Source organism: Methylomagnum ishizawai, from assembly GCF_900155475.1.
Lineage (GTDB): Bacteria > Pseudomonadota > Gammaproteobacteria > Methylococcales > Methylococcaceae > Methylomagnum > Methylomagnum ishizawai_A.
Map to the genome: position 1 here is coordinate 2,639,420 of NZ_FXAM01000001.1, position 57,671 is coordinate 2,697,090.

At 64.6% G+C, this 57,671-nt stretch carries 41 protein-coding genes (2 of these 41 running past the window's edge); 22 read left to right on the plus strand and 19 right to left on the minus strand.

Going from position 1 to position 57,671, the window contains the following annotated elements; translation table 11 throughout:
* Together B9N93_RS11725 and metH are read right to left on the minus strand one after the other, a co-directional pair.
* Nucleotides 1-617: the 5' portion of a hypothetical protein gene (locus B9N93_RS11725; RefSeq protein WP_085213835.1), read on the minus strand. The gene continues 391 nt to the left of window position 1, outside the view; only the first 617 of its 1,008 coding nucleotides appear in the window; it begins with the start codon at nucleotides 615-617; its stop codon lies off the left edge, out of view.
* Nucleotides 618-713: 96 nt separating this feature from the next.
* A complete protein-coding gene (metH, locus tag B9N93_RS11730; protein WP_085213836.1) occupies nucleotides 714-4,424 on the minus strand; it encodes a methionine synthase in 3,711 nt (1,236 codons plus the stop codon).
* Between the two features lie 304 nt (nucleotides 4,425-4,728).
* On the opposite strand from metH, the gene B9N93_RS11735 reads away from it, so the two are divergent.
* Genes B9N93_RS11735 through B9N93_RS11745 form a run of 3 tightly spaced genes read left to right on the plus strand, consistent with a single transcriptional unit; the run spans nucleotide 4,729 to nucleotide 5,797 of the window.
* Nucleotides 4,729-5,082 (plus strand): lipocalin-like domain-containing protein, encoded by a 354-nt coding sequence (locus tag B9N93_RS11735; RefSeq protein ID WP_125468947.1) that lies wholly within the window; start codon nucleotides 4,729-4,731, stop codon nucleotides 5,080-5,082.
* Nucleotides 5,083-5,092: 10 nt separating this feature from the next.
* Nucleotides 5,093-5,581 carry a hypothetical protein gene (locus B9N93_RS11740; RefSeq protein WP_085213840.1) on the plus strand — a complete coding sequence of 163 codons (489 nt, stop codon included), beginning with the start codon at nucleotides 5,093-5,095 and terminating at the stop codon, nucleotides 5,579-5,581.
* Between the two features lie 3 nt (nucleotides 5,582-5,584).
* Nucleotides 5,585-5,797 (plus strand): DUF2970 domain-containing protein, encoded by a 213-nt coding sequence (locus B9N93_RS11745; protein WP_085213842.1) that lies wholly within the window; start codon nucleotides 5,585-5,587, stop codon nucleotides 5,795-5,797.
* 66 nt (nucleotides 5,798-5,863) lie between these two features.
* On the opposite strand, the gene B9N93_RS11750 is transcribed toward B9N93_RS11745, so the two are convergent.
* A complete protein-coding gene (locus B9N93_RS11750) occupies nucleotides 5,864-6,703 on the minus strand; it encodes an HDOD domain-containing protein (RefSeq protein ID WP_085213844.1) in 840 nt (279 codons plus the stop codon).
* A gap of 159 nt (nucleotides 6,704-6,862) precedes the next feature.
* On the opposite strand from B9N93_RS11750, the gene moaB reads away from it, so the two are divergent.
* A complete protein-coding gene (gene moaB / locus B9N93_RS11755; protein ID WP_085216256.1) occupies nucleotides 6,863-7,384 on the plus strand; it encodes a molybdenum cofactor biosynthesis protein B in 522 nt (173 codons plus the stop codon).
* A gap of 35 nt (nucleotides 7,385-7,419) precedes the next feature.
* Entirely contained in the window at nucleotides 7,420-8,094 is a 675-nt protein-coding gene (locus tag B9N93_RS11760) for an NnrU family protein (RefSeq protein WP_176225241.1), read from the plus strand.
* Nucleotides 8,095-8,326: 232 nt separating this feature from the next.
* Here B9N93_RS11760 and B9N93_RS11765 read toward each other — a convergent pair whose 3' ends face one another.
* From B9N93_RS11765 to queA, 5 genes are all read right to left on the minus strand, one after another.
* Nucleotides 8,327-9,349: a sensor histidine kinase gene (locus tag B9N93_RS11765; protein WP_085213849.1), complete on the minus strand. Its 1,023-nt coding sequence runs from the start codon at nucleotides 9,347-9,349 to the stop codon at nucleotides 8,327-8,329.
* 150 nt (nucleotides 9,350-9,499) lie between these two features.
* Nucleotides 9,500-10,114: a response regulator transcription factor gene (locus B9N93_RS11770; protein ID WP_085213851.1), complete on the minus strand. Its 615-nt coding sequence runs from the start codon at nucleotides 10,112-10,114 to the stop codon at nucleotides 9,500-9,502.
* Between the two features lie 138 nt (nucleotides 10,115-10,252).
* The gene (locus tag B9N93_RS11775) at nucleotides 10,253-10,510 is read right to left on the minus strand and encodes a YkgJ family cysteine cluster protein (RefSeq protein ID WP_085213853.1); all 258 of its coding nucleotides are present in this window, start codon (nucleotides 10,508-10,510) and stop codon (nucleotides 10,253-10,255) included.
* A gap of 3 nt (nucleotides 10,511-10,513) precedes the next feature.
* Nucleotides 10,514-10,939, minus strand: a complete 426-nt coding sequence (locus B9N93_RS11780; protein ID WP_217807296.1) for an HIT domain-containing protein — start codon at nucleotides 10,937-10,939, stop codon at nucleotides 10,514-10,516.
* 203 nt (nucleotides 10,940-11,142) lie between these two features.
* Entirely contained in the window at nucleotides 11,143-12,171 is a 1,029-nt protein-coding gene (gene queA, locus B9N93_RS11785) for a tRNA preQ1(34) S-adenosylmethionine ribosyltransferase-isomerase QueA (protein ID WP_085216258.1), read from the minus strand.
* A gap of 561 nt (nucleotides 12,172-12,732) precedes the next feature.
* Between queA and B9N93_RS11790 the strand changes: the two genes are divergently transcribed.
* The 6 genes from B9N93_RS11790 (at nucleotide 12,733) to B9N93_RS11815 (ending at nucleotide 23,932) form a co-directional block, all read left to right on the plus strand.
* The gene (locus B9N93_RS11790; protein ID WP_085213855.1) at nucleotides 12,733-14,541 is read left to right on the plus strand and encodes a thiamine pyrophosphate-binding protein; all 1,809 of its coding nucleotides are present in this window, start codon (nucleotides 12,733-12,735) and stop codon (nucleotides 14,539-14,541) included.
* Nucleotides 14,528-15,349 (plus strand): citrate synthase family protein, encoded by an 822-nt coding sequence (locus B9N93_RS11795; RefSeq protein WP_085213857.1) that lies wholly within the window; start codon nucleotides 14,528-14,530, stop codon nucleotides 15,347-15,349. The genes B9N93_RS11790 and B9N93_RS11795 overlap by 14 nt, the downstream gene beginning before the upstream one ends.
* 1 nt (nucleotide 15,350) lies before the next feature.
* Nucleotides 15,351-16,157 (plus strand): citrate synthase family protein, encoded by an 807-nt coding sequence (locus B9N93_RS11800; protein WP_085213859.1) that lies wholly within the window; start codon nucleotides 15,351-15,353, stop codon nucleotides 16,155-16,157.
* Between the two features lie 74 nt (nucleotides 16,158-16,231).
* Entirely contained in the window at nucleotides 16,232-18,352 is a 2,121-nt protein-coding gene (locus tag B9N93_RS11805) for a TonB-dependent receptor plug domain-containing protein (RefSeq protein ID WP_303246064.1), read from the plus strand.
* A 69-nt stretch (nucleotides 18,353-18,421) separates the two neighbouring features.
* Nucleotides 18,422-19,360, plus strand: coding sequence for an ABC transporter substrate-binding protein (locus B9N93_RS11810; RefSeq protein ID WP_217807297.1), 939 nt, complete (start codon nucleotides 18,422-18,424; stop codon nucleotides 19,358-19,360).
* A 27-nt stretch (nucleotides 19,361-19,387) separates the two neighbouring features.
* Nucleotides 19,388-23,932 (plus strand): EAL domain-containing protein, encoded by a 4,545-nt coding sequence (locus tag B9N93_RS11815; protein WP_085213863.1) that lies wholly within the window; start codon nucleotides 19,388-19,390, stop codon nucleotides 23,930-23,932.
* Between the two features lie 96 nt (nucleotides 23,933-24,028).
* Here B9N93_RS11815 and cas6 read toward each other — a convergent pair whose 3' ends face one another.
* Genes cas6 through B9N93_RS11830 form a run of 3 tightly spaced genes read right to left on the minus strand, consistent with a single transcriptional unit; the run spans nucleotide 24,029 to nucleotide 26,168 of the window.
* Nucleotides 24,029-25,009, minus strand: coding sequence for a CRISPR system precrRNA processing endoribonuclease RAMP protein Cas6 (cas6, locus tag B9N93_RS11820; RefSeq protein ID WP_085213865.1), 981 nt, complete (start codon nucleotides 25,007-25,009; stop codon nucleotides 24,029-24,031).
* Entirely contained in the window at nucleotides 25,006-25,824 is an 819-nt protein-coding gene (locus B9N93_RS11825) for an FTR1 family iron permease (protein WP_085213867.1), read from the minus strand. Before B9N93_RS11825 ends, cas6 begins: the two co-directional genes overlap by 4 nt.
* A gap of 11 nt (nucleotides 25,825-25,835) precedes the next feature.
* Nucleotides 25,836-26,168: a cupredoxin domain-containing protein gene (locus B9N93_RS11830; RefSeq protein WP_085213869.1), complete on the minus strand. Its 333-nt coding sequence runs from the start codon at nucleotides 26,166-26,168 to the stop codon at nucleotides 25,836-25,838.
* 274 nt (nucleotides 26,169-26,442) lie between these two features.
* Between B9N93_RS11830 and zwf the strand changes: the two genes are divergently transcribed.
* From zwf to B9N93_RS11855, 5 genes are all read left to right on the plus strand, one after another.
* Nucleotides 26,443-27,924 (plus strand): glucose-6-phosphate dehydrogenase, encoded by a 1,482-nt coding sequence (zwf, locus tag B9N93_RS11835; protein WP_085213871.1) that lies wholly within the window; start codon nucleotides 26,443-26,445, stop codon nucleotides 27,922-27,924.
* A 78-nt stretch (nucleotides 27,925-28,002) separates the two neighbouring features.
* Nucleotides 28,003-29,130 carry a MalY/PatB family protein gene (locus B9N93_RS11840; protein WP_085213873.1) on the plus strand — a complete coding sequence of 376 codons (1,128 nt, stop codon included), beginning with the start codon at nucleotides 28,003-28,005 and terminating at the stop codon, nucleotides 29,128-29,130.
* Nucleotides 29,131-29,262: 132 nt separating this feature from the next.
* Nucleotides 29,263-29,595 (plus strand): hypothetical protein, encoded by a 333-nt coding sequence (locus B9N93_RS11845; RefSeq protein ID WP_254899384.1) that lies wholly within the window; start codon nucleotides 29,263-29,265, stop codon nucleotides 29,593-29,595.
* Nucleotides 29,596-29,730: 135 nt separating this feature from the next.
* Nucleotides 29,731-30,978, plus strand: coding sequence for an exonuclease SbcCD subunit D C-terminal domain-containing protein (locus B9N93_RS11850; protein ID WP_085213875.1), 1,248 nt, complete (start codon nucleotides 29,731-29,733; stop codon nucleotides 30,976-30,978).
* Nucleotides 30,975-34,715: an AAA family ATPase gene (locus B9N93_RS11855; protein WP_085213877.1), complete on the plus strand. Its 3,741-nt coding sequence runs from the start codon at nucleotides 30,975-30,977 to the stop codon at nucleotides 34,713-34,715. Before B9N93_RS11850 ends, B9N93_RS11855 begins: the two co-directional genes overlap by 4 nt.
* On the opposite strand, the gene B9N93_RS11860 is transcribed toward B9N93_RS11855, so the two are convergent.
* The 4 genes from B9N93_RS11860 to mobA all read right to left on the minus strand — a co-directional run bounded on the left by B9N93_RS11860 (nucleotide 34,672) and on the right by mobA (nucleotide 38,689).
* Nucleotides 34,672-35,514 (minus strand): ankyrin repeat domain-containing protein, encoded by an 843-nt coding sequence (locus tag B9N93_RS11860; RefSeq protein ID WP_085213879.1) that lies wholly within the window; start codon nucleotides 35,512-35,514, stop codon nucleotides 34,672-34,674. The genes B9N93_RS11855 and B9N93_RS11860 overlap by 44 nt on opposite strands.
* A gap of 400 nt (nucleotides 35,515-35,914) precedes the next feature.
* On the minus strand, nucleotides 35,915-36,715 hold the full coding sequence (locus B9N93_RS11865; protein ID WP_125468948.1) for a carbonic anhydrase: 801 nt from the start codon (nucleotides 36,713-36,715) through the stop codon (nucleotides 35,915-35,917).
* A 488-nt stretch (nucleotides 36,716-37,203) separates the two neighbouring features.
* Nucleotides 37,204-37,959 (minus strand): flagellar brake protein, encoded by a 756-nt coding sequence (locus B9N93_RS11870; RefSeq protein WP_085213883.1) that lies wholly within the window; start codon nucleotides 37,957-37,959, stop codon nucleotides 37,204-37,206.
* Between the two features lie 136 nt (nucleotides 37,960-38,095).
* The gene (mobA, locus tag B9N93_RS11875) at nucleotides 38,096-38,689 is read right to left on the minus strand and encodes a molybdenum cofactor guanylyltransferase MobA (protein WP_085213885.1); all 594 of its coding nucleotides are present in this window, start codon (nucleotides 38,687-38,689) and stop codon (nucleotides 38,096-38,098) included.
* Between the two features lie 40 nt (nucleotides 38,690-38,729).
* On the opposite strand from mobA, the gene B9N93_RS11880 reads away from it, so the two are divergent.
* Nucleotides 38,730-39,191, plus strand: a complete 462-nt coding sequence (locus B9N93_RS11880) for a DUF302 domain-containing protein (RefSeq protein ID WP_085213887.1) — start codon at nucleotides 38,730-38,732, stop codon at nucleotides 39,189-39,191.
* A gap of 80 nt (nucleotides 39,192-39,271) precedes the next feature.
* Complete coding sequence (locus B9N93_RS11885; protein WP_085213889.1) at nucleotides 39,272-39,709, plus strand: hypothetical protein; 438 nt, start codon at nucleotides 39,272-39,274, stop codon at nucleotides 39,707-39,709.
* 54 nt (nucleotides 39,710-39,763) lie between these two features.
* Here B9N93_RS11885 and B9N93_RS11890 read toward each other — a convergent pair whose 3' ends face one another.
* From B9N93_RS11890 to rpoD, 3 genes are all read right to left on the minus strand, one after another.
* Entirely contained in the window at nucleotides 39,764-41,005 is a 1,242-nt protein-coding gene (locus B9N93_RS11890; RefSeq protein ID WP_176225242.1) for an HD-GYP domain-containing protein, read from the minus strand.
* A gap of 296 nt (nucleotides 41,006-41,301) precedes the next feature.
* The gene (locus B9N93_RS11895) at nucleotides 41,302-43,791 is read right to left on the minus strand and encodes a glycosyltransferase (protein WP_085213893.1); all 2,490 of its coding nucleotides are present in this window, start codon (nucleotides 43,789-43,791) and stop codon (nucleotides 41,302-41,304) included.
* Nucleotides 43,792-43,943: 152 nt separating this feature from the next.
* Nucleotides 43,944-45,818, minus strand: coding sequence for an RNA polymerase sigma factor RpoD (gene rpoD / locus B9N93_RS11900; protein ID WP_254899385.1), 1,875 nt, complete (start codon nucleotides 45,816-45,818; stop codon nucleotides 43,944-43,946).
* A gap of 157 nt (nucleotides 45,819-45,975) precedes the next feature.
* Here rpoD and B9N93_RS11905 point away from each other — a divergent pair, with 157 nt between their 5' ends.
* Nucleotides 45,976-46,332: a hypothetical protein gene (locus tag B9N93_RS11905; protein ID WP_176225243.1), complete on the plus strand. Its 357-nt coding sequence runs from the start codon at nucleotides 45,976-45,978 to the stop codon at nucleotides 46,330-46,332.
* A 195-nt stretch (nucleotides 46,333-46,527) separates the two neighbouring features.
* Here B9N93_RS11905 and B9N93_RS11910 read toward each other — a convergent pair whose 3' ends face one another.
* Complete coding sequence (locus B9N93_RS11910; RefSeq protein WP_176225244.1) at nucleotides 46,528-48,828, minus strand: DUF1631 domain-containing protein; 2,301 nt, start codon at nucleotides 48,826-48,828, stop codon at nucleotides 46,528-46,530.
* A gap of 502 nt (nucleotides 48,829-49,330) precedes the next feature.
* On the opposite strand from B9N93_RS11910, the gene B9N93_RS11915 reads away from it, so the two are divergent.
* From B9N93_RS11915 to B9N93_RS11925, 3 genes are all read left to right on the plus strand, one after another.
* Nucleotides 49,331-52,024 (plus strand): methyl-accepting chemotaxis protein, encoded by a 2,694-nt coding sequence (locus tag B9N93_RS11915; RefSeq protein WP_085213901.1) that lies wholly within the window; start codon nucleotides 49,331-49,333, stop codon nucleotides 52,022-52,024.
* Between the two features lie 322 nt (nucleotides 52,025-52,346).
* On the plus strand, nucleotides 52,347-54,392 hold the full coding sequence (locus tag B9N93_RS11920; protein ID WP_085213903.1) for a HAMP domain-containing methyl-accepting chemotaxis protein: 2,046 nt from the start codon (nucleotides 52,347-52,349) through the stop codon (nucleotides 54,390-54,392).
* A 608-nt stretch (nucleotides 54,393-55,000) separates the two neighbouring features.
* A protein-coding gene (locus tag B9N93_RS11925; protein ID WP_085213905.1) for a methyl-accepting chemotaxis protein crosses the window boundary here: on the plus strand, nucleotides 55,001-57,671 show its 5' portion. The gene runs 581 nt beyond the window's last position; only the first 2,671 of its 3,252 coding nucleotides appear in the window; it begins with the start codon at nucleotides 55,001-55,003; the stop codon falls past the right edge of the window.

The following is a 57,671-nucleotide window of genomic DNA, read 5'->3' on the forward strand; positions in this document are numbered from 1 at the left end:
GACTTTCCCGGCGTGCTAGGCCAATGGGTTAGCCCTAAGCGGTCGCGCAAAAGGTGGGGCCAGTCGGCTTTCGCCAACGCCGTCAAATCTCCGCCAAAATCGTTGAGGAAAGTGGCGAATAAGGGGCGGGCTTGCGTGCGTTGCGTATTCCATTGCCTCACAAACTCGGTGCGTAACGCCTCGTCGCTGTCGGACAGCTTGCCCACCTCTTTGCGCAGGTCTTTTTGCGAGTTGAAGAAGCGGTTCCAAAAGCGATTGGCGATATCATCGGACAACAACGGGTTGCCGAACAAATAACCTATAGATTCCAAGCGCAACAAGAAGGCGTTGTCCATCTTCTCATTCAAATGCGCCTGGGCATTGAGGGCCATGAAGGACTCCGAGCTTCTTGGGAAATCCTTGGCAACATGGACGAACGTCTTGGCATACCCATTGTGTTCCGCCTTCCAATCCTTATGGGTGGCGACCGCGCCGACATAGACGCCGTATTCTTCCGCCCGCTCGACCGAAATGGCGCGTTCCCAGCGGAAATTGGCCGCTTCGCAACGGGCCGCATTGCCGACCGGAGACGCGACGGCATCGGAAGCAAGTTGACCTAGGGAGGGGTCAAGGTTCATAAGCGAGAAAACCTTCCTTTAAACGGCCTGGGCATAGTGCCCACGCGAATATATACCACTCTTCGCAAATAGCGCAGGTTGCCAATTGACGCTGCTTCACTCCGGCTCATAAGCCAACACCGGAGCCAACCACCGCTCCACGTCCCGCACCTCCATACCCTTGCGCCGGGCATAATCCTCGATCTGGTCGCGGTTGATCTTGCCCACGTTGAAATACTTGGCGGCGGGATGCGAGAAATACCAGCCGCTGACCGAGGACGCCGGATACATGGCGCAGGATTCGGTGAGCGTGATGCCGGTATTCGCCTCGACTCGCAGCAGGTCGAACAGCGCGGTTTTCTCGGTATGGTCCGGGCAGGCCGGATAACCGGGCGCGGGCCGGATACCCCGGTATGTCTCGTCGATCAATTCCCGGTTGCTGTGATGTTCTTCCGGGGCGTAGCCCCAGAATTCCCGCCGCACCCGCTCGTGCATCCGCTCGGCGAAGGCTTCGGCCAAACGGTCGGCCAGCGCCTTGAGCATGATGCCGCTGTAGTCGTCGTGATTGGCGGCGAAGGCGTCGAGCTTGGCCTCGATCCCCTGCCCCGCCGTGACCGCGAACCCACCGATGTAATCGGGCACGCCGCTGTCCGCCGGGGCGATGAAATCGGCGAGGCAATAATTGGGCTGCCCCGGCGGCTTGACCGCCTGTTGGCGCAGGTGGTGGAGCGTGGTCAGGACTTCGACCCGGCTGTCGTCGGTGTACAGCACGATATCGTCGCCCACCCGCTGGGCCGGGAAGAAGCCGATGACGGCGTTGGCGGTCAGCCATTCCTGTTGCACCAGCAGTTCCAGCATGGCCTGGGCGTCCTGGAGCAAGGTGCGGGCCTGTTCGCCGACGATGGCGTCGTCGAGGATTTTGGGATAGCTGCCCGAGAGTTCCCAGGTGTGGAAGAACGGCGTCCAGTCGATGTAGGGCACCAGCTCCGCGAGCGGATAGCGCTCGAAGGCGCGGACGCCGACGAAACCGGGTTGGGGCGGGGTGTAATGTCGCCAATCGCCGTGCAGGCCGTTGGCTTGGGCCGCCGCCAGTTCGTGCATCGGGGCTTGCGCCTTACGGCCTACATGGCGCTGGCGGACTTCCTCGTATTCCCGGCGCAGCTTGGCGACATAATCGTCGCGCAAATCCTCGCTCAGCAGGCTCCCGGCCACGCCTACCGCGCGGGAGGCGTCGGTGACATAGACCGTGTTGCCCCGGCGGTAATTCGGCTCGATCTTCACCGCCGTGTGGGCGCGGGAAGTGGTGGCCCCGCCGATCATCAGCGGAATATCGAACCCTAAGCGCTCCATTTCCTTGGCGACATGCACCATCTCGTCCAGCGACGGGGTAATCAGGCCGGAAAGGCCGATGATATCCACCCTGTGTTCGCGGGCGGCGTCGAGGATTTTGTCGCAGGGCACCATCACGCCTAGATCGACCACATCGAAGCCATTGCATTGCAGCACCACGCCGACGATGTTTTTGCCGATGTCATGCACATCGCCCTTCACCGTCGCCATCAGGATTTTACCGTTGGACTTGGGCGCGGGATTCAGGGCTTTTTCCGCATCCATGAACGGCATCAGGTAGGCCACGGACTTCTTCATCACCCGCGCCGATTTCACCACCTGCGGCAAGAACATCTTCCCGGCCCCGAACAAGTCGCCGACCACGTTCATGCCGTCCATCAGCGGGCCTTCGATGACGTGCAGCGGGCGTTCGTAGTGCTGGCGGGCTTCCTCGGTGTCGGCCTCGACGAACTCGTCGATGCCCTTCACCAGGGCGTGTTCCAGGCGCTTGTTGACCGGCCAGGACCGCCACGCCTGTTCCTCCTTCTTTTCGGTCGCGCCGCCGCCTTCCTCGCGGTATTGATCGGCCAGGGCCAGCAGCCGGTCGGTGGCTTCGGGCGAACGGGCGAGGATCACGTCCTCGATGGCGTCGCGCAGTTCGACCGGCACATCTTCGTAGATAGCAAGCTGGCCGGCGTTGACGATGCCCATGTCCATGCCTTCGCGGATGGCGTGGTAGAGGAACACGGCGTGTATGGCTTCCCGCACCGGGTTGTTGCCCCGGAACGAGAACGACACGTTGGAGACGCCGCCGGAAATCAGCGCGTGCGGCAGCGTGGCTTTGATATCACGCACCGCCTCGATGAAATCCAGGCCGTAGCGGTTATGTTCCTCGATGCCGGTGGCGACCGCGAAGATATTGGGGTCGAAGATGATGTCCTCAGACGGGAAGCCCAGGGTTTCGGTCAGGAGCTTATAGGCACGGGCGCAGATTTCGACCTTGCGGGCCTGGGTGTCGGCTTGGCCAGTTTCGTCGAAGGCCATGACGATGACCGCCGCGCCGTAACGCCGCACCAGCCGGGCGTGGTGCAGGAAGGTTTCCTCGCCTTCCTTCAACGAGATGGAATTGACGATGCCCTTGCCCTGCAAGCACTTCAAACCGGCTTCAAGGATGTCCCACTTGGAAGAATCCAGCATCACCGGCACGCGGGCGATATCCGGCTCGGACGCGATCAGGTTGAGGAAACGCACCATTGCGGCCTGGGAATCCAACATGCCCTCGTCCATGTTGATATCGATGATCTGGGCACCGCTCTCGACCTGCGACCGGGCCACGTCGATGGCCTGTTCGTATTTCTCCTCGCGGATCAAGCGCCGGAACGCCGCCGAACCGGTGACATTGGTACGCTCGCCGACGTTGACGAACAAGGTGTCCGGGCCGATGTTCAAAGGCTCCAGGCCGGACAAGCGGCAGCGGGGTTCGATGCTGGGAATCCGCCGCGGCGGGAAACTGGACACGGCGTCGTGGATGGCCCGGATCACCGCCGGATTGGTGCCGCAGCAACCGCCGACGATGTTGAGGAAGCCTTGCTCGGCCCATTCGGCGATTTCTTTCGCCATGGCTTCGGGCGTTTCATCGTAACCGCCGAATTCGTTGGGTAAACCAGCGTTGGGATGGGCCGAGACGTAGGTGTCGGCGATGCGGGAAAGCTCCTCGACGTATTGGCGCAATTCCTTGGCCCCGAGGGCGCAGTTGAAGCCGAAGGCAATCGGCTTGGCGTGGCGCAGGGAATTCCAGAAGGCTTCCACGGTCTGACCCGACAGCGTGCGGCCTGAGGCGTCGGTGATGGTGCCCGAAATCATCACCGGCAGTTCGACCCCATGGCGCTCGCCGTATAGTTCCACCGCGAACACGGCGGCCTTGGCATTCAAGGTGTCGAACACGGTCTCGATCAGGATGATATCGGCCCCGCCGTCCACCAAACCGCCGATAGCCTCGACATAGCCGTCGACCAGTTCGTCGAAATGGACGTTGCGGAAACCGGGATCGTTGACATCCGGCGAGATGGAACAGGTGCGGCTGGTCGGTCCCAACACCCCCGCCACGAAACGGGGCCGGTCCGGGGTTTTTTCCGCCATGGCGTCGCAAGCCTCGCGGGCGACGCGGGCGGCGGCGACGTTCAACTCGTAGACCAGTTCCTCCATGCCGTAATCGGCCATGCTGACGCGGGTGGAATTGAAGGAACAGGTTTCGAGGATATCGGCCCCGGCGGCGAGATAAGCGTCGTGGATGGCGCGGATGATCTGGGGCTGGGTCAGGCACAGCAGGTCGTTGTTGCCCTTGAGGTCGGAAGGCCAGTCGGCGAAACGCTGTCCACGGTAATCGGCCTCGCCGAGCTGATAAGTCTGGATCATGGTGCCCATCGCGCCGTCCAGGAACAAGATGCGTTCGGAGAGCAGGCGTTGGAGCAAAGCGGCGCGGGCGGTGAAATCGGTCATCGTGTCCTGTTCCTGTGGAGAAAAAGCGGAAGGTTTGCCCGGAAGCCCGGGCGGCATATTGCCTATTTTAGTCAGGGCGGACCCCGGTATAAACAGCCCCGGACTCTGGCAAACCCTTGGGTTTCCTTGCTATCGGGAAATGAAAAATGTAAAAATTCGGCGCTCTTTATCCACGAGGCCCACAGATTCCGCCGGCACCGGTACCCCGACCCCGGCGCGGAAAGCCTGGGCTTCCCACAACAACAACGCCAAGGGGGTTATTATGAAGATAAGGGCTTTCTGCGCCGCCGGTTTCTTAGGAATCATGGGCGCTTATCATATGGACGCGCAAGCGGATATTCCACTCAAAAACGGTAGCGAAATCGCCGGGGTTTGGAAATTGGTCTCGGTGGCGGCGGCCCTCGACAAACCCAGGACCGAAGAAAACCGCACCTGGGAATTCCGCGCCGACGGGACCATCATCACCAGCGGTTATAACCGGCACTTCAAAACCGAGGACCGCCACGAGTGGAAATACAAAATCGTCAACGGGAAAATATCCGCCGACGATCCGGGCAGGCCGGGCAAAACCATCGATTATGCCGTCTACGAGATGAAAGGCAACGAGATGATTCTCAAGGGCGGGATCGAAGGATTCTATTTCTTCAAGAAACAGTGAGGAGGCGATAATGATAAAAGACCTATTCAAATTCGGTAAGGAAGATGTATACATGTGGTCCGGGCTGGGTATTTTCAGCCTGATTATGATCTTGGCCCTGAGCCTTATTTCCAGCACCGGCCTGGTGGTGAAGGATTTGATCGGCCTGGCCGTGGTGATGGTGTTGCCGGGTTATGTGATCGTGAAGCTATACCTGGACAACATGGTCATCAGCGAAAACATGACCAAGAACCCCATCATCAACAAGGCCATCGACAAGTTCATCGTCTCGATGGGTTGCAGCATCGCCACCATCGTCCCCATCAACTACCTGTGGAAATACCTGCTGGACATGGGCATCGCCGATTCCAAGGGCGACCTGATGGGCACGGTGGAAGACGAGATGATCTATTCCGGCAGCGCCTCCTGGCGCGCCTTATTCACCGTCATCCTGGTGATCGGTGTCGCCATCGGCGTGAAGATTTACCAGGCGAAAAAGGCCGGCAACCCCCAGGCTTGAACCATGGCAGAACACGACAATCCCTCCGGCAAACCCTCGCTGATGCAAATCGTGGGCAGCGTGTTCGCCGCCGCCTTCGGCGTACAGAGCGACGCCAACCGGCGGCGCGATTTCACCGAGGGTACTTCGGCGACCCCTTATATCGTCGCCGGTGTGATCTTCACCATCCTCTTCATCATGGCGATTGTCGCCGTGGTCAAAACGGTGGTCGGCTAGCGCCCCGGCGGTGGCGGGCGGTTCGGCGGCGGGCGGTACAGCCCGCGCCAATCGCCCGCCTCCCTCCTAAAGCAGCAGGTTACGGGTCTCGGCGGAAGTCGCCGAGATATCCTCCATCTTCAATATTTCCACTCCACCCTCGAAACCCAGCTTGGCGAAGGCCGGCACCCCGGCCAAATCCACCTGGAATCCAGGATCGGCGGCCACCCGGTTTTCCAGGTAGGCCACTTGCACCAAGTCCACATAATCCGCCTCGGGTTCGGGATCGCGCTGGAACTCCAGATATTCCCAAGTCACCCGCGCCAGGGATTCGGGCAAGTCCCACGACCGCATGATGAGCTTGGCGATGACCGGATGCAGGCGTTCCAGATGCTGGGACAATACTTCGGTATCGTTGCTGAGTTCGGGGAATTTCTCGGCCAGGGTCAGGATTGGAAGCTTCCCGATCTGATGGAGCAGTCCGGCGAGCATGGCGAGGTCCGGGTCGAGATGGCGGCAGCGGGCGGCGAGCGCCCGGCATACCGCCGCGACGTTGACGCTCTCGCGCCAGATGGCCTGGAACTGGCGGTCCAGGTTCAGGCAACCCGGTTTGAACAATTGCTTCATGGCGAGGCTGACGACCAGGGTGCGCACCGTGTTGTGGCCCATGCGGGCGATGGCGGTCTGGAGGCTTTCGACCTTGGTCCGCGCCCGGAACAAGGGGCTGTTCGCCATCTGCAACAGGCGCACCGAGAGACTGGGGTCGGTGGCGATCAGCCGGGCGATTTCGGCATCGGTGGCGCGGTTGCCGGTCAAGGCCTGGCGGACTTGCAAAGCCACTTGGGGAAGGGTCGGCAGGCGCAGTTTGTCGCTCTGCACCGCCGCCTGCATATAGGCGAGAAATACCTTTTCGTTACGTAAATCCACGGTATGGGTCCAAACCTAGATTGAGACATCGCGGGGTCGTATTTCCCGCTCCGCCCGCAAGTTTAGGGCAAAGCCGGATTTTCACAGCGCCCGGCCCGATTGCGCCCGGCACCGGGCTCCGGTAGCTTTACGGCCCCTTCCATCACCCGGACCCAAACCATGAGCCAGGAACGCCATTTCATCCCCCTATCCATCGCCGTGCTGACCGTCTCCGACACCCGCACCGAGGCGACCGACACCTCCGGCAAGACCCTGGTGGAGCGGCTCGCCAGCGCCGGGCACCGCGCCGCCGACAAGCGCATCGTGCCCGACGATATCTACCAAATCCGCGCCATCGTCTCGGCCTGGATCGCCGACCCCGCCATCCAGGTCGTCATCGCCACCGGCGGCACCGGCGTCACCGGGCGCGACGGCACGCCGGAAGCGGTGGCGGCGCTGTTCGACAAGACCCTGGACGGCTTCGGCGAGATGTTCCGCGCCATTTCCTACCAAGAGATCAAGACCTCGACCCTCCAATCCCGCGCCCTCGCCGGGGTGGCCAACGGCACCTATATCTTCTGCCTGCCCGGTTCCGCCAACGCCTGCCGCACCGGCTGGGACCGCTTGATCCAGGACCAGCTCGATTACCGCACCCGGCCCTGCAACCTGGTGGAACTGATGCCGCGCTTGCTGGAAAAATGAAGTCCGCCTTCCAACCCCCGTTCCAGGAGACCTCCATGATCCCACTCGTATTGGCCGCGATCTTCTTCGTCGGCATCCATTTCGTGATTTCGGGTTCCAGGCTGCGCGACACGCTGGTCGCCCGGCTGGGCGAATCCCGGTTCCGGGCGGGCTTCGGCCTGTTGTCCTTGTTGGGGCTGGTATGGCTGGCCCAGGCCTACCGGGCCGCGCCCTATATCGAAACCTGGGGGCAGTTGGGCTGGTTCAAGCCGGTCGCCCTATTGTTGATCTTGCCCGCCTTCGTGTTCGCCACGCTGGGGATGACCACGGCCAATCCCACCGCGGTGGGCGGCGCGGCACCGATGGAGCAAACCGCGCAAGGCGTCCTGCGGATCACCCGCCATCCGTTCCTATGGGGCGTGGCGCTGTGGGCGGCCACGCACCTCATCGCCAATGGCGACGCGGCGTCCTTGGTGCTGTTCGGTGCGCTGCTGCTGCTGGCGGTGGGCGGCACCTATTCCATCGACGACAAACGCTTGCGGCTGTATGGGGAGGCTTGGGAAAAATATTTACTGGCAACTTCGAACCTGCCGTTCCTGGCGATCATCCAGCGGCGCAATATCTTGGCGCTGAAAGAAATCGGCTGGCGGCGTCCGGCGCTGGCCTTGGTGCTTTATCTGGCGATGTTGCATTTCCATAAGGGGCTGTTCGGGGTGTCGCCCTTGTTTTGAGCTTGGAGCCGGGAGCGCCTCGCCGACGAACCCGGCCCTCGCCCTTGAAGGAACCCATGCCCAACGTCCCGGAAACCGAGCCCAAAGCCATCTTCAATATCCGCGACTGCGTGCTGCTGGCCATCGCCACCGGCGCCAAGGCATGATGGCTTGTGGCTGTCGGCAGGGGGCGGATATTGGGGGATTTTGGTGATCGGGTTCCCGGTGGTTTACGGGCTGGGTGGGAGCGGATTCATCCGGGAGGAAGGACCAGGAGGAAACATCCGCCCGGCCCCGCGCCAACAACCTCGGCCCGGAGGCTCCCGCCCTGCAAACCGGTATAGCAACGCGCCAGGGCCAGGGCGATCCCCATGCCTTCGTGTTTGCCGCCGTGCAAGGGTGGATCGAAGGGAACGAAAGGCTCGAAGAGATGTTCCAACCGCGCCGGGGCCAAGCCCATCGCCTCGGCCTGTACTCCCCAGCTTACGCAGCGCCCATCGCGCCGCAACCACAACCGGACCTCGCCCTCCGCCGGGGTATAGCGCGAGGCATGGGCCAGGAGGATTTCCAAAGTGCGGCCCAGGCGGACCGGATCGGCCTGGACGCTCCAGGACTCCGGCGGCAATTCGACCTTCAAGCTTTGCCGACGCTTGGCCAGGTGTTGCCGCCAGGTCTCGGCAGCGTGCCGGGTCAGCGCGACCGCGTCCAGGCTCTCCAGGTTCAGTTCCAAACGGCCCTGCTCCATACGCGAGAAATCGGACAGGTCCGCGATCATCTGGCTGAGCTGGCGCACCTGCCGCTCGATGCTCCCGGCGGCGGATTCCAGGAGTTCGGGCCGGGCCATGCCGTAGCGCTTGAGCAATTGCGCCGAGGTCAGGATGGGCGTCAGGGGATTCCTGAATTCGTGGACCAGGACGGATAGGAAATCGGCGTAATGCCGGGCCTCCAACCCCGTGCCGCCGCTGTCGGCGAGCAGCCCCGCCAAGCGCCGGTTCTCGGCTTCGGCCCGCTGCCGGGCCTGTTCGCTGAGCCTGATGCGTTCCCGCAATACGCGGCACTCCTCCTCGCTCGCGGTCGGCACGGCCTTGCCCTGCCGGGCCGGGCCGTTGCTGTAAGTTTCGGGGGGAAGCAATGCGTAGCGATCCGCCGGGACGCCTTGATCGGGTGGCGGGGTATATTGTTTTTCCATGGCGGCGGCCTGCTGCACACCTTGGACCCAACCCCACGGCTTCCAGGGGAAATCCATGGCCCGGCCCAAGGGAAGATGAATGAACACTTAGGGATAACCGCGACGATTAAACGGCGGAAATACCTTTTATTTCGGCTAGAATACGTGATTCATGTGCCGCCTGGGTGTACGTAGTACTGCTTATAGCCTGGCTATGAAGCGTCCGCGCCAGCGGATTCCACCATCTCTGCTACATTCCTAACGCACACCAATCCCGATGGCCAAGGCGACCAGATCGGCCAGGGAATCCACCCCCAGTTTTTCCATGATGCGGGCGCGGTGGATCTCGGCGGTACGATGGCTGATTCCCAGCGCCCGCCCCACCTGCTTGGCGGAATAACCCCGCGCCAACAAAACCAGGATTTCCTTCTCCCTGGGCGTGAGATGGGAATACAGGGCTTCCAGCTTGCTGTGCTGGGCCTTTTCCACATCGCGCCGGACCCCGAGGTCCAAGCCCCGCCGCACCGCCTCGATCAGCACCCCGACTTCGACCGGCTTCTCCAGGAAATCGACCGCCCCGCCCTTGAAACCGGTCCGGGCCTTTTCCACGTCGCCGATGCCGGTGAGGAAAATAATGGGCAGGTCAATATCGCGCTCGGCCAGGATGCGCTGGATTTCGAGGCCGGTGAAACCCGGCAGGTCGATATCCAGCACGATGCAGCCATGGAGGTTGGGCCGGATGGCCTCCAGGAATTCGGTGCCGGTGGCGAACAGCGCCACTTTGAAACCCTCCGCCTCCAAAAGCGCCGCCAAAGCTTCGCGCACCGGGGTATCGTCATCGACGATGAATAGGATTAATTCGTCAACCGCCATGGTCTCGCTCCCAAATCAACGGGCCGCCGCCGGTCATAAGGTATCCAGCAAATGGATCGGGTAGGCTCACGATAGAATCTCCTTTTTAACTATAGACTATTTCCATGCCCATCTTTTGTTACGGATGGGTTTATCGATTCATCCCGGCCGGGTGGCGCGTTCCAACCAAGCCAACCGGGCCAGCGCCTCGTCCCGGTCCGCGCCGCACATCTCCTCGCTGGGTTGCAAGCCCGAACAGCAGCGCGGACGCCCAGGGCTTCCGAACACCGCGCAGCGATGGTCCCCGGTCAATTGGACGCAACGGACCCCGGCGGACTTCCCCTGCGGCATCCCCGGAACCGGGCTGCTGATCGAGGGCGCGATACAGCACGCGCCACAACCGGGACGGCATTCCATGGGCTAGGGCCAAGGCACGAAGTCCGGGAGCGCCATCCCGGCCAGCCGCTCCCGGACGGCGGCCAAGCCCGCCGCGTCGTAGGCCCAAGGCTCGAACCGGCCCCACACCGGCGCGGGCCAAGCCGGGTCGTGGCGGTAGCGCACCACATGATGCACATGCAGTTGCGGCACCAGGTTGCCCAGTGCGGCGATATTGAGTTTGTCGGCGGCGAAAGCGGCGGCGAGCGCCCCGCCCAGGGCCGAGGATTCCCGGATCAGCCGGATTTGGTCGGCGTCGGGCAGTTGGTGGATTTCGGCGATGCCGGGCCGCTCCGGCACCAGGATGAACCAGGGATAGCGGCGCTCGTTCATCAACAGCAGGCGGCAGAGGGGGAAACGCCCCAGCGGCAGGCCGTCCTGGGCGAGACGGGGATGGAGTTCGAACATCATCGGGGAATTCCCCGGAAACGGGGCAGGTATGTACGGGGAGCGCCGCCCCGACCGCCAGAACGGGCGGGAACTCGGACGGCACGGCCAAAGCGGGCATGGGCGACACAATCCATGGTCGATGATTTCCTGGGTGGCGTAGCGGGAAGTAGTTTAACAGTGCCGAGGCCGATATGGGCACCCGTCGCGTGCCGAAGCCAGCGGCGCTAAGGCCGCCGCGTCACGAACATCGCGTCGCCGTAGCTGAAGAACCGGTATTCCTCCGCCACCGCGTGGCGGTAGGCCGCCAGGACTTCCGCCCGCCCGGCGAAGGCGCAGACCAGGGTCAGCAAAGTGGATTCGGGCAGGTGGAAATTGGTGACCAGGGCATCGACGCAGCGGAAATGGAAACCGGGCCGGATGAACAAATCGGTCTCGCCCCGGTAGGGAGCCAGTTCCCCGCCCAGGGCGGCGGTCTCCAGGGTCCGCACCACGGTCGTGCCCACCGCCACCACCCGCCCGCCACCGGCCCGCGCCGCCCGGATTTTGTCCACGGTGGCCGGGGACACTTCGCAGAACTCGAAGTGCATCCGGTGCCGGTCCAGATCGTCCACCCGCAGCGGCTGGAAAGTGCCGCTGCCTACATGCAGGGTCACGAAGGCGGACTCCACGCCCCGCGCCGCCAGCCGCTCCAGCGTCCCGGCGTCGAAATGCAGCCCGGCGGTGGGGGCCGCCACCGCGCCCGGCGTCCGGGAGAACACGGTCTGGTAGCGCTCGCGGTCCTCGTCCCGGTCGGCGCGGGCGATATAGGGCGGCAAGGGCATATGCCCCACCGCCGCCAGCACGGCCTCGATTCCCGGCCCTTCCGGGAATTCCAGTTCGAACAAATCCTCCCGCCGTCCCCGGACCCGGCAGGCATAGCCGCCCTCCAGATGGATCGCCCCGCCCGGCTTGGGCGCTTTGCTGGCCCGCACATGGGCGAGGGCCAACCGGACGTCCAGCACCCGCTCGATCAGCACCTCTACCCGGCCGCCGCTGGCCTTGTGGCCGAACAACCGGGCCGGGATCACCCGCGTATCGTTCAGCACCAGCAGATCGCCCGCCGCCAACAGGTCGGGCAAGGCGGCGAAATGGCGGTCCTCCAACCGCCCGCTGGGTCCGTCCAGGCACAGGAGGCGGCTAGCGGCGCGTTCCGGCAAAGGGGTTTGGGCGATCAGGCGTTCGGGGAGGTCGTAATGGAAATCGCTTTTGAGCATCGGACACAGCTTCGGGGTGATGGGCATGGAAAAGCCGCCAACATCCGGCGGGGCGCTCATAGTTCCACAATCGAGTCGGGTTCGACCACCCCGCCGGGCGGAGTCCGCCAGAAATCCATAGGGCCAAGACCATGACGCCGAACAACCACGCCGCAGGCAAGGCGGCCAGCGTCCATCCATTGGGTCACCGCCACCGCCCCTCCGGTCCCGGCCCGGCCCCAGTTCCAAGTAGCCCCAGTCATACCACAGTCACGCGCTCCCCAAGATTAAATCCAGGACGTGCCCACGGATTAAACCAACAGAAGACACAAACCGCACAAACATATACATGTAGAACAATCCCGACAATTGCGTTACATTAAACCATCGGTACGGCCCCGGTCCAAAAAACACCACAACCAGGGTTCCACCCATCCCAAAACCAAGGTGCCCGCCGATACGGGTCTATTATAATAATTCATCAACCCGTCCAAATCCCGATATTAAATACCCAAAATATTTCCCCCTCGCAAACCAAAACCAACACCCCTAAAACCCACAGCCATTCCGAGCGATAACCCTATGTCACAAGCCTATGATTTCATCGATAACGCAGCGGTGATATCAAAACGTCACAGACAGGTCGCCGACCTCATCATCGATTATCTCGCCCAATTATCGGTGGACTATGTCTTCGGCGTCCCCGGCGGTGCCATCGAACCGCTCTACAACGCCCTGGCCCATAGCGCCAGAAAGGGCGGACCCAGGGCTGTCGTGGCGCGGCACGAAACCGGCGCGGCGTTCATGGCCGATGGTTATTACCGGGAAACCGGCAAGCTGGGCGTATGTTGCGGCACCACCGGACCCGGCACCACCAACCTGCTCACGGGCGTGGCCTCGGCCTACGAAAACCATATCCCGATGTTGGTCATCAGCGCCCAAACCGCCCTGTCCCATTTCGGACGGGGTGCCTTGCAGGAGTCATCCTGTACCGGGGTCGATACTGTCGGCATCCTCCGCTACTGCACCCGCTACAGCACGCTCATCTCCCATGTGGACCAGTTCGAGCATAAATTCGCCGCCGCGGTGATGGCGGCCTTCGGTTCCCCGCACGGCCCGGCCCATCTCAGCGTGCCCCTGGATATCCTCCGCCATCCCCTACCCGGCGCAACCCCGCTCTACGACCTCGCCCCCCACATCCTGCCCCCCTCCCTATTCGACCGCGACATCACCCACAAGCTGTGCGGGCAGATCGAACAAGCCCGCAAGCCGGTCTTCGTGATCGGTGGCGGCTGCGGCGAGGCGCGGTCCCAAATCCTGGCGCTGGCCGGCCGGCTACGCGCCCCGGTGGTGGCCACGCCCAACGGCAAGGGCCATGTCAGCTCGGACTTCCCCTTGTTCAAAGGCGTGATCGGCTTCGCCGGGCATGAAACCGCCAGGGAAACCCTGGCCGACCCGGAAGTCGACCTGGTGGTCGCCATGGGCACCGCCCTGGGCGAATGGGAAAGCTGCGGCTGGAATCCCGACCTCCTGATGAATAACCGGCTGATCCATATCGATCCGAACGAACACCACCTGATGCGTTCCCCGGTGGCGCGGCTCCAGGTCCGGGGCCGCATCCTGTCGATCTTCGACTACCTGCTGGAATATTTCAAAAACCACGGCGAGGCCGGACTCCCCAAGGGCGGCGCGGACGCGGCGGACGCCGCCAGCCACGACACCCGGCTCCATTTCCGGCTCGACGAGGAACACAAGTACGCCGACACGTCCGCCCCCATCAAACCGCAACGGCTGATGCGGGAATTGGTGGACATCTTCCCCCGCAACACCTGCTTCCTGGCCGACGCCGGCAACAGCCAGGCCTGGGCCATCCATTACCTACACCCTTTCGGTTGCGAGCCTTCCGCCCAGTCCGCCCACGGCTCGGACCGGCTCCGGCATTGCATGGAATTCGACTCGATGGGCTGGGCGATAGGCGCCGCCGTCGGCACCGCCCTGGGCAATCCGCAACAGCCGGTGGTCTGCATCACCGGGGACGGCAGCCTGCTGATGAGCGGTCAGGAAATCAGCGTCGCGGTCCAGGAAAAACTGCCCATCATCTTCGTGGTGCTGAACGATTCCGCCCTGGGGATGGTCAAGCACGGCCAGCGCCTCCGGCAATCCGAGGCGGTCGCGTTCGAGTTGCCGGCCACGGATTTCCGGGCCTATGCCGAAGCCATGGGCGCGACCGGCCATGTCATCCGCTCCCCGGCCGACCTCAGGGCGCTGGATATCGCCGCCTTGTGCGCCCGGTCCGGCCCCACGGTGTTGGACGTGCGGATCGATCCCGACGAAGTCCCCCCTATCGCCATGCGTATCGAAATCCTGGGCATCGACGATGAAATCGGCTAAGGAAGTCATACACACCCGCATCTGGGAAGAAACCCCCGAGGCCGACAACCCTTTCGCCGCCGCCGTCTGCCGTTGCGCCGGCTACGATGTCTATGGCGACCTGTTGGGCAAGGCCGGCTGGGCCGAATACCTTTATCTCCTGTTCAAGCTGGAACGCCCGGCCCCGGCGGAGGCGCGGCTGCTGGAAGACCTGGCCGTGGTCCTGGCCCATCCCGGCCCGCGCGATCCCAGCGTACACGCCGCGATGTGCGGCGGGGTCGGCGGTTCCACCCACGCCGCCAGCCTGATGGCGGCGCTGGCGGTCGGAGCCGGCCAAGCGGGCGGGGCACGCGAAGTCGCCCTGGCCATGGAACTCTGGCGGGATTGCGGCACCGGCCTGCCGGCCTGGACCGAACGCCTGCGCCGCCCGCCCGCCCCGCCGGAACAGGCCGACCTCTGGCCCGCACCCGCCCATCCCCCAGGTTTCGATCCCCACGGCGCGAGTTGCGCCCTGCCGGTGCGGCAAACCCTCGCCCATCTCGCCGCACTGAGTCCGGGCGCGGCCCTGCCCTGGCTGCACCTGCAACGGCCCGCGCTGGAAACAGCGGCGGAACTGCCCCTGTCCCTGCTGGGCGTGGCGGCGGCGGCCCTGACCGACCTCGGCTTCGACCGCGACCAAGGCGAGATGCTCTGCCTGCTACTACGGCTGCCGGGCGCGGCGGTCCACGCCCTGGAACAACGGAGCCTGGGCTGGCGCAAATTCCCCTTCTTCGGCGACGGGCTGATCCTCGCCGACGACCCCGGCCCACGCCCCCCGGAGGCGGACTGAGATGGACGGACCCGAACGACTGCGCCAAAGCGAAGACCACTGGATCACCGACATGGGCGCTTTCCTCCCGGCGGAAGGGCGCGTGGTCTTCCGGGGCGAAGACCTGCACCGCGATTGCAAAGACATGCCCTGGATGGGCCTCCTGCTCTACGGCATCACCGGGCGGCGGTTCGGGGCGGACCAGATCAAATTATTCGAAGGCCTATGGACGGTCGGCACCAGCTACCCGGACCCCAGGATATGGAACAACCGGGTCGCGGCCCTGGCCGGCACCGCCCACAGCACCGCGGCGCTCGCCATCGCCGGTGCCAACGCCGTTTCCGAGGCCACCCTCTACGGCCACCGGCCATTCCTCGGGGCGATAGACCTTTTGTTGTCGGCCAAGGCGGCGCTGGACGGGGGCGGGGATATCGAGGAATTTATCAACACCAGGCGGGCGGGCGGGGATAGGATACTGTTTGGATACGGCAGGCCCATCAGGAACACCGACGAACGGATCAAGCCCATGCTCGCCTTGCTCGGGGATTTGGGCTTCCCCATCGGCCCCCATGTCGCAATCGCCTTCCAGATCGAGGCCATCTTATTGAGGGACAAAGCCATCTCCATGAACGCCGCCGCCCTGCTCGCGGCAATCTGCGCGGACCAAGGACTGTCGCGCAGGGAATTCCATCATTTCATGATCTTGAGCTTTTCCGCCGGCATGTTCCCCTGCTACGCGGAAGCGGCAAACCGCCCAGGCAATACATTCTTCCCACTGCGCTGCGATAGGATCGGTTTTTTCGGAAAATCCAACAGGACCTGGGAATAACCCAAAGTTGATTGGTATGGGCGGACCCACGACAACGACACGCAACACCTCTGGCGAACCCCTAGAAAAAGCCCATGACCACCCTAATGCACCGCTTGCTCCCGGCGTTACTGTGCCTCGTCCTCCTTCCCCCCCCGGCGGGGGCCGCCGACCTCGGCGAGGAAGATGAAAAAACCCTGCGCCAAGTCTATGGCGGCGAGGACATGATCACCATCGCCACGGGCAACAAGCAGCATATCGCGACCGCTCCCGCCGTCACCACGGTGATCACCGCGGCGGATATCAAAGCCATGGGGGCCACCGATATCGACGAGGTTTTGGAGGCCGTCCCCGGACTCCATGTGGCGCGGAGCAATTTCGGCAATCCCATCTACACGATCCGCGGCGTCTATTCCTTGCAGAATCCGCAGGTCCTGGTCTTGGTGAACGGCATCCCCATCACCAACCTCTTCGTCGGGGACCGGAACCAAATCTGGGGGGGGATGCCGGTGCAAGCCATCGCCCAGGTCGAAGTCATCCGGGGACCGGGTTCCGCCCTGTATGGCTCGGACGCCTTCGCCGGCGTCATCAATATCATCACCAAAACCAAAGAAGATATTAAGGGCACCGAAATAGGCGGGCGGGTGGGCAGCTTCGATACCTACGATGGCTGGGCCCTGCACGGCGACACCTGGGCCGGTTTCGATGTGGCCGCCATGGTGGAATTCCACGATACCCAAGGCCAGCGCCAAACCGTCGCCTCGGATGCGCAAAGCTATTTCGACCAACGCGGAAACACCCTCGCTTCGCTGGCCCCCGGCCCCATGAACCTGCAACGCCAGAACCTGGACGCCCGCCTCGACCTCGCACGGGGCTATTGGCGCGTCAGGGGCGGACTCCAGCACCGGGCCAATTCCGGGACCGCGGCCGGCCTCAGCCAAGCGCTGGACCCCAGCGGGCGCTTCAGCAGCGACCGCTGGAACGCCGATATCACCTACCATAATCCCGAGTTCACCGAACATTGGGATGTCACCGCCCAGGCGAGCTATTTCGACACCAGCCAACAAGTCTCCGACAACGTTTATCTATACCCCAAAGGGGCCACCTTTCCGACCGGCTCGTTCGCGGACGGGGTAATCGGCAATCCCGAGGTTTTCGAGCGCCATACCCGCTCCAGCCTGTCGGGATTCTATTCGGGATTCGATAGGCATATCCTACGGCTGGGGCTGGGCTTCAATTACCTCAGCATCTACGATGTCAGGGAATCCAAAAACTATACCATCGTATCCCCCGGAATACCCTCGCCCCTGGGCGGATTGGTCGATGTCAGCAATACCTCGGACGTGTTCCTGAAGAAAGGCAGCCGCACCGATACCTTTATCTTTTTACAGGACGAATGGCGCTTTTCCAACGATTGGCAGCTCACCACGGGGGTGCGCTATGACTATTACTCGGACTTCGGGAATACCGTCAATCCCCGTTTGGCCTTGGTCTGGGAAACCCGCCAGGACCTGACCAGCAAACTCCTCTATGGCCGTTCCTTCCGCGCCCCCTCGTTCGCCGAGACCCGGAACATCAACAATCCCGTGGACCTGGGCAATCCCCATCTCAAACCGGAAACCATGAACACCATAGAACTGGCCTTCGATTACCACCCCACGGATAAGCTGCGTTTCGGTTTCAACCTCTTCAACTATTGGTGGAGCGATATCATCCGCTTCGTGCCGGACCCGGGCGGCGGCACCAGCACCGCGCAGAACGCCGGCCGCCAGACCAGCCACGGCCTGGAACTGGAGGCGGACTGGCAGGCCACCGAGGATTTCAAGCTCACCGGCTGGTACGCCTACCAGCATTCCATCGACGAATCCACCCACCACGACCCCGGCTACGCCCCGCACCACCAGCTTTACCTCCGGGGCGACTGGGAATTCCTGCCCAACTGGCATCTCAACCCCCAGGTCAAATGGATCCTGGACCGGGAGCGGGCGGCCGACGATAACCGGCCCCCCATCCCCGACTACAGCCTGGTCGATCTGACCCTCCGGCGCAAATACCTCATGGACCATTGGGAAATCGCCTTCTCGGTCCGCAACCTGTTCGACTCCGACGCCAGGGAACCCAGCCCGGCGGGTTCCTCGGGCAACCCGGCCTTCATCCCCTACGACCTCCCGCTGGCCGGGCGCAACTTCTACGGGGAAATCCGGTTTGAATTCTGAGTCCCGGCCCCCCCTGCGGGCGTACCCCCCTTCCGGCGCGGGCCACCGGCCCCGGCCAGGATACGGCGCTTGAACGGGCCGGTCCGCGCCATGCTGGCCGCCTTGGCGCTGGCCTTGTGGCCGGCCTTGGCCTTGGCCCAGGCCGCGCCGGTGGCGATCCTCTACCCCGACGTGCGCGAACCCTACCGGAGCGTGTTCGCCGAGATCGTCGTGGGGATCGAAGCCGGCTTGAAAGTCCCCTCGGACAAACACATGGTGGAGGAAACCGACGATATCGCGGCCCTGGGGACGCGGCTGCGGGACGAGCAGGTCAAGGTGGTCATCGCCCTCGGCCGCCTGGGGATGATGGCGATCCGCAAGTTCCCGTCCGGGCTGCCGGTCGTCATGGGCGCGGTCCTGATCGCGCACAGCCCGGAAAGCACGGCCTACACGGGAATCTCCCTCACCCCGGACCCGGAGGCCCTGTTCGGCTGGCTGAAATCCCTGGCCAGCCCGGTCAAGCGGGTGACGGTGGTCTACAACCAGGGCCGCGACGAATGGGTGATGGTCCGGGCGCGCGAGGCCGCCAAGCAGCACGGCCTGGCGCTGAACGCCCTGCCCGCCGGGAACATCCGCGAAGCCGCCAACCTCTACCGGGACTTCTTCGGCCAAATCAAGGACAATTCGGAAGCCCTGTGGCTACCCCAGGATAACTCGACCCTGGACGAAACCGCCCTGCTGCCGGCGGTCTTGAAAGAAGCCTGGGAAAAAAACCTGGTGGTCTTCTCGAACAATCCCGAACATGTCAAGAAAGGGGTATTGTTCTCGCTCTATCCCGACAACGAAGGCCTGGGCCACAGCCTCGCCGCCCTGGCCCAGGAATGGTTGCCGGGCGGAGGGAAAACCCCCGGCATCCTGCCCCTCAAGAACCTGCTGATCGCGGTGAACTCCCGCACCGCCGAACATCTGGGGCTTAGGATATCCAGCCAGGACAAGCGCAAATTCAACCTGATCTTCCCCTCTCCCTGAAACCGTGGCAACCCATAACAAGCTCCGATGAAAAAACGATCCCGGTCCTTGTTCGGTCGCACCAGCTTCCTGCACCAACTGGCGCTGACCTTCTCCATCGGCATCCTTTGCCTGGCCTTGCTGTCCTCGCTCGCCATCTCGACGCTGTCGAGCCGGATCGTGCATACCAAGCTCATCGAGCAAGGCTTGCAAGCCACCGAAACCCTGGCCGGGCAGAGCGCCCTGGCCCTGATCTACCTCAGCGGCGACAACGCCGAGGAACCCTTGCGGGCCGGATTGGCCTTCCCGGACGTGCGGGGAGCCGGCATCTACGACCTCAACCACCACGCCCTCCTGGCAAAGGGCGAGGACGCCATCCCACCCGGCGCGGAAACCGGGGAATGGCCGCGCTGGCCGCGCTTGGACCTGGAAACCCCCGACGCCTGGTATTTCGTGGCCCCGGTCTATTTGCACATGGGCGACGGGGAACGGGACTCGCCCTTCACCACCGCGTCCAAGGCGGCGGAACTGATCGGCCATGCGCGGATGAAAATGGGCAAGGACACGCTCAAGACCATGGCCGCCAGCATCCTCCGCACCAACCTCGCGGTGTCGGTGGCCTTCGCCCTGCTGCTGCTGCTATTGCTGCTGGCGATCACCCAACGCCTGACCCACCCGCTCAAGAACCTGGCCGAGATCATGGGCAAGGCTTCCTCCGGGGAGAAGAACCTCCGGGCCGACGTGCGCGGCCCCAAGGACATCATCGACATGGAACGCGCCTTCAACGCCATGATGGCGGTGTTGGAAACCCGGGAGCTGCAATTGGAGAACGCCCGCGACGCCGCCCTGGAATCGGCCCGGATCAAGGGCGAATTCGCCGCCAACGTCAGCCACGAACTGAGGACGCCGCTCAACGGCGTGCTGGGCATGTTGGAGTTGCTGCACGACATGGGCCTCGGGCCGAAGCAGCACGAATACGTCAGCGTGGCCCGCAACGCCGGCGAATCCCTGCTCAAGCTGATCGACGATATCCTGGACTTTTCCCGCACCGATTCCGGCAAGCTGAAATTCCAGCCCATCGATTTCGATTTGCAGGACATGCTGGACGAGGTCATCGGACTCCTGGCCGGGCAGGCCCAGCGCAAGCACATCGAACTGGCCTACGTGGTCGCCGACGAGGTCCCGCCCCGGCTCAAGGGCGAACCCGCCCGCATCCGCCAAGTCCTGGTCAACCTGATCGGCAACGCCATCAAGTTCACCGAAAACGGCACGGTGGAGGTCCGGGTCAGGATCGACCCGACCGGGGGCAAGGAAGGCCAGGCGGCGCTCCGGTTCGAGGTGGCGGATAGCGGCATCGGCATCCCCGCCGAGGCCCAGCAGCGCATCTTCGAGGCCTTCACCCAGGCCGACGGTTCGACCACCCGCAACTACGGCGGCACCGGCCTCGGCCTCGCCATCTGCCGCAAGCTGGTGGATTTCATGGGCGGGGATATCGGCGTCGACAGCGAACCCGGCCAGGGCAGCACCTTCTGGTTCACCATCCCCTTCGAGACGCCCTCCACCGAAGCCCCGGCCCCGGCCCGCCCCCAGCGCGAGGACATGGCTGGGCTGCGCATCCTGATCGTGGACGACAGCCCGGTGAATTGCCGCTGCCTGGAGCAGTTCCTGAAAAGCTGGGGCGCGTCCTACACCAGCGCCGTCACCGGCTACCAGGCGTTGCGCCTGATGCGGATCGCCGCCGCCCGCGGCAAACCCTACCACATCGCCCTGGTGGACCAGATCATGCCGGGGCTGGGCGGCCTGGAACTGGCCCAGCGCATCGCCGAAGACCCGGCCCTGGCGAAGCTGCATATCGTGCTGATGGCGAGCCCGCCCGAACCCGGATGGGATGAGGCCCGGCCCGCCAATATCGTCGACAGCATCGCCAAGCCGGTGCAGGCATCGCCCCTGCACGACTGCCTGATGAGCGCCAAGCTGGCCTTGCTCGAATACACGCCCCATTCCGGGCTGGCCGAGGCCAAGCACCCGGCCTACGGCGGCAAGCGCATCCTGGTGGTGGAGGACAACCGCGCCAGCCAACAGGTCGCGCTCGGCATGCTGGAGCGGCTGGGCTGTCAGACCGCCGTCGCCAGCACCGGCCAGGAAGCCCTGGACGCCGTCGCCCAGTCGCCGTTCGACCTGGTGCTGATGGATTGCCATATGCCGCGCATGGACGGCTACGAGGCGTCGCGGCGCATCCGCATGCTGGGCGGCAACCCGGCCCAAATCCCCATCATCGCCATGACCGCCCATGTGCAGGACGGCGACAGCGACACCTGCATCGCGGCCGGCATGGACGATTACCTGTCCAAGCCCTTGAAGATGGAGCCGCTCAAGGACAAGCTCACCCGCTGGCTCTCGCAGGAACGCGACCGGCTCCGGGCCGAGCCCCAGGACCCGGCGGCGGACGCCGACCCCGCGCTACCGCCGCCCGCCGCCCCGGACTGCCTGGACCGGGAAGTCCTGGACAAGCTGCGCGAGGAAACCGGCCCTGCGTATTTCCGCATCATCGAGGTGTTCCTGGAGGACACGCCGATGTACCTGCGGTCGCTGGAGAAGGCCATCGCGGCGGAGGACTTCGCCGCCATCGAGGAACTCGCCCACTGCCTCAAAGGCAGCGGCAAGAACCTGGGGGCGCACGGCCTGGTGGAACTGACCCGGCAGTTGGAGGAACTGGGCCGGGGCGGCGGCGAGGACACCGCGCCCGAACTCTACGCCCGGCTGACCGAGGAATACGAACGATTGGCGGTCGAACTGCGCGGGCAAAACCCCCACCCGCGCCGCGCCCAGAAAGCGGCTGAACCCAGGGAAACCCCGCGCATCGTGGTGGCCGACGACGACCGCTCCATGCGCTTCGCCCTGCACAACGTCCTGCTCAAGGACGGCTACCAGATCGAGCAGGCCACCAACGGCCTGCAAGCCCTGGCCCTGTGCGAGCGCAAGATGCCGGACCTGCTCCTGATGGACGCCCGCATGCCCAAGATGGACGGCTTCACCGCCTGTAGCCGCATCCGCGACCTGCCCGGCGGCGAGGCCATCCCCATCCTCATCATCACCGCCCTGGACGACGACCATTCCATCGAACGGGCATTCTCGGCGGGGGCCAGCGACTACATCCCCAAGCCGGTGCATTTCTCCGTGCTGCGCCAGCGCGTCACCCGGATGCTGGAGGCCAGCCGCGCCCAGCAGCATGTGACCCGGCTGGCCTACCAGGACGCCCTCACCGGCCTGCCCAACCGCGCCCTGTTCCGCGAACGCCTGGAAACCCTGGTGGCGGAACGCACCGCCGCCGCCGACCCCGAGCGGGTCCATGCCATCCTGTTCCTGGACCTCGACCGCTTCAAGCTGGTCAACGACACCATGGGCCACGAGGTCGGCGACCTGCTGCTCAAGACCGCCGCCGAGCGCGTCAAGGGCTGCCTGAGGCCGGTCGATACCGTGTCGCGCTTCGGCGGGGACGAGTTCACCGTCATCCTGCACAACATCGGCGGTCCCGAGATCGCCGCCATGGTGGCGGAAAAGGTCCGCGCCACCATCGCCAAGCCCTTCGTGTTCCTGGGGCGGGAACTTTATCTCAGCACCAGCATCGGCATCGCCCTGTACCCCGCCGACGGGACGTCCAGCGGCATCCTCATCAAGCACGCCGACATGGCGATGTTCCGCGCCAAGGAGCGCGGCAACGGCTTCTGCTTCTTCGAGAACAGCATGGCCAGCGAGATTTCCCGGAAACTCAGGCTGGAGAGCGATTTGCGGCGGGCCTTGGACCATGGGGAATTCCTGCTGCACTACCAGCCGCAGGTGGATTTGGCCAGCGGCTGGATCGTCGGCCTGGAAGCCCTGATCCGCTGGCAGCACCCGGAGTTCGGCCTGATCTCGCCCGGCCAGTTCATCCCGCTGGCCGAGGAAACCGGCCTGATCGAATCCATCGGCGAATGGGCGCTCCGCACCGCCTGCGCCCAGAACAAGGCGTGGCAGGACGAAGGACTCCCCAGGATCGTGATGGCGGTGAACCTCTCGGCGCGGCAATTGGAAGTGGACTACGAGGCGCGGATGATCGCCAAGGTGCTGGAGGACACCGGCCTCGAACCCCGCTATCTGGAACTGGAATTGACCGAGACCACCCTGATGAAGGACCCGGCCAAGACCGGCGAGACCCTGGCCAAGCTGAAGGCGCGGGGCATTTCGATCTCGGTGGACGATTTCGGCACCGGCTATTCCAGCCTCAACCACCTCAAGAACTTCCCATTCGACAAGCTCAAGATCGACCAGTCCTTCATCCGCGACCTGTCACACGACACCGACGACGCCGAGATCGTGCTGACCATCATCGCCATCGCCCGGAACCTGAAGCTGCGGGTGATCGCGGAAGGGGTGGAAACCCCGGAGCAATGGGAGTTCCTCAAGACGCATGGCTGCGACGAAATCCAGGGCTATTACCATAGCCCGCCGGTCCCGCCGGAAGAAGCCGCCACCCTGCTGGCCGGGAAGGCGGGCTATCCGCCGCCGCACTGGACCGCCCTCTTGGCCGGACCCGGCCTGGAACGGCGGACCTAGCGCGTTTTCATATTTCCTGTAGGGTGGGCACGCACGTATTCCGTGCCCACCGGGGTAGCCTAGAAGCGGTGGACAATGCCCTGGCGCGTTTAGCGCCTACAACAAGTCCACGGCCCCGCGCTCCGCCCCCGCATGGAGCCGGTAGCGGCCCAGCCCCATGGTCGCGCCGGTGCCGGCGTGGGTCCATTGGCCCAGCCAGAGATAGGGCCAGAACGGCGTCAAATCCTCCCCTTCGATCCACATCCGCCCCCACACCCCGCCCAGGCGCATGGCCTGGCGCTGGCGGTTGGAATAGCGGCGTTGTTCCCGCCATTCCAGCGCCGACTCCGCCCGTACCCGCCGGGCGTCGTCGCTCAAGCCCCGGAAATCGGTCTCCAGCGGGGTCTCGGTGTGGAAATAGGTGAGCATGGAAATCCGCCGCAGCAGGTTCCCGAACAGATCGGCGAAGGCGAACATGCCAGGGCCGACATGCTTGCCCTCCCGCTTCAGGCGCATGGGGGTTTCGATGGCGATCTCCACCGCGCCCAGGGCACCGGGAATCTCCGGCGGCGGCGGCATCCCCACCGCCGCCAAGCCGTCCGGCAAGGCGATATCCCGCCATTCCCCCGAACCCAGGCCGGTTTCCCGCTCCAGACGGTCGAAGCGCAGGTGGTTGCCGGCGACGCCCAGTTCCCCCGCGCCCGCCCGCCCCAGCGCGTACACCACCAAGGCCAGATGGCGGTTGGCCGCGCCGAACAGGCTGAACTCCAGGGCGCACGCCGCCGCCCCCACCGCGTGCGGCAGGGGGTCGAACACATAGGGATGGGGCACGGCGGAATAGCGCCGCATCTTGGCGGCGTCCGGCGGCGGCGGGGTCTCGAACAGGTAGGGATAGGCACAGCTCCGGTAAAGGAGACAGGTTTCGCAGCGCGGTGCCTGGGTGGCGCAGGCGGCACCCTTCAAGGCGTGGCCGAACGCCCCGCGCCAAGCCGAGCCGGGGAATTCGGAGAATCCGACCGGCGCGTCGGCCACGAACCAGGCGCGGTAGCGGCCTATGGGCAGGGAAATAACATCCGCCACCGGAGGCACCCCGCTCACGCGGAGCGGCCCGGCTTGTCGCCAAAGCGCCGCATCAGGCTGGCGATGATGACCAGGGTCGCCAGATAAAACACGATCTGTACCCCATCGGGCCGCGACACATAGCCCACCAAGGTGTGCAGCACCTGCCCGGCGAGGCTGTCCTCCGACAGCCAATCCGAGGTGTTCCACACCGCGCGGCCCAGGGGCGGCAGCCAATCGGCATCGACCAGACAAGCCGCGCCCTGTGAAGCCAAACCCGCCGCCAGGAACAGGATCAAGCCGCTGGTCACGGCGAACAAATGCCGGGTCGGCACCCGCAGCAGGCCGAAATACATGGCCAACCCGACCGCCGCCCCCAGCCCCAGGCCCACCGCGCCGCCCAGCAACATGGAGCCGGTATCGCCCTCGCCGCCGGTGGCGATGCCATACAGGAACAGCACCACCTCCGAACCCTCGCGCAACACCGCCAGCCCGACCACCAAGCCCAGCGCGTACAAGGGCCGGGCGCCCGACAATACCGCCTGCCCCACCTGTTTCATTTCCATCGCCAACTCGCGGCCATGGCGGCGCATCCAGACGTTGTGCCAGCCCAACATCCCCACCGCCGTGAACAGGATCGCCGCGTTGAACAATTCCTGGCCCACCCCGGCGGCGGCTTCGGCCAGCTTGTCGGCGAAGGCGGCAACGACGCAGGAACCCACCAGCCCCAAGCCCACGCCGCCCCAGACCCACAGGCCGCGGCGGGCGACCCCCTGGCTGGCGGCCATGACAATGCTGATGACCAAGGCCGCTTCGATGACCTCGCGGAATACGATGATGGCGGTGGCGAGCATGGCGATTCCCCCTACTTGGCGATCAAACGGCCCTTGGCGGTGGCTTCGTGGAATTCGCCGACGAACTCGTAGCTGCCGGGTTCCAACGGCCCCATGGGCATCACGATCTGCTTCTTGGCCGGCACGATCTTTTCCTTCTTGAGACTCTTGCTCTCGAATTCCTCGGAACTGGCGTCCTCGTTCTTGACGGTGAGCTTGAATTTCTGGCCGGCCGGGACTTCGAGTTCAGCCGGGGTGAATTGGTGGTCCTTGATCGTGAGGACGTAATCCTCGGCGGCGGTCGCGGCGCAGGCAAACACCAGGGCGGCGGCGGACAGGGCGAGGCTCGGGGCGGGATGGCGCATGGTATGGTTCCGTGATTGATAGGGAGAAATCCCCTTGCGGACTCGGGGAATGGATTCAGATGATATTGGCTATCATTTGGCGTGGCAACCACGGATGGGCGGGCTCCGGCCCGTGCCGGGTGAAATTCACCGGACGCCGCCGCGCCCACCCGGTCCGTCCATCGCGACCTTTCCCCGTGATTCCGGGTCCAACCCGGCATGGACCGCGCACCGCCGACGGCGCGGGGATTTGATCGAATTCCGAACCGTCCCGCCCTGAGCCAAGGAGGCGCGTATGCTGGACCCTTGCGTGTTCGTGATTTTCGGGGCCACCGGGCATCTGGCCCGTACCAAGCTCCTACCCGCCCTGTACCGGCTGCACCGGGCCGGACGCCTGCCCGAACCCTTCGCCGTGCTGGGCGTGGGCCGCCGCCCCTGGGACGACGAGCAATGGCGCGGCGAGGTGGCGCGGGCCTTGGAAGCCCAATCGGGCGCGGCGCTGGACCGGGCGGCCCTGGCCGCGCTGTTGCCCAAATTCCGGTTCTTCAGCGCCGACCTCGACGCCCCGGATTCCGCCCGTTCGCTGGCCGACGCCCTGGCCCACATACCCGGCCTGCCCCGGAACCTGGTGTTCTACCTGTCGCTGCCGCCCTCGGAATACCGGGCGGCGGCGGCCTATCTGGCCGCGGCGGGGCTGAACGCGGAACAAGCGGGCTGGCGGCGCTTGGTGGTGGAAAAACCCTTCGGCTCCGACCTGGACAGCGCCCTGGCCCTGGACCACGCCCTGCACCGCGATTTCGCCGAACCTCAAATCTTCCGCATCGACCATTACCTGGGCAAGGAAACGGTGCAGAACATCTTCGTGTTCCGCTTCGCCAACCTGATGCTGGAACCCTTGTGGAACCGCAATTTCATCGACCATGTGCAGATCACCCATAGCGAAACCACCGGCATCGAAGGCCGGGCCGGGTTCTACGACGGCACCGGCGCGTTGCGCGACATGATCCAGAGCCATCTGCTGCAAATGCTGGCCCTGACCGCGATGGAACCGCCCGCCCGCTTGGAAGCGGAATCGATCCGCGACGAGAAGGTCAAGGTGCTGCAATCGATCCGCCCGATCCCGGCCTGGGCGGTCCACGCCCAGGCGTTCCGGGCGCAGTACGTCCACGGCGGCGGCGCGGGGCGGTCCCTGCCCGGCTATGTCGAGGAGGAAGGGATTCCGCCGCGCAGCACCACCGAGACCTATGCCGCCGTCAAGCTCTTGATCGACAACTGGCGTTGGCGGGATGTGCCGTTCTATCTCCGCACCGGGAAACGCCTGGCGCGGGAAGGTTCCTTGATCGCCATCCGTTTCCGGCAGACGCCACAGCAACTGTTCGGGAATATCCGGCCCGGACCGTTGCCGCCGAATTGGCTGTTGATCGGCATCCAGCCGGAAGAATGCATCCGGGCCGAACTCCAGGTGCGGGAGGCCGGGGTCGGGATGAACACCCACACCACCCAACTCGACGCCAGCACCTGCCGCCAAGCGGGGCACCCTGGTTTGGACGCCTACGAAACCTTGTTGTTGGACGTGATCGAGGGCGACCATGCCCAGTTCCTGCGTTCGGACGAGGTGCAATGGGCGTGGCGGGTGGTGGACCCCATCGTCCAGACCTGGGCCACGGAGCGGGAATACATCCACACCTATCCCGCCGGGACTTGGGGACCGCGGGAGGCGGAGCGGCTGTTCGAGCGGGAGGACCAGGCATGGCGGTGTTCGTTCGAGCCGGGGTAGCCGGGAGGGGCTTGCCCCGCCCCGCCCGGACCGCCCACAATCCCAGGCCATCCCCATCCCAGACCGGAAGGCCACCCCATGAATTTCGACACCCCCCCCGACCGCCGCCCCACCGCCAGCCACAAATGGAACAAATACCAGGACCGCGACATCCTCCCGCTGTGGGTGGCGGATATGGATTTCCAAAGCCCGCCCTCGGTCATAGACGCCCTGCGCCGTCGCATCGATCACGGCGTGTTCGGCTACACCCTGGCCCCGGATAGCTTGGTCGAAGCCGTCCAAGCCTACGCGCTACGGGTCTACCGCTGGGCCATCGAGCCGGAATGGTTCGTGTGGCTCCCCGGCCTGGTCCAGGGTTTGAACCTCGCCTGCCGTGCGGTGGGCGACGCGGGCGACGCCGTGCTGACCGCCACCCCGATCTACCCGCCGTTCCTGCAAGCCCCCGGCTTCTCCAACCGCGAATTGATCACCGTACCCCTGGCCGAGGGCGCGGCGGGCTGGGAATGGGACTTCCAGGCGCTCGAAGCCGCCATCACCCCGCGCACCCGCCTGCTCTTGCTCTGCCATCCCCACAACCCGGTCGGGCGGGCCTGGCGGGAGGACGAACTGGCCCCAATCATCGCCATCGCCCGCCGCCACCGGCTCGTCGTCTGCTCCGATGAAATCCATTGCGACCTCCTGCTCGACCCCGGACTCTCCCATACGCCGCTGGCCCGGCTCGATCCCGATTTCGCCCGCCACACCATCACCCTGCTGGCCCCGTCCAAAACCTGGAACATCGCCGGGCTGGGCTGCGCCTTCGCCCTGATCCCCGACCCCGCCCTGCGCCGCCGCTTCCAACGGGAAATGGCCGGGCTGGTGCCCTGGACCAACCTGCTGGGCTATACCGCCGCCGAAGCCGCCTACCGCGACGACGGTGCCTGGCTCGCCGGTTTGATCGAATACCTCAGGGGTAACCGCGATCTGCTGCGCGACGGGTTCCAAGACGGCGGACGCCTGCGGCTGACCGTACCGGAAGCCACCTATCTGGCCTGGATCGACGCCCGCGCCATCGACGCCACCAACCCGCTACCCCACTTCGAGGCGGCGGGGCTGGGTCTTTCGGACGGGCGGGATTTCGGCTGGCCGGGCTATGTGCGGCTGAACTTCGGCTGTAGCCGCGCCCTGTTGGAACAAGCCCTGCGCCGCATGGAAGCCCTGCGCTGAGCCGCGATTACCCCACGATACGGGTGGACAGCCTCGCCTTTGCACGCGAAACTAATGCCCGCCACTGGCCTTGCGCGCCAGACGACAGATTCCAATTCCAAAGTAGAACGCAATCGCTTAAGGAGGGACTCCATGACCCATACATTCCGTACCACCACCCTGTTGGTCGCCCTGGCTTCCGGCGCTTCCATCGCTTCCGCCCAGGCGGCCTATCCCGCCGCCGATTTCAAGCCTTCGGTGATCTACCTCGCGCCCGACTTCGCCTCCCACACCTCGGGCGGCGCGTCCGCCACCACCGCCCACGACCCCAAGTACCCGGCGGCGACCTTCGAGTCCAAAGTCCTCTACCAAGCCCCGGACCTGGCCGCCCACAGCTCCAGCGCCGCGGCAGCCGCCACCACCCCCTACGATCCCAAGTATCCGGCGGCGCATTTCGAGCCGCAAATACTCCATCCGGCCAAGTAAACCCCATCCCGCGCCCGCGTGGGAACGCATCCGGCCCGCGGGCGACGCGGGCCGGATCGATTCCCACCCTACCCTCTTCCCGCCCAGCACGCTAAAGTTTCCGCCCTTCGCCCAACCGCCCCCAGGGGAAACACCATGCGCCTGCTGCATACCTCCGACTGGCATCTCGGCCAGACCTTCCACGACTACGACCGCGAGGAGGAACACAAGCTGTTCCTCTCCTGGCTGCTGGACCAACTGGAAACCGAACGCGCCGACGCCCTGCTGGTGGCGGGCGATATCTTCGACAACGCCAATCCTTCCGCCAAATCCCAGGAACAGCTCTACCGCTTCGTCAGCACGGCCAAACAGCGCTGTCCAGGGCTGGATATCGTCCTGATCGCGGGCAACCACGATTCCCCGGCCCGGCTGGAAGCGCCCTCGCCCCTGCTCGACGCCTTCGGCGTGCGGGTGGTGGGACCGGCCCGCGATCCTTTGGGCGGGTTCGACCCGGAACGGCTGGTGGTCCCCCTGACCCGCGCCGATGGCACGGTCGGCGCGTGGTGTCTGGCGGTGCCGTTCCTGCGCCAAGCCGATTTGGCGGCGTCGGAGGACAACGACGTGCTGGAATTGGCCGAGGACGATTATGTGCGCGGGGTGCAGCGGCTTTACCGGCGGGTGTTGGATGCGGCCTTGGTCCGGCGGCAAATGGGGCAAGCCCTGGTCGCGCTGGGCCATTGCCATATCACCGGCGGCGCGGTGTCGGAAGATTCCGAGCGGCGTATCGTGGTGGGTGGGGCCGATTCCTTGCCGCGTGGCATCTTCGCCCCGGAATTGGCCTATGTGGCGCTGGGTCATTTGCACCGCGCCCAAGCCATTGCCGGAGATGGACGGCTACGCTATTGCGGGAGTCCGTTGCCGCTGTCTTTTAGCGAGATCGACTATCCGCACCAAATCCTGCGGGTCGATCTGGATGGCGAACAGGTCGCCGCCGTCGAAGCCATCCCGGTGCCGCGCTTCGTGCCGCTGCTGCGCGTGCCCGAACAACACGCGCCCGTGACCCAAGTGCTGGAACAACTGGCCGGGCTGGACCTCCCGGCTGTGCCCTTGTGGCCCTATCTCGAAGTCCGCGTGCGGCTGGACATGCCCGAACCCGGCCTCGCGGCACGGATCGAAGCCGCCCTCGACGGCAAGCCCGTCCGCCTCGCCCGCATCGACCGCCGCCACGGCCACCCGGCGGGCGGCGCGGAAATCGCCCAGCCCTTGGAGGAACTCGGCGATTTCCGGCCCGGCACCGTGTTCCAGAACCTCTATGCCCGCCATTACCCCGGCGCAACCCCGCCCGAATTGCGGCAAGCCTTCGACACCTTGTTGAGCCTGTGCCAGTTGGAGGAAAACCCATGAAAATCCTGGCGATACGCGGCAAGAACCTCGCCTCGCTGGCAGGGGAATTCCAGGTCGATTTCCGCAGCGAGCCTTTGGCCTCGGCGGGTTTGTTCGCCATCTGCGGACCCACCGGCGCGGGCAAAAGCACCTTGCTGGACGCGCTCTGCCTCGCGCTCTACAACCGCACGCCACGCCTCGCCGGGGTGCCGGGCCAGGGCGTGGAATTGCCGGACGTGAAAGATGCGCCCATCGGCCAGCAGGACACCCGCAACCTCCTGCGGCGCGGCGCGGGCGAGGGTTACGCCGAAGTCGAATTCCTGGGCAACGACGGCCACGAATACCGCGCCCGCTGGTCGGTGTGGCGGGCCAACCGCAAACCCGGCAATAAACTACAGGCCGTGGACATGAGCCTCGTGAAACTCCCGGAAGCCATCGCCATCGGCGCCCGCAAAACCGAAGTCCTGCCCGAGATCGAGCAACGGCTGGGACTCAGTTTCGAGCAATTCCGCCGCGCCGTGCTATTGGCCCAGAACGAATTCGCCGCCTTCCTCAAGGCCGATGACGCCGAGCGCGGCAAGCTGTTGGAAGCCTTGACCGGCACCCAGATTTATAGCCTCTTGTCGCGCAAGGCCCACGAACGCGACAAGGAAGAACAGGCCAAGCTCAAGGAACTCCAGGCCCGGTTGGACAGCCATAAACCGCTGGACGCCGCCGAGCGCCGCGCCCACGAAGCCGAGCGCGACGCCGCCATGGAAGCCGCCGCCCGGCTCGCCACCGAGCGCGACACGCTGGAAAGCCATCTGCGCTGGCATGGGGAATGGTCGGCGGCACAGGACGACGAAGCCGCCGCTCTAGGCCGCCGCGACGAGGACGAACGCCGCCACGCCGCCGCCGAACCGCGCCGTCAATTCCTGGCCCGGCTCGCCCAGGTGCAAGCGGCGGCAACCCCGCTCCGCGCCGCCGACGCGGCGGAAGCCCAAGTCGAAACCGCCCGCGCCGAAGCCGCCGACCTCGAAGCCGAAGCCGCCCGCGCCGAGCAAACCCGCGTCCAGGCCGCCACCGCCCTGGAACTCGCCCACGCCGCCACCCGCGCCGCCCAACAGGCCCAAGCCGACGCCGCGCCCGGATTGGAACGGGCCAAAGCGCTGGATACGGAAACCGCCCTCACCGCCCAAACCCACGCCGAACGCGCCCGCGAACTGGAAACCGCCCGCGCCGCCATGGCCCAGGCCGGACAGCAACTCGCCGCCACCCAGGCCGAACAAGCCGCGACCACCCAGGACCATGCGGCCACCGCCGATTGGCTGGCGGCGGACAAGCAAGCCATCACCCGCAAACTGGCGGAGGAATGGCCGCGCTGGGATGAGTTGCTCGGCCTCGCCGACACCCAGGAACGGGAAACCGCGGCCGCCCTGGCGCAACAAGCCCAAGCCACCCGCGACTTGGACACCGCCCGCGCCGCATGGGAACAAGCCCACGCCGCACGGGAACGGGAGGAACGTGCCGCCCAAACCGCCGAGGCCCAATATCTGGAAGCCGAACGCACCAGCGCCGGTTTCGACGGCGACCGGCTGGCCGAGGCACGCCGCGCCCTGGATACCCGGCGCGACGATTTGGCACGGGCGGAAAAGCTGTGGCGGGAATACGCGGACAGCGCGGCCCGCCGCACCGACCTGCACCACCAGCTGGAACAACGGGAGCGCGACCGCGCCGCCGCCGCAGCCGAACTCACCCGCATCGCCGCCGAAAAGCCCGCCGCCGCCGCCCGCGCCCACCAAGCCCAACACGCTCTCGATACCGCCAAGCTAGCCTGCGCCGAGAACGTCGAACAATTGCGCGGCCAGTTGGAACCGGGCCAACCCTGCCCGGTTTGTGGCTCGCCCGAACATCCCTATGCCCAAACCGCCCCGGCCCTGCACGCTATCTTGGACGCGCTCGCCCAGGAAGCCGCGGCGCGGCGGCAAGCCCTGGAAACCCTGCTGGACCAGGAACGCGGCCAACGCGCCACGCTGGAACTCTGCCAAAAACAAACCGCCGACCTCCAACCCGCGCTGGAGCGGCTGACGCAAGACACCGCCCGGCTGGCGGCGCTTTGGACGGCGGAACCCGTGGCGGCGGAACTGGCGGAAACAGCGGAACCCGAGCGGCCCGGCAGGTTTTTGGCCCAGTTGGCGGCGATCAACGCGGCGCGTGCCGATCTCGAAACGCGGGAAACCGCCGCCCGCCGCGCCCTGGCCGCGCTCGACGCCGCCCGCCAAGTCCGCGACACCGCCCGCGAGGCGCTGAACCTGGCCCGGCAGCGCGAAACCGACGCCGCGACCGCGCTCACCCGCCAGCAGGACGCCCTGGACCAGGCCGGCCTCCTGGCCCGGCAAGCGGCGGAACGGCGCGACCGTTCGCTGGCCGACCTCACCCAAGTCCTGCCGGACTCCGGTTGGCAAGCCCCCTGGCGGGCCGATCCCGGCGGTTTCCATGCCAAGCTCAAGCAGCGGGTGGATATCTACCAAGCACGGCAACACCAGCGCGACGCATTGAAACAGCGGCTCGAAATCCTGGCCGCGACCCTCGATTCCCGGCAAGCGGCGCAACGTCAAGCCCTCGACCAGCACCAGCAGGCCGAACGGATGTTCCAAGACATCGACCTACGCCTAGGCCAGCAACGCGCGGAACGCGCCCGGCTATTCGACGGCCAAGCCACGGCGGCGGTGGAAACCACCCTGCGGCTGGCCCTGGACACCGCCCAGGCCGGGGAACGATCCGCCGCCCAAAAAGCGGAACAAGCCCGCACCCAAGCCACGACCGCGCAGACCCGCCTGGAATCGGCCCGGCACCAGCTGGAACAGCACGAACAAGCGGCGCGAACCAGCGTCGACGCCCTGGCCGCCTGGCTGGCCCGGTTCAACGCGGAACGACCGGAGGAACCGGCGCTAGACCGCGCCGGGCTACGCGAACTGCTGGGCCACGACGCCGCCTGGATCGAAACCGAACGGCTGGCCCTGCAAGCCCTGGCCGACGCCCTGCGGGACACCCGCGCCATCGCCGAGGAACGCCGCCAGCGCCGCCTCGCCATCGAACAACGCCGCGCCACCCCGGCCACGGCGGACAGCCTGCGCGGACGCCTCGCCGCCCTGGCCGACGAACTCAAGGCCGCCGACACCCGCCGGGTGGAACTCGCGGCCCTGCTCCGCGCCGACGACCAGCGCCAGGCCCAGACCGCCGCCCTCCTGGCCGATATCGGGCAGCAAGCCGCCAGCACCCGGCTCTGGGGCCAGCTCAACGAACTGATCGGCTCGCACGATGGCAAGAAATTCCGCAACTACGCCCAGCAACTCAGCCTGGAAGTGCTGATCGCCTACGCCAACCGCCATCTGGCCGACCTATCGCGGCGCTACCGGCTCAAGCGGGTGCCGGACAAGCTGGCCCTGATGGTGGAAGACAAGGACATGGGCGACGAGGTGCGCTCGGTGCATTCGCTGTCGGGCGGGGAATCGTTCCTGGTGTCGCTGGCCCTGGCCCTGGGGCTGGCCGCGCTGTCCTCGAACAAGGTACGGGTGGAATCGCTGTTCATCGACGAGGGCTTCGGCAGCCTCGACAGCGACACCCTGCGCGTCGCCATGGACGCCCTGGATTGCCTGCACGCGCAGGGACGGAAGGTGGGGGTCATCTCCCATGTGCAGGAGATGACCGAACGGATCGGGACGCGGGTCCAGGTCAAACGCCTGGCGGGGGGGAAAAGCCGGGTGTACATCGGTTGACGCCGCCCCGCTCCACCCCGGCCAGGCGCCGCCGCCCGCGCCGCAGCAGGTTGAGGATATCGAGGTTCGCCGCCAAATCCAGCGCGGTGAAATCGTCGTCGGTCTTGATCTGGGCATCGGCCCCGGCTTCCAGCAGATAGGCCACGGCCGCGGTCTTGCCCGCCGAGGCGGCGTAGATCAAGCCGGTCGCGCCCGCCGGATTGCGCCGGTTGATATCGATCCCGGCCTCCAACAACACGGCGATGGTCTTGACATCGTCGCTATAGCACGCCGCCCACAGGGCGTCGTTGCCATAGGCGTCGGCGCGACGGAGATCGGCCCCGGCCTCGACCAAGCCCCGGACGATATCCGCCAAACCGCGCTGGCACGCCTTGATCAAGGGCGGGGTGCCGCAGGGCAAGGGATGGTTGGCGTCGCCGGGATCGCCGCCCTGTTCCAACAACCATTCCGCCACCGGATTGAGCTTGACCACGGCGGGACCGCGCGGCGGGCGCTCGATGGCCTGCCCCGCCGTCTGCCAGGCATAAAAACCACCCTCCAGGCTGTACACCTCGCTGAATCCGCGATTCTCCAGTAAACGGGCGCAATCCAAGCTGTTATTGCCCCGGTAGCAATAGATCAACAAGGGCATATCGCGCCGGAATTTCTTGACCGTGGACTGTAGGGTCGACAGGGTCACGGGGATGGCACCGGGGATGCGGGCGTCGTTGTAGGCGGCGGCATCGCGCACGTCGAGGATCACCGGGGATTTCTCGCGGACCAGCACGGAGGCCGCCGCTATGGAAATTTGCTGAATCATGGTTCGACCGAACTACCTTGTCTATGAATCGCCGCCCTTCCCGACCGGGGAGCGGCGTCAACACCACGCACCCACGGCAACCGTGGGAACCCAAGAAAACACGTTATGGCCGTGGGGTTTGCAAACATCCTGCCAAGCTCCGGAAAGCGCGTATCCAAGGAACGCCACGCATTCTTCCAGGCCGGCGGTAGGGTTTCCAGGCCGGGGCGGTGGGAAATCCGAACCATGAACAAGCACGGAGCCGGATTAGGGCGGGATAACGCCCGTGAATGGTGCATCGACGCCGCCCGGTGCCGAGGCAAAGCGCGAGAATGCGCGGCGGGAATCGGGAAGAGGGTTTGGGAGATACAGGCGTGGGATCGGGCCGACACCCAAGCGGAGCCTGGGTGCCGGCGGACCTTCAGGGCAGGGTGCTGGTCACGGTGCGGGCCGCCCCGGCGTCGCGGGCGTTGCCGTCATAGATAGCCTTCAGCTGGTCGAGCTGGGCGGTGGACAAGGTGATCGGCGTCGCCAGCACGTACCAATTCACCCCTTCGGTGCAAGGCGGCGTGGTCAGCGAGCCGCCATAGGTATAGAAGGACTGCCGGTCCACCGCGGCCGGCAACAGCGCCATCGGATTCAAGGCGGGACCGGAGGCGCTGCCGGACGTGGCCGGCATGGACTTCAATATCTTGCCGATGGTCCTGTTTTCGGCCCCCTCGTCGAGGAAGACGCCCACCACCGCCATCTTGCCGTCCTGGCGGATATGCACGAAATGCAATTCCGCCGCGTGGACCACACCGTCGACCTTATGCTCGCTGGGCGCGTGGAAATGGAATTGCAACAAAGGATATTCGTCCTTGCCGATCCTCAAAACACCCGGATAATCGGTCGCCATCTTGACCTGGGCGGCATGGCCGTTGTTGAGATAGGTGGGCTGGAGCGCACTGGCGTAGACCAGCCTGAGCGCGTTGAAGGCGTCGGGATGGACCAGCTTGGCGGCGCTGATATCGATCGGCGACTGGCTGCCACCGATGTCGCATACGGCATAAGGATAAAGATGCGCCCCGGTGGCGAGCGGGTCTTCGCTCGGGATATCGCCCCAATGGGCTTGCTCGTCGTAGGTCCAATGCGGCATGTCGGCCGCCAGGGCCAGGGGAGTGGATGCCACGCCGCATATGGCGGCGAGCAGGGAAGCGCGGAGCTGATTTTTCATCGTCATAGGATAAGCCTGCGATTTTTATTGGAATTATCGGAACGGTGGGCGCGGGTCCGTCAGCAGGTGTGTTCCCTGCAATAATCGGCCAGGCTCTGCGGAGGAGGCGGTGGCGGCGGGGTGGTGGCCGGGGTGGCGGTGGTGGTAGTAGTGGTGGTCTGGGGCGGGGGGTGCCGGATTGTTCCGCCGCGACGGCCGCGCCGACGGCGAGGAAACCCAGGATCAAGGACAACGGTTTGATGGACATGGTGTGTTCCCTTTCGGTGAAATCGGTGTCAAGAGTCCGGCGGCGAGTCTGTGTACCGGACGACCGTTCTCAAGCGTAGATCAAATCCACGATAAATCCGAATTTCCGTGAAAAAATTCACGGACGGAAACGCGCCGATAGGGTAGCCCGCAGGGCCAGGCCGGGCGGCCGGCAAGACGGGAAATTCCGGGACGGGCGGCGCGGCACCGGATTTCGGCATTCCCGCCGAAATCAAGATCGCCCCGGCTTATCTGGATTGGTACCGCGCCGCCGCGCCCTGCCGCTTCTGCCACAACTCCACCTCGAAAATGAACTTCTGCAACTGGGTCTCCATCCCCCGGCCCAGGCTGCGGAAGGCACAGCCCACCCGCTGGGCCTGGGGCCGGTCGGGGCGGGCCTGGAGGATTTTGTTGCGGATTTCGAGGTTCACGGGAATATCGGGCTGGCTGGGCAGCACGAGTTTGCAGCCCTCCAGGAGATGGCCGACATCCAGGCCGGCACCGATGCGGGCGCCCTTGTCGGACAGGGCCAACCCGGAGAGGCTGAGATCGTACACGCCGAATTCCACCGCGCCGCCCTCCAGCCCGACCCGGCATTTGACCGGCATCGCCAGCGGGATCGCCACCCGGTAGAACTCGCGCTGTTGATGCCAGAACAAGGACTGCGGCAGCGGCGCGGCGAATACCGGCTCGCCCCGCCAAGTGGTCTCGGTCAAGCCCTCCACCAAGAACTGGCTCCGCACGCCATCCACCTGGGCCATGAACACCACGGGCCGGGCCTTGGCAAACTGGCGGTTCACGGCCTCGCTGGACCCCATATCGAATACGATCCAGCCCCGCTCCGGCAATATCTCGACGATGGCCGTCACCAGGTTGGCCTTGGAGTCTGGATGGTGGGCGGTCACCAAGCACCTTTTGCGCTGCATCAGCCTGAGTTTTTCGAGGATTTCGCCTTGGCCGCGCAGGGTATAGCCGACGTGGTCATCTATGGATTCGGTATGCATGGGTGCGATCCCGGGCCTGATTTATGGTGATGGCTGGATTCTACAAGCTAAACGGTTCCCTGTCCCACTCCTCGCAATAGTGACAATTAACACCGCATAAATTGACATGATAAAGCCATTATGAACCGTCTACCGCTCAAGCATGCCCCTCCAAATAGGACAGTTCCGCAGGCGTATTGAGATTGGCGAACACTTCGGGATGGTCGGAAAAATCAACCAGGACCGGGTGATGCCGGTACAGCCAGGCCTGGACCTTGCGCTGTCCCCCGGCGAGATAGGCTGCGAGGTCGTCCGCCAAGCCCCGCTCCGCCAGCAGGAACACCGGATGCAGGCGCTCACCATCGTGGGCCGCGCACAAGGGAGCGCCCGTGGCCTCGCGTTGAATCGGCAAACGCGCCAACAACGGCCCGGTGACGAACGGGCAATCACAGGGCACCGTCAATACGTAGGGGGTATCCGCCGCCCGCATCGCGCCCAGCAAGCCGGCCAGGGGACCGTCGAAGCCCCCGTCCGGGTCGGCGATCACGCGATGGCCGAAGCGGGCGTAAAGCTCCGGGTTGCGGTTGGCGCTGACCAGGACGCGGCCCGCCACCTGTTCCAACGCCTCCACGGCATAGCCCGCCAAGGGCCGCCCCCGGAACGGCAACAAGCCCTTGTCCGCGCCGCCCATGCGTCGGCCCCGGCCCCCGGCCAGCACCACGCCGGTTATCTTTGCCCGGTCGAAAACCATGGTGATACCCTAATCCCAACCCTATGCCCAGCGACCTGCCATGTCCAGGATTCCCAGCGCGATTTTCGCATCCACCATCCTCCTGCTGCCAGCCTGCGCCACGACCCGGCCCGACCCCGAACCGGGCTACTACCACGCCGAGACCGTCAAGCCCTACGCCGATGTGCTGGCCGAGTTGGAACTCGCCATCACCGAGCGCAATTTCCGCATCACCGGCCATAACAAGATCGGCAGCGTGATCCGCGCGCGCGAACACATCGCCTTCCCCGATTACGACACGATCCAATTCTGCAACCTGAGCCTGGCCCGGCGGATGTTGGAACTCGAACCGGCAGCGGTGGCCTACATGCCCTGCAACGTGTCGGTGCGCTCGGAACGGGGCCGGGTCCATATCACCACCCATCTGCTGCCCACCGACTCGGCCAATCCCCGGATGGGCGAGTTCGCCCGCGACATGAACCGGCAGCTTAGGGAAATCGTGGATTTCGCCGCCGAGCCGTGAAGCTTCCGTAACATTGCATAGGACCGGCCCGCCCCCTATCATTCCGCCGGTTTTCCGCCCCACCACCCGAAAGCACAGCAATGAACCGAACCGTCCGCACCGCTTGGGCCTTGTCCGCCCTGTTGGCCGCCGCCACCGCCGCCGCCGCTCCCCGAAACCCGACCCCGAAACCCGCCGCCCCGGCCAAGGAAGCCGCCGCGCCGGTCAACGATTTCCCGACCCAGGCGCGGGTCGAATACGTCATGCAATGCATGGCGGAACGTGGCGGGCAGAACCTCGACAACCTATACCACTGCGTCTGCGCGGTGGACAAAATCGCCGGCCGCTTGAATTACCAGGATTATTCCGAGGCGCTGACCTTCACCTATCTGTTCGACACCCCCGGCGAAAAGGGCGGCGAATTCCGCGATCCGCCGAAATCGAAGGAATTGCGCGACCGGCTGAAGGCGGCGAAGAAAGAGGCTGAAGGGTGTTTCCCGGTGTTGCCGGGAGCCGCTGGAGCCGAAAAGACGCCGTAAAAACCGCCGGCCTTGGAACGCGGCCCGGCCACGGCTCCAAGGGCCATCGGCGGTTCAACCAAAGGCATTCAAGATCGAAGTCCGGTGCTTCTCCAGGTCGATGCCGAAATCCTCGGCCCGATGTACGGTCTTGATCTTGTAGGGCCGGCCCTTGTCGTCCACATCCTTGAGCGCCATATCGACCAGGCTTTCCTTGCAGGACACGCCCGCCGCGTTGCGCACCACCATGATCTGCGGCCTGAGGCGCTGCTTGGGATTGGCTTGCAGGACGATGGCGATCTCGCCGGTGCTGAGTTCCACCACGGTGCCCGGCGGATAAGCCCCCATACAAGCCACGAAGCCCGCCGTCAACGATTGGTCGAGCTGGCGGCCGGTCGACATCTGGTTCAGGAGGCGGATGGCGTCGAGATGGTTATAAGCCGGCCGGAACGGGCGCTGGCTGACCAGGGCGTCGTAGCGGTCGGCCACCGCCACGATCTTGCAATTCAGGTTGAGCTGGTGGTCCTGTAGGCCGCGCGGATAACCGCTACCGTCCATATGCTCGTGGTGCCCGTAGGCCACATCGACCGTCCCGCTGAACACATTCCGCCCCGACATCAGGATGTTCCGTCCCTGCTCGGCGTGGTTGCGCACCACGGTCACTTCCTCGGGCGCGAGCTTGCCCCGTTTGTTCAGAATCGCCGCCGGGATCGCGACCTTGCCGATATCATGCAACAGGCCGCAGGTGCCGAGGTTCTCCAATTGCTTGGCGTCCAAGCCCATGTAATGGCCCAGCACCACCGAAAAGGTGCAGACATTGAAGGCGTGCTGGGAAATCAGCATGTCGGTATCGCGCATCCGCGCCACGAACAGCATCGACTCGGGGTTGCGGATGACATTGGACACGCACTCGGCGACCGCCGACTTGGCCACCAAGACATCCACGCTCTTGCCGAACCGCACCTCGTCGACAAAGTTCTTAACCAGTTGGGTGGTCTGGCGGCGGGCGTTTTCGGCCACCTCGACCTCCTTCTCGTAGGCGCTGACCGCTTCCCGGCTCATGTAGGAGCGCGGCGGGGGCGCGGCGTCCAGCGAGATTTCGACCCGGCGGGTGCGCAGCAGGTCGATGTAGACGTATTCGCAATGGCGGGCCACCACCTCGATATCGTCCTCGGACCTGATCTCGAAACCTTGGAACAGGAATGGCGTTTCCAGCCATGGCCTGTCGAGTTCGCAAACGAACATGCCGGGACGCAACTCGCCCACACGCAATTTGACTTTCTCGATGTAATCGACTTTCCGGGGGGGTTGATCCATAGTTCGCGCTCCGCTGGTCGGTGCCCATGGGCCGAAGCGAACACCGCGCCGGGTCTGCCCCGCCATCGGGGAATGGCGGAGCGGGCGGCCTTCGTCACGGCCCAGGAGACGGTCTCGTTATTTCGTAACCGTTAGCGATGCGATATACCGCATCGGAATAATGCCTTTGGTGCGTCACAGCAATATGGCGACGCCGTTGCCAAGGCCAAGCAATCCCATACAAAAACGGGGAGCGACCACGGCACGGCTCCCCCTGCCGGTACAGCCTAAGGGCGGAGGCCACAGGATTCAAGCCTTTAGAGGATTTGCCGGTACCACGCCATGACGGCCTCGATCCTGGCATCCCAACCATGCCTGGACTCCACCCTGACCCGCCCGGCCTTGCCGCGCAAACGCCAGACCTCGGGCGCGTTCATGATATCGATCAAGGCCCAGGTCAGGCGTTCGACCACCGAACGCTGGCCGGTGGCCGGAATCAGCAAACCCACCTCGGCATCGACGATATCCGCCGCTATCCCACAATCCAGGGCGATGACGGGCCGCGCCGCCGCCATGGCCCAAAGCAGGGCCGATCCCTGGGTTTCCCGCACCGCCGGCAGGCAGAACACATGGGCGCGGGCCAGTTCCGCCGCGACACCGTCCTCGTCCAAAGCCCCCTTGAAACGCACGCAGGCCGAGATTTCCAAGGCTTCGGCCTCCGCCCGCAACGCCTCCGCCTGATCGCCCTCGCCGACCACGACCAGTTCCACCGGACTGCGGGCGCCGACCCTGGCGATGGCCGCGAGCAACATCGGGATGCCCTGGTCCGGTACCAAAGGACCGACGAACAACACCCGCAACGCCTGGGTGGCCGAAGGCGGTTCCGGCCAGGGTCCGGCGCGGAACCGGTCTTGATCGACGCCGTCCTCCAGCAAAAGGCGGCAGCGTTCCCGGCAGGCGGCGGGGAGTCCCGCCAGGGTGGACGGGTTGGCCGCGAGGATCAGGCTGGCATGGCGGGTGGTCCCGAGTGCCCAGTCGAACCAGCCGCCCAGGGGGGCCGCGCTACGGACCGGACGCGGGTCTTGCAGGGCGATTTCGGGGAAGGCCTCCGGCACCGGCACAGCGCCGTTCCAAGGGCCGAGCGCCACGGGCAGGCCCAGCCGGTGCAGGCGGGTGCAGGACAAGGGCGCGGCAGGGGTGAATTGGTGCGCCAAGTCCCACACCGCCCCGGCCATGCGGCGGCGGCGCAGGACGCCGAGCGCGGCACTGTCGTAGAGTTGCCATTCCAAGGGCGACAGCGCATCGCCGCCTTCATGCTTGAACAGCCCCTCCACCAAGCGGCGGACCCAGTCCGGCACCCAATCGGTGTCGATATAGATCACCGAGGAATCCGGCAAGGGGGCGCCGGCTGCTTCCAAGGCCGGGCGGTTGCGGCGGTGGGTGACCAAGGTCACGGGGCATTGTGCCGAAATACGCCGGTACCACTCCCAGCCGATGCGCGCGCCCGGATCGGTGCCGGGGGCGCAATGATAGGCCGAGAGCAGGATGCGCGGCTTGGGCATGGCCAGGGGTCCGGGTTCGACCGGCGCGGCGGACTCCACACTGGACACCGCGCGGTCCAACACCATCGGTGCCGCCGCCATGACCGGCATCGCCACCGGGGCTTCGGCCCGCGCCGGGGCTGCCTCGCCCGCCAGCCCCAGCCGGATCAACAAAGGCTCGACATCGTTGAGGAAACGGTTCTGGCCGAAATAGCCGCGCAGCAAATCGCAGGCGCGTTTGGCGATGGCTTCCCGCTCGGCCTCGTGGGCGAGGTAATAAGCCACCTTCTCCTCGAAATCGGCCAAATCCCAGGCCAGCGGCACATAGGTTTCATAGGGCAGGAACACCTCGGGATAGCATTCGAGGTGGGACAGGTCAGGCTTGAGCAGCAAGCAGCCCGCCGCCATGGCCTCGAAGTCGCGGGGGGTGATCTCGCCCTGGCCGAACGGGCTGAAACAAATCCGGGTGCGCAGCAACTCGGCCCGGTATGAGGCCGGGGGCAGCTTGCCATCGGCCCGCACCCGGTAGCGCCCCGCCAGTTCGCCGACCTTGTCCAAAGCCTCCTGGCGCATCGCGGCGTACCAAGCCGACCCCTCGGTATTGAAACGGGCCTGCACATCGATATCCCGGTCGCCGTTGGGGAACCCGCCCTGGAAGCGCGGCTGCAATTCCGGCGAGAAGGCGTAATGCGGCCCGAGCCACAGCTTGGACCAGAAATCGTCCGGGACCGGCCAGCGGTTCATGGGCTCGGCGGCGCGGAGGCGGCGGGCGTAATGGTCGCCGTGGTAGGCATCGCCCAGCAGGGTTTCCCGGTACAGGCGCTTTTCCTTCAAGACCTGTTTCTTGACATAGGCCGCGACCAGCGGGTTCAAGGCTCCGGCATAGGGCAGGCTGGTGGACGGCGAGGCGTCGAAATAGCCCAGCCGGGCGGTGGGGAAGATAGTGCGGATACGTTCGGCCAAGGCGGCCACCTCACCGGGCGGCAGGCCGGCGCGGGCCTGGAAACACACCGCCTCCACCGGCCCGGCATAGGGATTCTTGCCCGCCTGGAACCGCGACAGCGGCAGTTCGCGGATATCGATGCCGTAACGCGCCGCCAAGTCGGCGCGGTGCCGCCAGAACGGGAACAGTTGCGCCCGGCCCAAGGGGGTGTCTTCGCTGATGAACAACCAGCGTTTGCGGCGGGAACCCAGGAAAGGCGGGAGGAAGCCCAGCGTATCGACGGAAACGCGGTGGGCCTGCCAGGACAGCGTGGCGATGCTCATGGGGTAAGCTCTGCTCGTTCTAGTTATGGAGGATAAAGCCGGGCCGGGGGCCGGGTGGGCGCGATTATCCCCGCATGGGCCGGGGAAAAAAATCCCCGCTGCCCACAAAAAACCCGGCCTAAGCCGGGTTTCGCGGTAGGGGACGGGAGGGCTCAATCGATGTCGAGGAAGGCCTTGAGATGCTCCGAGCGGGTCGGATGGCGCAGCTTGCGGATGGCCTTGGCCTCGATCTGGCGGATGCGCTCGCGGGTCACGTCAAACTGCTTGCCGACCTCCTCCAAGGTATGGTCGGTCTTCATGTCGATGCCGAAGCGCATCCTCAGCACCTTGGATTCGCGCTCGGTCAGGCAGGCCAGCACTTGCTTGGTGGCTTCCTGCAAACCGGCCACGGTGGCGGATTCGACCGGCGACATCACCTGCGAATCCTCGATGAAATCACCGAGGTGGGTGTCGCCCTCGTCGCCCACCGGGGTCGCCATGGAAATCGGCTCCTTGGCGATCTTCAGCACCTTGCGGACCTTGTCCTCCGGCATTTCCATGCGGTTGGCGATTTCCTCCGGGGTGGCGTTGCGCCCGGTCTGTTGCAGGATCAGGCGCGAGGTGCTGTTGATCTTGTTGATGGTCTCGATCATATGCACCGGCACCCGGATGGTGCGGGCCTGGTCGGCGATGGCGCGGGTCACGGCCTGGCGGATCCACCAAGTGGCGTAGGTCGAGAATTTGTAGCCGCGGCGGTATTCGAACTTATCGACCGCCCGCATCAGGCCGATATTGCCCTCCTGGATCAGGTCCAGGAATTGCATCCCGCGGTTGATGTATTTCTTGGCGATGGAGATCACCAAGCGCAGGTTGGCCTCGATCATTTCCTGTTTGGCGAGCCTAGCCTGGCGCTCGGCGGCGGCCACCCGGCGATGGATTTCCTTGATGGTCGAGGCTCCGAGGCCGTTCTCCTTCTCCACCTGGCCGATGATGGCCTGGGCCTGCTTGATCTCCTCCACGCGCCGGGCCAGGACCCCGGCGTAGGGTTTGCCGGAGGCGATCACGTCGTCGATCCAGCCCGGATCGGATTCCCGCCCCACGAAGCCGGACACGAACACTTCCTTGGGCATCTTGGCATGGCCCACAGTCCAATCCATGAGGGTCCGTTCCTGCTCGCGGATGCGCTCGATGGCCAAGCTCAGGGTCTCGGTCAGTTCCTTCATGAACTGCGGGGTCTTCTTGAATTCCAGGAAGCCCTCGGCCAGTTTGTCGAAGGCGGCCTGGGTGCGTTCGTCGCCGTGGCCGTATTTCTTGCGGGCGCTCAGCGCGGTGGCGTATTGCTTCTTGAAGGCGGCGAGCTTTTCCTTGACCAGTTCGATATCCGGGCCGGTGTCGGCCTCTTCCAGCAGTTCGGCCGCAGCATCGTCGTCGGCGGCGACGGCGACCTCGTCGGGCGGCGGCACCGGATCGTCGTCGCGGCTGGGATCGACCAATTCGATGATCAAATCGGTCAACACCCCTTCGCCCGCCTCCAGCCGGTCGAACGCGCCGATGAAGCGGTCCATGGCCGGGGAAAAGCGGACCAATTCGCGGGCGGCCTGGTTGATACCCTCCTCGATGCGCTTGGCGATGGCCAGTTCCCCGGCCCGGCTCAGCAGTTCCACCGCGCCCATCTCGCGCATATACATCCGCACGGGGTCGGTGCTGGGAATCTTGCCCGCATCGGACAACACCATCGCCGCCACCTCGGCGGCCTCCTCGACCTCCTCTTCGGCATCCTGGTCCACGCCCACCACGGTGTCGGTGATGGTGTCGATATCCGGTGCCTCGTCATGGACCTCGATGCCCATGTCGTTGATCATGCTGATGATGTCTTCCATCTGTTCGGGATCGGAGACATTCCCAGGCAGGTGGTCGTTGACTTCTGCGTAGGTGAGAAATCCTTGAGCCTTGCCTTTGGCAATAAGTTCTTTCAGCTGGGATTGCTGCTGTTCAAGCGTCATGAGTGCCTCGCGTGCGCGTCGCCATTGAAAAGCGGAACGTTCCAAAATAACATAAAAAGGCTATTGGTTTCAAGGCATTATATCCAAATATGAAAAAATCCGGGGATGCGGCGGCCATGCCGCGTAGCGGCACCGCAACATGCGGCCAAGCCAGCCCGCCATCGCCCATAAAAAAACTCCGCCCTGGGAATATCTTCCGACCATGAACATCCTATCCAAACTCGCGGCCTCCCTGGTTTCTGCCTCGGCCCTGACGGGCTGCACGTCCTTCGCCATCCAGCAACAGGGCAAACCCTGGCCGGGGCATTATGCGGATTGCCCCAGCGTCTACACCCTCAGCCGGATGGAATGGGCGTCGCTGGCCTGGGCGGTGTCGGGCGCGCCGAAACCCGGCGATGCCTGCCTGAAGCACTATTACACCAAGGCCGACCCGGGCGGGTTCTACCGCGACATCAACCAATACATGGCCCCGTTCTACGTGCTGAGCCTGCCCGCCGACGCCATGGTGGATACGATGGCCCTGCCCTTCACCCTGCCGACGGCGCTGGCCGAAGATTAGACCCCCGCGCCTCCCGGCGGATTCCCCCCGCGGAACCGCGCCGCCCGGTACACGGGCCGGACCGTAGAAATGGCGGCGATCGCGCAAAATTCAAGGATAGCCGGTTCCGGGAGCCGCGCCCCCCCGCAAAACAAAACTCCCCAGGCCGGAGGGGCACCCGGCCTGGGGAGTGGATGGGAGGGGACGGGCCCGCGCCTAGACCGCGGCGTTCAATAGGGCTTCCTTGGGCGGGGATTCCCGCAGGCGGCTCAGCAAGCCGTGCAAGGCCCGGTCCATCAAGGGCACCGTGCCGCCCTCGATGAGCTGGATGCCGCCTTCGCCCAGGCGCTTCGCCAATTCCACCAGGGGGATTTCCGCCACTTTGCAACCCTTGCGGTTGACGAACACATAGGTCGAGGTGAGTTGGCTTTTCCAGGACAGCTTGGCCCGCGTCCGCGACCCGCCATCGCGGAATTCGACCCATTCGCCGACGCCGAGACCGCGGGCCTTGTCCATGGCAGCGGGGTCGATGCCCGCAGCGATATCCTCCACCTGGAAGCCTTCCAGCCCGGTGAAGTCGGACAGCGAGAACGCCTCCACATCGGGCAGGTTGGCGCGGATATCGACGATGGCCCGCGCCAGCTCGGGATCGCGTATTTCGACCTTGCCGGGCCGCTCCACCGCCTGCGCCGGGGCGGGATCGACCGCCGACTCCGCGCCGTCCAGCGGCCTGGACAAGCGGGCGATATGGCAGGCCCGCAAATCCTTGAGGATGGTGACCACGGCCTGCGGGTCCAGGGAGAGGACTTCCAGCCCGACCTTGATGGCTTTCAGCAGCGGGGGGATGGCGTTCACCAGTTCCGCGCGGTGGGCAGCGTCCACCGGCACCGTCACGCTCCATACCAGCCTGTCCATCACCGCCAGGGAGTTCTCCCAATCGGCGGGCGTCCTATCGCGGCGCAGATAACCCAGCACCAGCACGTCCTTCCAGATATTGAACAGGAAGGAACGCACCACCGCCGGGGCGGGCTTGCCATGCAGGCGCGAAGCGATTTCATAGGCCACCTTGTGCTTGGCGATCCGCATCTGCTCCTTGCTCTGGGTGGCCTGCCGGGCGCGCTCCTCGGCGACGCCGCTGCGTTGGTTCTCCTTCTGCATGAAGGCGGTGAACTCGTCCAACAGTTCCGAGAACAGGTTCACATCCTGGTCGAACTGGTCCAGCACCCGGTGGACCGTGGCCTCGATACGCTTGAACACCGGGTTCCCGGCGATGCCCTCGCCCGGATCGAGACCGATGCCGGCCTGGGCCAGCGCGTTCAGCAGCAGGCGCACCGGGTGGTTCTTGCGGCCCAACAGCGATTTTTCCAGGATCGCCACCTTGATGACCGGGATTTGCAGGCGCGAGATCAGCGCCTTGACCGAATCGGGCAGGTTGTCGTCGGCCAGGATGAATTCGAACAGCAAGGACACCATGTCGATCAGGTCTTCCTCGCGGCGGGCGATGGGGCGGGTGTCGTCGGCCCGCGCCACCCGCAGTTGCTGGTGCAGGTAGCCCTTCACGGCGTCGGCCCGCGCCACCCCCGGCTGTTGCAGCCGGTTCAACACGCTCAACACTTCGCCCGTGGCGAAGGTCGGCCCGGTGTAATCGGCGGGATGGAAGCTGGGCAGCCCCATCCGCGCCCGCCAATCGCCCATCAGGCTTTCCAGGGCGGCGAAGGCTTCCAGGTACGACGGTTGGCCCTCGTCCGATCCGTCCAAATAGGCCGTGGCGGCCTCGCCGGGACGGGCGGCCAGTCCGCCCGCCGGCAGGGGAACCCAGCGCGGCGTCGCGGCCAGCTTGGGCAAGACGCCTTGCTGGATCAGGCAAGCGTTCGCCTCGCGGTAGAACCCGCCCAAAGCGGCCACCACGACCTGGTCGTAGAGCTTGTAGATCAACAGCCTGACCGGCAGTTCCAGGGCCAAGGGCTGTAAGGCCAGGCCCAGGGCGTGGCACAGGACTTCGGGCGCGAGCGGATTCTCTTCCGGCGCGATCTCGTCCCGGCCCGCCATATGGGCCAGGCGGGCATCGAGGGCTTGCAGTTCACGCGGGAACAACCCCCTGCCCTTGTCCACCATGCCCTTGATGGCCAATTCCTCTTCCAGCGCCGCCTCGTCCACCAAGGACAGCTCGGCCTCGGGCAAGGCACCAAACGCCGCACCCTCCGCTTTGGCCGGGCGCTTGGCGACCTGCTTCCAGAATTCATCGAAAGCCCGGACCACCCATAGCCCGTATTGCGCCCGGACCGGATTGGCCTCAAGGCGCAGATAGCGCATGGCTTCGAAGTATTGGGTTTGCTCGGCGTTGGTTTTGGCCATGCCGGACAATTTGAAGAGTTGGTCGTCCACCACCGCGAGGTGGTCTTTGATCTGTTGGTCCAGATGCCTTTGGAGCAGGACCTTCAACTCCGCCGCCGCGTGATGGATAGGCCGCTCCCGTACCGCATCGAAGTCCACGATTTTGAGGTTTTCTGTTCCCATGATCGCCCCCGGGATTGGCATGCCGTTATGTGTGGGATTGTTGACGCTGCTCTATACAGTAGCGGCCATGGCCTGGGGCGACAGTGAAGCGAGTCACAGAACTGGGAGGACTACCGTAAAAACCCCAGCCCCCGGCTTTGGATTTGCAAATCGCGGTAACTCGACTATTCCTAGGACAAACTGTGAGGTTTTTTCCACGCCTGCCCTTAAGTCCGGCAAAAACCGCCCAGATTTTAGCCAGGTATGGCGACACGGTATGAATCGCTTAAACCAATATTGCACCTTACCACTTATATGACAGTTGAGATACATCACATCATCGATGCCCTGCCAGGAAACCCTATAACCCTTATCCGCGCAACCAACGCCACAGGCCACTCCAAGCCGGGCCGCGGCCCTACCCGCCCGGGATGGAATTGAACCCGGAGCAGCGGGACCGGCCCGATTCCGGTCCCCGCAACCGCCAACCCCCAGGCCCAAAACACGATCCAGGAAAATACCCATGACACTCAAACAACGATTCTATTGGCTTATCGGAGGCATCACGCTGGGATACATCGTCCTGGCCGGACTCAACCTTTATCAAATCAACCGGGTGTTCGACGCCACCAATTATGTCAACATCAATAGCACGCCCAGCCTGGTGCTGATCTACCGGGCCATGACCGATGCCCGCGACACCCAGAAAGCGGCCAAAGAGTATATCGCCGGCACCGCCCCGGCCGGCCAGTTGGAGCAGGTATTGGGGAAATACCGCGCGGACACGGCGCAAGCCTGGCGGGAATACCTCCCCTTGGTCTCCAACGCCGAGGACCAGCGACTGCTGGACGCCGATCAGGCAACGGCGCGGGAATTCTATGGCGCGGTCGAAACCCTGGTGAGCCTCTCCGCCACCGGCCAAAAGGCCGAGGCCTTGGCCCAGTTCAACGCCCTGCAAACCCGCATCGATCCCCTGAACCAAGCCCTGGACGAGCATTTCCAATTCAATATCGGCCTGGGCAACCAGTTCGCCATGACGGGGGAATCCACCAAGAACGGCGCCATCTACTGGAACGCGGGTAGCGTGGCCGTGATCCTGCTCGCGATTTGCGGACTGGCCTGGCTGATCCTCGACCGGCTCCGCCGCACCCTGGGCGGGGAACCCGCGCTGGCCACCGCCATCGCCAACCAGATCGCCGACGGCGACCTGTCCACCGTCATCGAACTCCAGTCCGGCGACACCACCAGCCTGCTCGCCGCCATGCGCCGGATGTCGCAAGCCCTGCAAACCCTCATCGCCGAGATGAACCACATGTCGCACCAGCACGACCTGGGCGATATCGACGTCGCCATCGACGCCGCCAAGTTCAAGGGCGCCTACCGGACCATGGCCGAGGGCGTCAACGCCATGGTGTCCGGCCACATCGCCGTCAAGAAAAAAGCCATGGCCTGCTTCCAGGCCTTCGGCGAGGGCGACATGGACGCCCAGATCGAGCAATTCCCCGGCAAGAAGCGCTTCATCAACGACACCGTCGAGCAAGTCCGGGTCAATATCAAAACCCTCATCGCCGAGATGAACCACATGTCGCACCAGCACGACCTGGGCGATATCGACGTCGCCATCGACGCCGCCAAGTTCAAGGGCGCCTACCGGACCATGGCCGAGGGCGTCAACACCATGGTGTCCGGCCACATCGCCGTCAAGAAAAAAGCCATGGCCTGCTTCCAGGCCTTCGGCGAGGGCGACATGGACGCCCAGATCGAGCAGTTCCCCGGCAAGAAGCGCTTCATCAACGACACCGTCGAGCAGGTCCGGGTCAATATCAAAACCCTCATCGCCGAGATGAACCACATGTCGCACCAGCACGACCTGGGCGATATCGACGTCGCCATCGACGCCGCCAAGTTCAAGGGCGCCTACCGGGACATGGCCGAGGGCGTCAACGCTATGGTGTTCGGCCACATCGCCGTCAAGAAAAAGGCCATGGCCTGCTTCCAGGCTTTCGGCGAGGGCGACATGGACGCCCAGATCGAGCAATTCCCCGGCAAGAAGCGCTTCATCAACGACACCGTCGAGCAGGTCCGCGCCAACATCAAAGCCCTGGTCGAAGACGCCGACCTGCTGGCCCAGGCCGCCCTGGTCGGCGAACTCGCCGTCCGGGCCGACACCGCGCGCCACCGCGGCGATTACCGCAGGATCGTGGAAGGCATGAACCGGACCCTCGCCGCCGTCGCCGACCCCATGGACGAAATCCGCCAAGCCATGGCCCGCGTGGCCCAGGGCGACCTCGACGCCGAGATCGAAGGCGATTACCGGGGCAGCTTCAGGGAACTGGGCCGGGCCATCAACGACACCTTGCGCCAACTCGCCAAGACCCTGGGCGAGGTCAACCATGTGGCCGAGGCCCTGTCTTCGGCTTCCGAGCAGGTCAGCGCCACCTCGCAGAACCTGTCGCAGGCCGCTTCCCAACAGGCGGCCGGCGTGGAGGAAATCTCCAGTTCCATGGAACAGATGTCCGCCTCCATCGACCAGAACCGGGACAACGCCAAAACCACCGACGGCATCGCCGACAAAGCCGCCCAGGCCGCCACCGAAGGTGGCGAGGCGGTGATTCTCACCGTCCAGGCCATGAAGCAGATCGCCGACAAGATCGGCATCGTCGACGACATTGCCTACCAGACCAACCTGCTCGCCCTCAACGCCGCCATCGAGGCCGCGCGGGCCGGCGACCACGGCAAGGGTTTCGCCGTGGTGGCGGCGGAGGTCAGGCGACTGGCCGAGCGCTCCCAGATCGCGGCGCGGGAAATCGGCGAACTGGCCAAATCCAGCGTCGATATGGCCGAACGGGCCGGCACGCTGCTGGACCAAATCGTACCCGCCATCCAGCAAACCGCCGGTTTGGTCCAGGAAATCGCGGCGGCTTCCGAGGAACAATCCAGCGGGGGACGCCAAATATCCGAGGCCATGAGCGAACTCAGCAAGACCACCCAGCAGAACGCGGCCGCCTCCGAGCAGCTATCCGCCACCGCCGAGGAAATGAGCGGCCAAGCCCTCGATCTCCAACATTCCCTGGGCTTCTTCAAGCTCTCCGGCCCAACCGGACGGCGCAGGACGGCGGCGCGCACCGGCAAACCCGGAGCCAAACGCCCGCCCTCCCAGGGAACAGCCGCGGGTTCGGACATCGACATCAACGAGCAAGGTTTCTCCCGCTTTTGAGCGGTTTGGGGCAAAACCGGCGGTCCCTGGCTTTCCAAACCCAGGGACGCCGGTCGGTCTGGGCTCTTTCAAATCCCTCAATAATAGCGGCCATACCGATCCAAACCAGCCTTTTCATACTTGAATTTCCCACCTCAAAAATCAAAACAAACCAGATTCGCCGTGGCTACCCGCGCTTGCAAAATACCAAATATGCGCTATTCATACGATGTCATTGCATTTTATTTGGCGCACCCCAACTGGCAATAGCCCAGGATTGAAACCGCCAGATAGCGCCTGTGTTTCCCCCAGACGACCACTACTTCATGCGAGGGTATCCGCCATGACCGTCACCCAAAAAATGCTGCTGTTGGTGATCAGCGCCCTGCTGGGCTTATTGTCCCTCGCGGCCTTCAACCAATACCAAACCAACCGGGTTTACAGTGCGACCAACATCGCCAATGTCAATAGCCTGCCCAGCCTGGTTTCCCTGGACACGGCCTATACTTACTTGACCCAGGTCAGGATTTCGCTGTACCAGCATATCCTCAGCAGCGACAAGGCCAAGATGCAGGGCATCGAGCGGACCATCGCCGACGCGCGGGCGAAAATAGATACGGAACTGAAAAACTACGAAACCCACTTCATCGCCGACAAGGGCGACGAGGAATTATTGGACGCCGACCGCGCCGCGCTCAGGGAATACGATGTCCTGCGGGAAAAGGTGATGACACTGTCGAACACCGGCCAGAACGAGGAGGCCCGCAACTTCCTGGTCGCCAACCAAACCATCCTCGCCAACATCACCGCCGCCTTCGAGGAACACCGCAAATACAATGTCGATGTCGGCATCAGGAGCGCCCAGGAAGCGGCGGCGATCAAAGACAACGCCACCCTGCTCTCCTGGCTCATCACTGCCGTATCCCTGTGCTTGGTGGGCGGCATCGGTTTCGTGATCGCCCGTGGTCTGTTGCGGCAATTGGGCGGTGAACCCGATCTGGCCGCGCACATCGCCAACCGCATCGCCATCGGCGATTTGTCCATGGCCATCGCAACCCGCTCCGGCGACACCTCTAGCCTGTTCGCCTCGATGAAGGGCATGTCCGCCTCCATCCAGGCATTGATCGACGACACCCTGATGCTGGCCCAGGCCGCCCGCGACTTGAAACTGGACACCCGCGCCGATGCCACCCGCCACCAGGGCGACTACCGCCGTATCATCCAAGGCGTCAACGACGCCCTCGACGCCCTCGTCAACCCGGTCAAAGCCCTGATCGCCGACGCCCACAAGCTGTCCGACGCGGTCGCCCAAGGCCAATTGACCGTCCGCGCCGACATCGACCCCCACCGGGGCGAGTTCCGCCAGGTCGTCCAGGGCATGAACCACATCATGGCCGCCATCAACGAACCCATGGAAGAAGTCCGCCAGACCATGGCCCGCGTGGCCCAGGGCGACATGACCGCCACCGTGGCGGGGCGCTATCAAGGCATGTTCCTTGAACTCAAAGAGGCCATCAACGGCACCCTGGGCACGCTTTCCACCACCCTCGCCGATGTACGCGGTGTCGCCGACGCCCTCTCGTCCGCCTCCGAGCAGGTCAGTTCCACCTCGCAATCCCTGTCCCAGGCCGCCTCCGAACAAGCCGCCAACGTGGAGGAAACCTCCGCTTCCATGGAACAGATGGCCGCCTCCATCGACCAGAACAAGGACAACGCCAAAAGCACCGACTGCATCGCCGAGAAGGCCGCCCGCGAAGCCGCCGAAGGCGGCGAGGCCGTCTCCCGCACCGTCCAGGCCATGAAGCAGATCGCCGGCAAAATCGGCATCGTCGACGATATCGCCTACCAGACCAACCTGCTCGCCCTCAACGCCGCCATCGAGGCCGCCCGCGCCGGCGACCACGGCAAGGGCTTCGCCGTCGTCGCCGCCGAGGTCAGGAAGCTGGCCGAACGCTCTCAGGTCGCCGCCCAGGAAATCGGCGAACTGGCCGAGTCCAGCGTCGCCATGGCCGAGCGGGCCGGCACGCTCCTGAAGGAAATCGTGCCCTCGATCCAGAAAACCGCCGGGCTGGTCCAGGAAATCACCGCCGGCTCCGAGGAACAAGCCTCGGGCGCGAAGCAAATCGCCGAGGCCATGAACCAGCTCAACAAAACCACCCAACAAAACAGCTCCTCCGCCGAGGAACTCTCGGCCACCGCCGAGGAAATGAGCGGCCAAGCCCTCGAACTCCAACGCACCCTGGGCTTCTTCAAGCTTTCCACCGAATCCCCGTCGCGCAAACCGGCGCCGGGCCGAACCGCCAAGACCGGAACCAAACGCCTATCGCCCAAGGAAATGGCCGCGGGGTTGGACCTCGACAGCGGCGAACATGGTTTCGCCCAATTCTGATGCGGCGGGAAACTCCCAAGGCATCAAGCTCCCGGTGCCGACAGCGTCCCAAGCGTAGCGGAATGCGAACCTTGTTGGCGCGGGATTGGCCAACCCCTGGACCAAGCTCGATACCCGTCCCGACCTTTCTGGGCGGAGGGGACATGGAAGTCGACGGCCCAGGATATAACCAAGATGTTCCACGCAATTGCCCCGCACCAATACCCAGGCAATATAACAGCGATTATTGCCGCCAGTAGCACTTGAAAAATACCGAATATGGGCTATCTATAAATAGCCATTACATGGGGTTCAATCCGTGATCGCCACCCCAGCGGATTCCCCTATTAACAAGCCAAACCATAAGAATTTCGCGCAAAGATACCCGTCATGAACGCCACGACCGTCATTCAAACAATACCGCCATTGGTGATAACCCACCGCCAGGTTTCAGCCAATACCCAGCCAGCCGGGTTGGCACCGCCAGCACCGACATCCTCCCCGGCTTGGGGCGACACCCGGCCATAAAGCAACCCACGCTTGCTCCATAACGGAAATCCAAACCCGGCACGGCGGGCGGCGGACCGAACCGTCCCCGTCCACATGCCTATCCAAACAAGGAAACAGCCATGACTATCACTCACAAAATGCTTTTGCTCATCGCCTCCACGCTGATCGGCCTGGCCGGCCTCATCGGGTTCAACCAGGCACAAATGGAACATATCTATACCAAAACCAACTACACCAATATCAACAGCACGCCCAGCCTGATTTTGATCAACGCCATTGCTTCCGACTACTCCAACCTGCGCGCCCAGATATGGCAACACATCGCCGCGTCCGACAAGGACGTGATGGCCAACCTGGAGCGCAAAATGGCCGTGACCCGGGCCAAGATCGACGAGGGGTTCAAAAAATACGAGCCATTGATCTCGGATGAAACCGACCGGCAATTACTGGCCAACGATATCGCGGCCCTGTCCGACTACGACGCCCTGCGGGAAAAAATGCTGTCCACCTCACGGCTGGGCCATAGCGAAGAAGCACGGGACTTGCTGATGGCCGCCCAAACCACCGTCGTGCAAAAGGTCTACGAGGCGCTCACCAGCCACTTCCAATTCAATGTCGATCTAGGCAAGCGTTTTTCCGCCGAAGCGCTCGCCGCGAAACAATCCGCCAGCCTAGGGTCGCTGGTCCTCGGAGTCTTCATGGCCTTGGCCATCGGCGGCCTGGGCTGGTGGATCGCCCGCGACCTCATCGCGTCCCTGGTCCGGGTCCGCGGCATCGCGGCGGATATCGCCAAGGGCGACTTCAATACCGACATCGCGACCAAGCGGCACGATGAAGTCGGGCAACTGCTGGACGCCTTCCGCTCTATCCAGAACACCCTGCGCAGCATGGCGGGAGACGCCCTCATGCTGTCCAAGGCGGCGGTGGAGGGCAAATTCGCCACCCGCGCCGACGCCACCCAACACCAGGGCGACTACCGCAAGATCATCGAGGGCATCAACGCGACGCTCGACAGCGTGGTGGACAAACTGGAATGGTACCGCTCGATCATCGACGCCGTGCCCTTCCCCGTCCATGTCACCGACCTCGACATGAACTGGACCTTCCTCAACCGGGCTTTCGAGAAACTCATGGTCGAACAGGGCTATGTCCGCGACCGCCAGGACGCCATGGGCCGCCCCTGCTCCACCGCCAACGCCAATATCTGCAACACCAAGAACTGCGGCATCGCCCAGTTGCGGACCGGCGTCAAGGAAAGCTTCTTCGATTGGTGCGGCATGAACTGCAAGCAGGACACCGCCCCGGTCCTCAACGCCAAGGGCGAAACCGTGGGCTATGTCGAGACCGTCACCGACCTCACCTCCACCCTGCGCGTCAAAAGCTATACCGAGCATCAGGTCGGCATCATCGCCAAGAACCTCGAATGCCTCGGCAAGGGCGACCTCAACCTCGACTTCGGCCTGCGCCAACCCGATCAATACACCCAGGGGGTCCACGCCCAATTCGACACCATCAATAAGAGCCTCAGGAGCGCCAGCGATGCCCTGGCCGCCCTGGTCGCCGACGCCCTCATGCTGTCCAAGGCGGCGGTGGAAGGCAAACTCGCCACCCGCGCCGACGCCGCCCAGCATCAAGGCGACTACCGCAAGATCGTCGAGGGCGTCAACGGCACCCTCGACGCCGTCATCGGTCCCTTGAACGTCGCCGCCGATTATGTCGACCGCATCGCCAAGGGCGACATTCCGCCCAAAATCGTCGATAACTACAACGGCGACTTCAACACGCTCAAGCACAACCTCAACCTCGCCATCGACAACGTCAACGCCTTGGTCGCCGACGCCGGCTTGTTGGCCCAAGCCGCCCGCGAACTGAAGCTCGCCACCCGCGCCGACGCCACCCAGCACCAGGGCGATTACCGCAAGATCGTCGAGGGCGTCAACGACACCCTCGACGCCATCACCCATCCCATCAACGGGCTCATCGCCGAGATGACCCGCATGGCCAAGGCACACGAAGCCGGCGATATCGATGCCAGAATCGACCCCGAACAGTTCCAAAGCGTCTTCAGGATCGTCGCCGAGAACGTCAACAAGATGGTGTTCGACCATATCGATGTGAAAAAGCGTGCCATGGCGGTGTTCCGCGAGTTCGGCGAAGGCAAAATGGATACCCCGTTCGAGCAATTACCGGGCAAGAAGCGCTTCATCAACGACGCCATCGAACAGGTCCGCGCCAATATCAAAGCCCTGATCGAAGATGCCGACCTGTTGGCCCAGGCCACCCTGGCCGGCGAACTGGCCGTCCGGGCCGACACCGCGCGCCACCGGGGCGATTTCCGCCGGATCGTCGAGGGCATGAACCAAACCCTCGCCGCCGGTGCCGAACCCATGGACGAAGTCCGCCAAGTCATGGCCCACGTGGCCCAGGGCGATTTCAGCGTCACCATCGAAGGCGACTACCGGGGCGATTTCAAAGAACTGGGGCAGATCATCAACGACACCTTGCATAAGCTTTCCAAGACCCTGGGCGAGATCAACAGCGTGGCCGAAACCCTGTCCTCGGCTTCCGAGCAGGTCAGCGCCACCTCGCAATCCCTGTCCCAGGCCGCCTCCACACAGGCCGCCAGCGTCGAGGAAATCTCCAGTTCCATGGAGCAGATGGCCGCCTCCATCGACCAGAACAAGGACAACGCCAAGAGCACCGACGCCATTGCCGAGAAGGCCGCCCGCGAAGCCGCCGAGGGCGGCGAGGCCGTCTCCCGCACCGTCCAGGCCATGAAGCAGATCGCCG

Bases quoted from the DNA above. Each gene is read 5' to 3' on its own strand.
- B9N93_RS11860 (WP_085213879.1), bottom strand. From the start codon at position 35,514: ATGATTCAGCAAATTTCCATAGCGGCGGCCTCCGTGCTGGTCCGCGAG.
- B9N93_RS11825 (WP_085213867.1), bottom strand. From the start codon at position 25,824: ATGCTCGCCACCGCCATCATCGTATTCCGCGAGGTCATCGAAGCGGCC.
- B9N93_RS11865 (WP_125468948.1), bottom strand. From the start codon at position 36,715: ATGACGATGAAAAATCAGCTCCGCGCTTCCCTGCTCGCCGCCATATGC.
- B9N93_RS11920 (WP_085213903.1), top strand. From the start codon at position 52,347: ATGACCGTCACCCAAAAAATGCTGCTGTTGGTGATCAGCGCCCTGCTG.
- B9N93_RS11870 (WP_085213883.1), bottom strand. From the start codon at position 37,959: ATGCATACCGAATCCATAGATGACCACGTCGGCTATACCCTGCGCGGC.
- B9N93_RS11775 (WP_085213853.1), bottom strand. From the start codon at position 10,510: ATGGAATGCCGTCCCGGTTGTGGCGCGTGCTGTATCGCGCCCTCGATC.
- B9N93_RS11815 (WP_085213863.1), top strand. From the start codon at position 19,388: ATGAAAAAACGATCCCGGTCCTTGTTCGGTCGCACCAGCTTCCTGCAC.
- B9N93_RS11915 (WP_085213901.1), top strand. From the start codon at position 49,331: ATGACACTCAAACAACGATTCTATTGGCTTATCGGAGGCATCACGCTG.
- B9N93_RS11890 (WP_176225242.1), bottom strand. From the start codon at position 41,005: ATGGATCAACCCCCCCGGAAAGTCGATTACATCGAGAAAGTCAAATTG.
- B9N93_RS11830 (WP_085213869.1), bottom strand. From the start codon at position 26,168: ATGCGCCATCCCGCCCCGAGCCTCGCCCTGTCCGCCGCCGCCCTGGTG.
- B9N93_RS11855 (WP_085213877.1), top strand. From the start codon at position 30,975: ATGAAAATCCTGGCGATACGCGGCAAGAACCTCGCCTCGCTGGCAGGG.
- B9N93_RS11770 (WP_085213851.1), bottom strand. From the start codon at position 10,114: ATGGCGGTTGACGAATTAATCCTATTCATCGTCGATGACGATACCCCG.
- B9N93_RS11905 (WP_176225243.1), top strand. From the start codon at position 45,976: ATGAACATCCTATCCAAACTCGCGGCCTCCCTGGTTTCTGCCTCGGCC.
- B9N93_RS11910 (WP_176225244.1), bottom strand. From the start codon at position 48,828: ATGGGAACAGAAAACCTCAAAATCGTGGACTTCGATGCGGTACGGGAG.
- B9N93_RS11740 (WP_085213840.1), top strand. From the start codon at position 5,093: ATGATAAAAGACCTATTCAAATTCGGTAAGGAAGATGTATACATGTGG.
- B9N93_RS11845 (WP_254899384.1), top strand. From the start codon at position 29,263: ATGACCCATACATTCCGTACCACCACCCTGTTGGTCGCCCTGGCTTCC.
- B9N93_RS11800 (WP_085213859.1), top strand. From the start codon at position 15,351: ATGGACGGACCCGAACGACTGCGCCAAAGCGAAGACCACTGGATCACC.
- B9N93_RS11780 (WP_217807296.1), bottom strand. From the start codon at position 10,939: ATGATGTTCGAACTCCATCCCCGTCTCGCCCAGGACGGCCTGCCGCTG.
- zwf (WP_085213871.1), top strand. From the start codon at position 26,443: ATGCTGGACCCTTGCGTGTTCGTGATTTTCGGGGCCACCGGGCATCTG.
- B9N93_RS11735 (WP_125468947.1), top strand. From the start codon at position 4,729: ATGGGCGCTTATCATATGGACGCGCAAGCGGATATTCCACTCAAAAAC.
- B9N93_RS11805 (WP_303246064.1), top strand. From the start codon at position 16,232: ATGACCACCCTAATGCACCGCTTGCTCCCGGCGTTACTGTGCCTCGTC.
- metH (WP_085213836.1), bottom strand. From the start codon at position 4,424: ATGACCGATTTCACCGCCCGCGCCGCTTTGCTCCAACGCCTGCTCTCC.
- B9N93_RS11745 (WP_085213842.1), top strand. From the start codon at position 5,585: ATGGCAGAACACGACAATCCCTCCGGCAAACCCTCGCTGATGCAAATC.
- B9N93_RS11840 (WP_085213873.1), top strand. From the start codon at position 28,003: ATGAATTTCGACACCCCCCCCGACCGCCGCCCCACCGCCAGCCACAAA.
- B9N93_RS11790 (WP_085213855.1), top strand. From the start codon at position 12,733: ATGTCACAAGCCTATGATTTCATCGATAACGCAGCGGTGATATCAAAA.
- moaB (WP_085216256.1), top strand. From the start codon at position 6,863: ATGAGCCAGGAACGCCATTTCATCCCCCTATCCATCGCCGTGCTGACC.
- B9N93_RS11760 (WP_176225241.1), top strand. From the start codon at position 7,420: ATGATCCCACTCGTATTGGCCGCGATCTTCTTCGTCGGCATCCATTTC.
- B9N93_RS11880 (WP_085213887.1), top strand. From the start codon at position 38,730: ATGTCCAGGATTCCCAGCGCGATTTTCGCATCCACCATCCTCCTGCTG.
- B9N93_RS11885 (WP_085213889.1), top strand. From the start codon at position 39,272: ATGAACCGAACCGTCCGCACCGCTTGGGCCTTGTCCGCCCTGTTGGCC.
- B9N93_RS11795 (WP_085213857.1), top strand. From the start codon at position 14,528: ATGAAATCGGCTAAGGAAGTCATACACACCCGCATCTGGGAAGAAACC.
- B9N93_RS11895 (WP_085213893.1), bottom strand. From the start codon at position 43,791: ATGAGCATCGCCACGCTGTCCTGGCAGGCCCACCGCGTTTCCGTCGAT.
- mobA (WP_085213885.1), bottom strand. From the start codon at position 38,689: ATGGTTTTCGACCGGGCAAAGATAACCGGCGTGGTGCTGGCCGGGGGC.
- B9N93_RS11850 (WP_085213875.1), top strand. From the start codon at position 29,731: ATGCGCCTGCTGCATACCTCCGACTGGCATCTCGGCCAGACCTTCCAC.
- queA (WP_085216258.1), bottom strand. From the start codon at position 12,171: ATGCTCAAAAGCGATTTCCATTACGACCTCCCCGAACGCCTGATCGCC.